General features: G+C 70.0%; 52 protein-coding genes and 1 pseudogene (2 of these 53 running past the window's edge). 22 read left to right on the top strand and 31 right to left on the bottom strand.

Annotated features, from left to right (window positions below; genetic code table 11):
- Positions 1-167, top strand: partial view of a GntR family transcriptional regulator gene (locus LWF15_RS10615; RefSeq protein ID WP_232810271.1) — the end only. The gene continues 484 nt to the left of window position 1, outside the view; 167 of the gene's 651 nt are visible here — the last part of the coding sequence; the start codon falls outside the window, past its left edge; the stop codon is at positions 165-167.
- 3 nt (positions 168-170) lie between these two features.
- On the opposite strand, the gene LWF15_RS10610 is transcribed toward LWF15_RS10615, so the two are convergent.
- The 3 genes from LWF15_RS10610 to LWF15_RS10600 form a co-directional block, all read right to left on the bottom strand.
- A complete protein-coding gene (locus LWF15_RS10610) occupies positions 171-707 on the bottom strand; it encodes an ATP-binding protein (RefSeq protein WP_232810270.1) in 537 nt (178 codons plus the stop codon).
- 12 nt (positions 708-719) lie between these two features.
- On the bottom strand, positions 720-1,595 hold the full coding sequence (locus tag LWF15_RS10605) for an AlbA family DNA-binding domain-containing protein (protein ID WP_232810269.1): 876 nt from the start codon (positions 1,593-1,595) through the stop codon (positions 720-722).
- 157 nt (positions 1,596-1,752) lie between these two features.
- Positions 1,753-2,619 carry a helix-turn-helix transcriptional regulator gene (locus LWF15_RS10600; protein ID WP_232810268.1) on the bottom strand — a complete coding sequence of 289 codons (867 nt, stop codon included), beginning with the start codon at positions 2,617-2,619 and terminating at the stop codon, positions 1,753-1,755.
- 64 nt (positions 2,620-2,683) lie between these two features.
- Between LWF15_RS10600 and LWF15_RS10595 the strand changes: the two genes are divergently transcribed.
- On the top strand, positions 2,684-3,130 hold the full coding sequence (locus LWF15_RS10595) for a DUF2000 domain-containing protein (RefSeq protein ID WP_269809980.1): 447 nt from the start codon (positions 2,684-2,686) through the stop codon (positions 3,128-3,130).
- Between the two features lie 4 nt (positions 3,131-3,134).
- Here LWF15_RS10595 and LWF15_RS10590 read toward each other — a convergent pair whose 3' ends face one another.
- The 5 genes from LWF15_RS10590 to betA all read right to left on the bottom strand — a co-directional run bounded on the left by LWF15_RS10590 (position 3,135) and on the right by betA (position 11,875).
- Complete coding sequence (locus LWF15_RS10590) at positions 3,135-5,585, bottom strand: GcvT family protein (protein WP_232810266.1); 2,451 nt, start codon at positions 5,583-5,585, stop codon at positions 3,135-3,137.
- Between the two features lie 217 nt (positions 5,586-5,802).
- Positions 5,803-6,774: an ABC transporter substrate-binding protein gene (locus LWF15_RS10585; protein WP_232810265.1), complete on the bottom strand. Its 972-nt coding sequence runs from the start codon at positions 6,772-6,774 to the stop codon at positions 5,803-5,805.
- Positions 6,775-6,807: 33 nt separating this feature from the next.
- Complete coding sequence (locus LWF15_RS10580) at positions 6,808-8,760, bottom strand: ABC transporter permease subunit (protein WP_232810264.1); 1,953 nt, start codon at positions 8,758-8,760, stop codon at positions 6,808-6,810.
- Positions 8,757-9,833, bottom strand: coding sequence for a quaternary amine ABC transporter ATP-binding protein (locus LWF15_RS10575; RefSeq protein WP_232810263.1), 1,077 nt, complete (start codon positions 9,831-9,833; stop codon positions 8,757-8,759). The genes LWF15_RS10580 and LWF15_RS10575 overlap by 4 nt, the downstream gene beginning before the upstream one ends.
- A 332-nt stretch (positions 9,834-10,165) precedes the next feature.
- Complete coding sequence (gene betA, locus LWF15_RS10570) at positions 10,166-11,875, bottom strand: choline dehydrogenase (protein WP_232810262.1); 1,710 nt, start codon at positions 11,873-11,875, stop codon at positions 10,166-10,168.
- Positions 11,876-11,984: 109 nt separating this feature from the next.
- On the opposite strand from betA, the gene LWF15_RS10565 reads away from it, so the two are divergent.
- Positions 11,985-13,508, top strand: coding sequence for an aldehyde dehydrogenase family protein (locus LWF15_RS10565; protein ID WP_232810261.1), 1,524 nt, complete (start codon positions 11,985-11,987; stop codon positions 13,506-13,508).
- Positions 13,509-13,611: 103 nt separating this feature from the next.
- Positions 13,612-13,962 (top strand): annotated as a pseudogene (locus tag LWF15_RS38115) (DUF805 domain-containing protein); the annotation flags it as partial.
- 651 nt (positions 13,963-14,613) lie between these two features.
- Here the strand turns inward: LWF15_RS38115 and LWF15_RS10555 are convergent.
- Entirely contained in the window at positions 14,614-15,399 is a 786-nt protein-coding gene (locus LWF15_RS10555) for an IclR family transcriptional regulator (RefSeq protein WP_232810259.1), read from the bottom strand.
- Positions 15,400-15,553: 154 nt separating this feature from the next.
- Between LWF15_RS10555 and LWF15_RS10550 the strand changes: the two genes are divergently transcribed.
- From LWF15_RS10550 to LWF15_RS36215, 4 genes are all read left to right on the top strand, one after another.
- The gene (locus LWF15_RS10550; RefSeq protein WP_232810258.1) at positions 15,554-15,883 is read left to right on the top strand and encodes a bifunctional 3-phenylpropionate/cinnamic acid dioxygenase ferredoxin subunit; all 330 of its coding nucleotides are present in this window, start codon (positions 15,554-15,556) and stop codon (positions 15,881-15,883) included.
- A gap of 34 nt (positions 15,884-15,917) precedes the next feature.
- Entirely contained in the window at positions 15,918-17,162 is a 1,245-nt protein-coding gene (locus LWF15_RS10545) for an NAD(P)/FAD-dependent oxidoreductase (RefSeq protein WP_232810257.1), read from the top strand.
- Positions 17,163-17,286: 124 nt separating this feature from the next.
- Positions 17,287-18,408 (top strand): aromatic ring-hydroxylating oxygenase subunit alpha, encoded by a 1,122-nt coding sequence (locus tag LWF15_RS10540; protein ID WP_232810256.1) that lies wholly within the window; start codon positions 17,287-17,289, stop codon positions 18,406-18,408.
- A gap of 103 nt (positions 18,409-18,511) precedes the next feature.
- Positions 18,512-18,640 (top strand): hypothetical protein, encoded by a 129-nt coding sequence (locus LWF15_RS36215; protein WP_269809944.1) that lies wholly within the window; start codon positions 18,512-18,514, stop codon positions 18,638-18,640.
- A gap of 243 nt (positions 18,641-18,883) precedes the next feature.
- Here the strand turns inward: LWF15_RS36215 and LWF15_RS36210 are convergent, their stop codons facing one another.
- Positions 18,884-21,043, bottom strand: a complete 2,160-nt coding sequence (locus LWF15_RS36210; protein ID WP_269809943.1) for an ABC transporter ATP-binding protein — start codon at positions 21,041-21,043, stop codon at positions 18,884-18,886.
- Between the two features lie 188 nt (positions 21,044-21,231).
- Between LWF15_RS36210 and LWF15_RS10525 the strand changes: the two genes are divergently transcribed.
- Positions 21,232-22,275, top strand: coding sequence for a Gfo/Idh/MocA family protein (locus tag LWF15_RS10525; protein WP_232810255.1), 1,044 nt, complete (start codon positions 21,232-21,234; stop codon positions 22,273-22,275).
- Between the two features lie 27 nt (positions 22,276-22,302).
- Positions 22,303-22,857, top strand: coding sequence for a GNAT family N-acetyltransferase (locus tag LWF15_RS10520; protein WP_232810254.1), 555 nt, complete (start codon positions 22,303-22,305; stop codon positions 22,855-22,857).
- On the opposite strand, the gene hutI is transcribed toward LWF15_RS10520, so the two are convergent.
- From hutI to hutU, 4 genes are read right to left on the bottom strand one after another with little or no spacing between them, the layout of a single operon-like run.
- Positions 22,854-24,065: an imidazolonepropionase gene (gene hutI / locus LWF15_RS10515; RefSeq protein ID WP_232810253.1), complete on the bottom strand. Its 1,212-nt coding sequence runs from the start codon at positions 24,063-24,065 to the stop codon at positions 22,854-22,856. The two genes, LWF15_RS10520 and hutI, sit on opposite strands and share 4 nt — an antisense overlap.
- 12 nt (positions 24,066-24,077) lie before the next feature.
- A complete protein-coding gene (locus tag LWF15_RS10510; RefSeq protein WP_232810252.1) occupies positions 24,078-25,409 on the bottom strand; it encodes a formimidoylglutamate deiminase in 1,332 nt (443 codons plus the stop codon).
- Positions 25,406-26,593 carry an allantoate amidohydrolase gene (locus LWF15_RS10505; protein ID WP_232810251.1) on the bottom strand — a complete coding sequence of 396 codons (1,188 nt, stop codon included), beginning with the start codon at positions 26,591-26,593 and terminating at the stop codon, positions 25,406-25,408. The genes LWF15_RS10510 and LWF15_RS10505 overlap by 4 nt, the downstream gene beginning before the upstream one ends.
- Positions 26,590-28,254 carry a urocanate hydratase gene (gene hutU, locus LWF15_RS10500; RefSeq protein ID WP_408623043.1) on the bottom strand — a complete coding sequence of 555 codons (1,665 nt, stop codon included), beginning with the start codon at positions 28,252-28,254 and terminating at the stop codon, positions 26,590-26,592. Before hutU ends, LWF15_RS10505 begins: the two co-directional genes overlap by 4 nt.
- A gap of 202 nt (positions 28,255-28,456) precedes the next feature.
- Here hutU and LWF15_RS10495 point away from each other — a divergent pair, with 202 nt between their 5' ends.
- The 3 genes from LWF15_RS10495 to LWF15_RS10485 all read left to right on the top strand — a co-directional run bounded on the left by LWF15_RS10495 (position 28,457) and on the right by LWF15_RS10485 (position 30,317).
- Entirely contained in the window at positions 28,457-29,254 is a 798-nt protein-coding gene (locus LWF15_RS10495; RefSeq protein WP_232810249.1) for an IclR family transcriptional regulator, read from the top strand.
- Between the two features lie 85 nt (positions 29,255-29,339).
- A complete protein-coding gene (locus tag LWF15_RS10490; protein ID WP_232810248.1) occupies positions 29,340-29,516 on the top strand; it encodes a hypothetical protein in 177 nt (58 codons plus the stop codon).
- A gap of 141 nt (positions 29,517-29,657) precedes the next feature.
- A complete protein-coding gene (locus LWF15_RS10485) occupies positions 29,658-30,317 on the top strand; it encodes a hypothetical protein (RefSeq protein WP_232810247.1) in 660 nt (219 codons plus the stop codon).
- Positions 30,318-30,403: 86 nt separating this feature from the next.
- Here LWF15_RS10485 and LWF15_RS10480 read toward each other — a convergent pair whose 3' ends face one another.
- The 5 genes from LWF15_RS10480 to LWF15_RS10460 all read right to left on the bottom strand — a co-directional run bounded on the left by LWF15_RS10480 (position 30,404) and on the right by LWF15_RS10460 (position 34,841).
- Positions 30,404-31,324 carry an ABC transporter substrate-binding protein gene (locus LWF15_RS10480; RefSeq protein WP_232810246.1) on the bottom strand — a complete coding sequence of 307 codons (921 nt, stop codon included), beginning with the start codon at positions 31,322-31,324 and terminating at the stop codon, positions 30,404-30,406.
- 142 nt (positions 31,325-31,466) lie between these two features.
- A complete protein-coding gene (locus LWF15_RS10475) occupies positions 31,467-32,204 on the bottom strand; it encodes an ABC transporter permease (RefSeq protein WP_232810245.1) in 738 nt (245 codons plus the stop codon).
- Positions 32,201-32,848, bottom strand: coding sequence for an ABC transporter permease (locus LWF15_RS10470; protein ID WP_232810244.1), 648 nt, complete (start codon positions 32,846-32,848; stop codon positions 32,201-32,203). Before LWF15_RS10470 ends, LWF15_RS10475 begins: the two co-directional genes overlap by 4 nt.
- A complete protein-coding gene (locus LWF15_RS10465) occupies positions 32,845-33,978 on the bottom strand; it encodes an ABC transporter ATP-binding protein (protein ID WP_232810243.1) in 1,134 nt (377 codons plus the stop codon). Before LWF15_RS10465 ends, LWF15_RS10470 begins: the two co-directional genes overlap by 4 nt.
- A 53-nt stretch (positions 33,979-34,031) precedes the next feature.
- Positions 34,032-34,841: an IclR family transcriptional regulator gene (locus LWF15_RS10460; RefSeq protein WP_232810242.1), complete on the bottom strand. Its 810-nt coding sequence runs from the start codon at positions 34,839-34,841 to the stop codon at positions 34,032-34,034.
- A gap of 206 nt (positions 34,842-35,047) precedes the next feature.
- Between LWF15_RS10460 and LWF15_RS10455 the strand changes: the two genes are divergently transcribed.
- Complete coding sequence (locus LWF15_RS10455) at positions 35,048-36,622, top strand: aromatic amino acid ammonia-lyase (protein ID WP_232810439.1); 1,575 nt, start codon at positions 35,048-35,050, stop codon at positions 36,620-36,622.
- 96 nt (positions 36,623-36,718) lie between these two features.
- Here the strand turns inward: LWF15_RS10455 and LWF15_RS10450 are convergent, their stop codons facing one another.
- Entirely contained in the window at positions 36,719-37,312 is a 594-nt protein-coding gene (locus tag LWF15_RS10450) for a cysteine dioxygenase (RefSeq protein WP_232810241.1), read from the bottom strand.
- A complete protein-coding gene (locus tag LWF15_RS10445; protein ID WP_232810240.1) occupies positions 37,309-38,211 on the bottom strand; it encodes an amidohydrolase family protein in 903 nt (300 codons plus the stop codon). Before LWF15_RS10445 ends, LWF15_RS10450 begins: the two co-directional genes overlap by 4 nt.
- Before the next feature lie 271 nt (positions 38,212-38,482).
- Between LWF15_RS10445 and LWF15_RS10440 the strand changes: the two genes are divergently transcribed.
- Positions 38,483-39,496 (top strand): LacI family DNA-binding transcriptional regulator, encoded by a 1,014-nt coding sequence (locus tag LWF15_RS10440; protein WP_232810239.1) that lies wholly within the window; start codon positions 38,483-38,485, stop codon positions 39,494-39,496.
- A 47-nt stretch (positions 39,497-39,543) separates the two neighbouring features.
- On the opposite strand, the gene LWF15_RS10435 is transcribed toward LWF15_RS10440, so the two are convergent.
- Complete coding sequence (locus LWF15_RS10435; protein WP_232810238.1) at positions 39,544-40,338, bottom strand: hypothetical protein; 795 nt, start codon at positions 40,336-40,338, stop codon at positions 39,544-39,546.
- Between the two features lie 247 nt (positions 40,339-40,585).
- Positions 40,586-41,164: a TetR/AcrR family transcriptional regulator gene (locus tag LWF15_RS10430; RefSeq protein ID WP_232810237.1), complete on the bottom strand. Its 579-nt coding sequence runs from the start codon at positions 41,162-41,164 to the stop codon at positions 40,586-40,588.
- Between the two features lie 58 nt (positions 41,165-41,222).
- On the opposite strand from LWF15_RS10430, the gene LWF15_RS10425 reads away from it, so the two are divergent.
- Complete coding sequence (locus LWF15_RS10425; RefSeq protein WP_232810236.1) at positions 41,223-42,647, top strand: ABC1 kinase family protein; 1,425 nt, start codon at positions 41,223-41,225, stop codon at positions 42,645-42,647.
- Positions 42,644-43,744, top strand: a complete 1,101-nt coding sequence (locus tag LWF15_RS10420; RefSeq protein ID WP_232810235.1) for a cytochrome P450 — start codon at positions 42,644-42,646, stop codon at positions 43,742-43,744. Before LWF15_RS10425 ends, LWF15_RS10420 begins: the two co-directional genes overlap by 4 nt.
- Before the next feature lie 24 nt (positions 43,745-43,768).
- Here LWF15_RS10420 and LWF15_RS10415 read toward each other — a convergent pair whose 3' ends face one another.
- The 4 genes from LWF15_RS10415 to LWF15_RS10400 form a co-directional block, all read right to left on the bottom strand.
- Positions 43,769-46,273, bottom strand: coding sequence for an ABC transporter permease (locus LWF15_RS10415; RefSeq protein ID WP_232810234.1), 2,505 nt, complete (start codon positions 46,271-46,273; stop codon positions 43,769-43,771).
- A gap of 1 nt (position 46,274) precedes the next feature.
- Entirely contained in the window at positions 46,275-47,042 is a 768-nt protein-coding gene (locus LWF15_RS10410) for an ABC transporter ATP-binding protein (RefSeq protein WP_232810233.1), read from the bottom strand.
- Entirely contained in the window at positions 47,039-47,230 is a 192-nt protein-coding gene (locus LWF15_RS10405) for a hypothetical protein (protein WP_232810232.1), read from the bottom strand. The genes LWF15_RS10410 and LWF15_RS10405 overlap by 4 nt, the downstream gene beginning before the upstream one ends.
- A 137-nt stretch (positions 47,231-47,367) precedes the next feature.
- On the bottom strand, positions 47,368-47,571 hold the full coding sequence (locus tag LWF15_RS10400; protein WP_232810231.1) for a hypothetical protein: 204 nt from the start codon (positions 47,569-47,571) through the stop codon (positions 47,368-47,370).
- Between the two features lie 18 nt (positions 47,572-47,589).
- Here LWF15_RS10400 and LWF15_RS10395 point away from each other — a divergent pair, with 18 nt between their 5' ends.
- From LWF15_RS10395 to LWF15_RS10385, 3 genes are all read left to right on the top strand, one after another.
- Entirely contained in the window at positions 47,590-48,261 is a 672-nt protein-coding gene (locus LWF15_RS10395; protein WP_232810230.1) for a C40 family peptidase, read from the top strand.
- A 231-nt stretch (positions 48,262-48,492) separates the two neighbouring features.
- Positions 48,493-49,428, top strand: a complete 936-nt coding sequence (locus tag LWF15_RS10390; RefSeq protein WP_232810229.1) for a hypothetical protein — start codon at positions 48,493-48,495, stop codon at positions 49,426-49,428.
- Positions 49,429-49,537: 109 nt separating this feature from the next.
- Positions 49,538-49,798 (top strand): PspC domain-containing protein, encoded by a 261-nt coding sequence (locus LWF15_RS10385; protein WP_232810228.1) that lies wholly within the window; start codon positions 49,538-49,540, stop codon positions 49,796-49,798.
- Between the two features lie 20 nt (positions 49,799-49,818).
- Here LWF15_RS10385 and LWF15_RS10380 read toward each other — a convergent pair whose 3' ends face one another.
- The 3 genes from LWF15_RS10380 to LWF15_RS10370 all read right to left on the bottom strand — a co-directional run bounded on the left by LWF15_RS10380 (position 49,819) and on the right by LWF15_RS10370 (position 52,612).
- Positions 49,819-50,277, bottom strand: coding sequence for a DUF3037 domain-containing protein (locus LWF15_RS10380; RefSeq protein WP_232810227.1), 459 nt, complete (start codon positions 50,275-50,277; stop codon positions 49,819-49,821).
- Positions 50,274-51,068 (bottom strand): HipA family kinase, encoded by a 795-nt coding sequence (locus LWF15_RS10375; RefSeq protein ID WP_232810226.1) that lies wholly within the window; start codon positions 51,066-51,068, stop codon positions 50,274-50,276. Before LWF15_RS10375 ends, LWF15_RS10380 begins: the two co-directional genes overlap by 4 nt.
- Before the next feature lie 98 nt (positions 51,069-51,166).
- Positions 51,167-52,612 (bottom strand): NAD(P)/FAD-dependent oxidoreductase, encoded by a 1,446-nt coding sequence (locus LWF15_RS10370; protein WP_232810225.1) that lies wholly within the window; start codon positions 52,610-52,612, stop codon positions 51,167-51,169.
- 587 nt (positions 52,613-53,199) lie between these two features.
- On the opposite strand from LWF15_RS10370, the gene LWF15_RS10365 reads away from it, so the two are divergent.
- Positions 53,200-54,045, top strand: a complete 846-nt coding sequence (locus tag LWF15_RS10365; protein ID WP_232810224.1) for a helix-turn-helix domain-containing protein — start codon at positions 53,200-53,202, stop codon at positions 54,043-54,045.
- 16 nt (positions 54,046-54,061) lie between these two features.
- Positions 54,062-54,271 carry a DUF397 domain-containing protein gene (locus LWF15_RS10360; RefSeq protein WP_232810223.1) on the top strand — a complete coding sequence of 70 codons (210 nt, stop codon included), beginning with the start codon at positions 54,062-54,064 and terminating at the stop codon, positions 54,269-54,271.
- Positions 54,272-54,330: 59 nt separating this feature from the next.
- On the opposite strand, the gene LWF15_RS10355 is transcribed toward LWF15_RS10360, so the two are convergent.
- A protein-coding gene (locus LWF15_RS10355) for a GMC oxidoreductase (RefSeq protein WP_232810222.1) crosses the window boundary here: on the bottom strand, positions 54,331-55,695 show its 3' portion. The gene runs 300 nt beyond the window's last position; the window shows 1,365 of its 1,665 coding nt (coding positions 301-1,665); the start codon falls outside the window, past its right edge; its stop codon occupies positions 54,331-54,333.

Here is a 55,695-nt window from a genome sequence, read left to right as displayed (position 1 = left end):
CCCTGCGGATCTGGTACCTCTTCCTCGACCGGCTGCCCGAGGTCGACCACACCGCCGAGCACCTGCCGGTGCTGCAGGCGATCCTGGACGGCGACGGCGAGGCCGCCGCCACCCACGCCGCCCAGCACGTCACCCACTTCGAGGAGTCGGTCAACGCCGCGCTGTGAGCGTCACTCCAGAATGACCCAGACAGCCCGGGGATCGCGAAGCGATTTCCCGACCCACTGAATCAGGCGTTCACCCTGTAGAGCTCGCAAGCGGATGGTGGTTGCGGGTCTACTGAGTCCGAGCGCATCGGCAATGTCGCCAGTGCTCAATGGGCGCGCCGATCTGCGGAGAAGATCGAGGACGTCCTGGCTCTTGCTGGGCAGACGTGCGGCGAGCCGAGGATCCAGGCGAGGGATGTTGATCAGAGAGAGGCGAACGCTGCCGCTGCTCTGCTTGTACACCGGATCTGTCAGGCCGACGCGACGCATCTCGTCGAATATGCGCTTGATACCCTCACCCATCTCCTGCCCGATCCTGAGATCGGCGCAGACCCGTGCTACTCGCGGATTTCTCGCGAAACGACTGATCTCCAGGGGCCGGGAAGGGTTGGCCAGGCCCGGAAATCGTCCAGGTGACTCGATCTCAATTCTGTCCGGATATATTTCGACCCGGACGTGATCCCCTCCCAAGCTGTACGAGCGATGGATGACGGCGTTCACCAGTCCTTCCAGTTATGCGTCCCGAGGCACGATCGGGCGTGCCTCGAAGAGTCCGTTCTCCCCCAGGGCGCGGCGAACCGGGATCCTTGCCTCGATTTCCTTGGTGGCCTGCTGTACGGCCCAGGGAATGGCTCCCTCGATGCGGACGTCGTTCCCTTCCTCCACGCCGAGTCGCGCGCCGGTTCCGCGTTCTGGTGTGAGGAACCGGAGGATCCGGATGTAGGCAGACGGAAAGAGAGTCTGTGGATGCTCGCCGAACAGGAGATAGCCGGCCACGGTCAGATCACCTGCCGGAGTGAGCAGGCTGCGAGCGGCGAGCATCTTCCGGTCCGAGGTGGTGAAGCCACCCCTCGCCCGGTAGTTCTGGAGGAGGGACTTGTCCAGATCGGTCAGGGAGGCCGATACCGGACTTCCGTCGAACTGGCTCTGTCCCTTGTCGTAGACGAGTTCTTGCCGCTGTCCGAAATTCAGGCGACGGGACTCGTCTCCGATGCGGAGATAGCAGTCGCCGTTCTGTGTCTCGTGAACGCTCTCGCTGGGGTCGATCCGCAGAACGAGCAGATAATCACGTTCATCTTCCGCATTGATGCAGGCGACTCTGCTGAACTCAACGCGTACCGGAGGGGACGTGTAGTCAATGGGGGTCTGGCGAAGGTCGTTCTCGCGATCGGCAAACCGACGCATACCCTCAACCATGCCGTTGTGCAGGCCGATGACAATTGTCCCGCCCTCGGCATTGGCAAAGGCTACAAGGGCCGGGGACAGTTCTTTGGGTGAAGTCTTGCGGCTCTTGCGATCGAACCACTGATCTTCCCTGACGGAAAGAAGAAGATCCCCGACATCTGTAGTGCGGGCGCTGAGGGCGGAGTCAACTTCGTTGGCCGTCACGGAATCCACTTTAGACCGTCATGTTCCGGACCTCGCCTGTTCCGGCTACTCGAAAGACTACTCGAAAGTGCCGACGGGATGATGATGTTGCCTCTGACCTGCTCGTATGCAACAAAGGGCCGGGGTTGACGATGGGCTACTCGAATCCAGAGAAGGTCTATTCCTGCGTTTTTCGGGTCAGAAGTCCGTGCTCATTATTAACGCTGACCTCTGGTGGAACGGCTGTTGCTCCGTTCCGGCGGTCAGCAAAGCGCCCCGGCGTGGTGCCCAGCAACTTACGGAAGTGGCGGGCCAGGTGGGACTGGTCGTAGAAGCCGGCCAGGACGGCGGCGCGGGCGGGGGGTTCGCCGGCGAGCAGGAGGTGGCGGGCCTTCTCGACCCGTAGGCCGGTCAGGTACTGGTGCGGGGGCATGCCGAATTCGCGGGTGAAGGCCCGGACCAGGTGGGTGGGGTGGCTGTGCAGGGTCTGCGCGGCGGCTTCCAGCGTGACGCCCTCGACCACCGCCGCATCGAGCAGGTCACGCAGGTCGTGGGCCAGGCCGGCGCGGTGCTCGGTGGGCGGGGCCTCGCCGCTCAGGGCTTTCTCCAGGCGCTCGCGGATCAGGGCGAGGCGGCTGGCGGCCTCCAGGTCTTCGGTGCGTCGGCCCAGGGCGACGTTCAGCTGGTGCACCCGGCGGTGCAGCAGAGGGTCGTCGAGGGAGGGGGTGCGCAGGGCGGCGTCGACCAGGCCGGGGCTGAACTGGGTCTCGTCCAGGTAGATCACGCGCTTGCGGAAGCCGCCCGGACCGGCGGCGCGGCCGTCGTGCGGCACGCTGGGGGGCAGCAGGGTGACCATCGAGGTGAGCACGCCGTGTTCGTGCCGGCCCAGGTGGTAGCGCACGATGCCGGCGTCGAGCAGCATCAGGGTCCAGGACTCGTGGGCGTGCATGGGGTAGGCGTGCTGCGGGAAGTGCGCGTGCAGGACCTCGAGGACGCCTTGGACGCCCGGTTGCCACGCCTTCAGCTTCGGCGCCTGGTCGGCCATGTCAAGAACGTACAAGAGCGGCGGACGGGTGGGGGCCGACGATCGGGGTGTGGGTACTGAACTGATGACGTCCGACGCGCCGGAGATTTCCGGCGAACCGATCCGTTTCGACACGAAGATCGCAGTGCTGCTGCGCGACGACCTGGCCTCCTGGCAGCGCCTGAACGTGTGCGCCTTCCTGGTCAGCGGGATCACCGCAGGCCATCCGGAGCTGGTCGGCGACCCCTATGCGGATGCCGACGGCACCGGCTACCTGGCCATGCTGCGCCAGCCGGTGCTGGTGTTCCAGGGCAGCGCCGCGGTGCTCACCTCTGCGCACGGCAAGGCCCTGGGCCGCGACCTGCCGATGTCGATCTTCACCAGCGAACTCTTCACCAGCGGGAACGACCGCGACAACCGGGCGGCGGTCGCGGCCGTGCGCACCGGTGAGCTCGACCTGGTGGGGCTGGCCGTGCACGGGCCCAAGAACGCGGTGGACAAGGTGCTCAAGGGCGCCGTCATGCACCCCTGAGCCGCTAACCGCGCAGGCGCTTCATCTCCGGGTCGAAGAGCGGCTCGGCGGCGACGGTGGCGGGCAGACGTCGGTCGAAGTAGCCGATCTCCACCCGCTGCCCCGGCGCCGAGAGCTCGGCCGGCAGCCAAGCGTAGGCGATGGGGGCGTTCACCGTGTAGCCGTAGGCCGCGCTGGTGACGTAGCCGACGCAGGCATTGCCGTCGAAAACCGGCTCCTTACCAAGGGGCTGGTCGTACGTTCCGGACTCGGGGACGTCCAGAAGCAGGCAACTCAACCGCCGCGTGACCTGCTCCCGCCGCGCAACCACGGCCGAGCGTCCCAAGAAGGAATCCTTCTGCAGCCGGACGGCGAAGTCGACCCCGGTCTCCCAGGGGTCGTGCTCGAAGGTCATGTCGGTGCCGAACGACCGGTAGCCCTTCTCCAGCCGCAGGCTGTTGAAAGCGCCTCGCCCGGCCGCGATCAGGCCATGTTCGCGGCCCGCCGCCCAGAGCGTGTCCCAGAGTTTCTGCCCCTGGTCGGAGGTGGTGTAGAGCTCCCAGCCGAGTTCGCCCACGTAGGACAGCCGCAACGCGGTGACCGGTACGTGGCCGACCTGGATCTGCTTGGCGCGGAAGTACTTCAGGCCCTCGTTGGAGATGTCGTCCCCGGTGAGCGGGGCCAGCACGTCACGGGCGCGGGGCCCCCACAGGCCGATGCAGCAGGTGCCGGCCGTGATGTCGCGGACCTGGGTGAGGCCGTCGCCGGGGAGGTGCCGGTTCAGCCAGGCCTCGTCCAGGGCGCCGTTGGCCCCGACCTGGTAGCGGTCGCGCCCCAGCCGGGCGATCGTGACGTCGCTGCGGATGCCTCCGTCCTCGTCGAGCAGCAGCCCGTAGGTGACCGAGCCGATCGACTTGTCCACGTTGCCGGTGAACACGTGCTGCAGGAAGGCGGTGGCGCCGCGACCGGTGACCTCCAGCCGCTTCAGCGCGGTCATGTCGAACATCGACACGTGCTCGCGGGTGTGCTGGGCCTCGGCGGCCACCACCGGCGACCAGTAGCGGCTCGCCCACTCGTCCGGAACGGGGGCCGGATACTGCTGCACGAGAGGGGCGTTCGAGCGGTACCACTGAGGGCGTTCCCAGCCCGAGGCCTCGAGGAACATCGCACCGAGCTCCTGCTGCCGGTGGTAGAACGGCGTGATCCGCAGCGGCCGGGGATCTTCCATCGGCTGCAGCGGGTGCTTGATGTCGTAGACCTCGACGAAGTTCTGGCAGTCGCGCTTCAGCACGTAGTCGGGCGTGAGCTGGTGCTTCTCGAACCGGTTCACGTCGCACTCGTGCAGGTCGAAGGTGGAGCAGTGGCCCTCGACCAGCCACTCGGCCATCGCCGCGCCGACCCCGGCCGAGTGCGTCACCCAGACCGCCTCGGCCACCCAGAACCCCTCCACCTCGGCCGAGGGCCCCAGCAGCGGGTAGTCGTCGGTGGTGAACGAGAAGATTCCGTTGATGCCCTCGCCTACCTCGGCGGAACCCAGATCCGGCAGCAGGCGCTGACTCTCGGCCCAGGCCGGGGCGAAGTCTTCGGGAGTGAAGCGCAGCACCGAGGGCATGTCCTCGGCCTCGCCGACCGGGACGATCTGTTCCGGGGCCACGGGCATGGGACGGTGGCCGTAGTAGCCGATGCCCAGGCCCTCGAAGTTCTCCCGGTAGTAGAGGTCGGCATCCTGGTGGCGCAGGATCGGCCGGGAGGCCTCTGCGGTGGAACCGGCCAACGAGGGGACGGCGGTGGTCCAGGCCAGTTGGTGGCCCAGGGGAGTCAGGGGGAGAGTCATCCCGACCATGGCGGCGATCTTCGGGCCCCAGAACCCGGCGCAGCAGACCACGATGTCGGCCTCGATGTCACCCTGGTCGGTGTGTACGCCGGTGACCCGGCCGTCGGCGGTGAGTACGTCGAGCACCTCGTGCCGGTCCAGCACGGTGACACCCCGGGAACGGGCCCGGCGCAGTTGAGCCTCCACCGCCCGCACTGCCTTGGCCAGGCCGTCGGTGGGTACGTAGAGCCCGCCCAGCACGCTCGGCTCGTCGAGCATCGGCCAGAGAGAGGAACATTCGGCGGCCGAGACCACCTCGGCCTCGATGCCCCAGGCGGTGGCCCAGCCGGCCCGGCGGTGCAACTCGGTCAGCCGCTCGGGGGTGGTGGCCACCTCCAGACCGCCGACCTGCAGGAAGCAGGGCTCGCCGTCCAGATCCAGCGAAACCAGCTTCTCCACCGTGTACTTCGCCAGCTGGGCCATGGTCTTCGACGGGTTGGTCTGGAACACCAGCCCCGGAGCGTGCGAGCTGGAGCCGCCCGGGCGCGGCAGTTCGCCCTGGTCGACCACCGTGACCTGGTTCCAGCCGCGGCCGGAGAGTTCGTCGGCGAGCGCGGCTCCCACCACGCCGGCTCCGATGATGACGACCCGCGGTCCGGTCATGGACGGCCTCCTGTGGGATGCGTATTACGCAACTGGGATCACCACGCGCAACTCGACTGTCCATCCTGGGGCGCGAGCCGTCAAGAGCCAAGCGCGACGAAAGTGCCACCTCTGCGCATCGAGGCCCACACACGTCCAAAATTGTTGTGCCGTAACCCGACCGGAAACAAAGAAGGGCAGCGACCGAAACGGTCGCCGCCCTTCTTGGTCAATCGGGCTACTTGAGCCAGGCGTCGACCTTGTCCTGGTTCTCGTCGACCCACTTCTTCGCGGCGTCCTCGTACTCCATCTTGTCCTCGGAGATGTACTTGGCCACGAGGTTCTGGTCGTCGTTGGTCCAGCTGAAGTTCTGCACCAGCTTGGCGGCCGGGCTGCCCGAGTCCATGAACTCGGTGCGGGCGAACTTGGTCAGCGGCGTCTCCGGGTAGTCGCAGGCCACCTTCTCCGGGTCGGCGTCGCAGCCCTCCTCGTAGGCCGGCAGGTCGACCTTGACCAGCGGCACCTCGGCGAGGAACCACTGCGGCGAGTAGAAGTAGCCCAGCAGCGGCTCCTGCTTCTGCTCGGCCTGGCGGAACGCGGTGATCAGCGCCGCCTCACTGCCCGAGTAGACCACCTTGTAGTTCAGGTCGAGGTTCTTGACCAGGGCCTCGTCGTTGGTGACGAACGACGGGTCGCCGTCGAGCACCTGGCCCTTGCCGCCGGACTCGGAGGTCTTGAACAGATCGGCGTACTTGTTCAGGTTCTTCCAGTCGGTGATGTCCGGGTACTTCTCGGCCATCCACGGCGGCACGAACCAGCCGATCTGACCGACGTTGCCGGTCTCGCCGACCTTCACTGCGACCTTCTGGTCGTCGACGTACTGCTTCTCGAGCTCGGGGTGACCCCAGTCCTCCAGGATCACGTCGATCTCCCCGGAGGCGAACCCTTGCCAGGAGACCTCCTCGGTCAGGTCTTTCGTGGCCACCGTGCAGCCGAGTTCCTCCTCGGCCACGTACTTGACCACGGCGACGTTGGCCTCGAAGCCGACCCAGGGGTTGACCGCCAGGTTCACCGTGCCGCACTCACCGGCCGAGTCCTCGTCCGAGCCGGTGCTGCTGGACTCGATGGTCTCGCCGCCACAGCCGGCCAGGAACAGGGCGAGCACTGCTGCACCGGTCGCGACCCTCCTGGCCTTCACGTTGCTTCGCACGTTCTTTCATCCTCCTGATGAAGTCAGCTGAAGTCAGCTGCCGGGGCGGCGTTCCGCGGCCGCCTGGGTGATCCGGTTGAGCATGATGCCCAGGATGACGATGGCCAGACCCGCGGTGAGGCCCTTGCCGAACAGCTCACCCTGCGAGAAGCCCGCCACCACGTCGTAGCCGAGCGCGCCGGCGCCGACCAGGCCACCGACCACGATCATCGCCAGCACGTAGCAGATGCCCTGGTTGGTGGCCAGCACCAGCGACTGACGGGCCATCGGCAGCTGCACCTTCCAGATCGTCTGCCAGGTGCTGGAACCCGAGGCGGTGGCCGCCTCGACGGTGGTGGCCGAGACCGCCGCGATGCCGTCGGCGACGATCTTGGTGACCACCGGAACCGCGTAGAGCACGGCGGCCAGGATCGCGGTGAACCGGCTGGCCGCGAACAGGGCCAGGAACGGCACCAGGTAGACGAACGGCGGCATCACCTGCAGCGCGTCCAGCACCGGGCGGATCACCAGGTCGGCCCGGGCGCTGCGGGCCATCCAGACGCCGACCACCACACCCAGGAGCATGGTGGCGGCGGTGGCCAGCAGGGTGGCGGCCAGCGTGGTCATGCTGTCCTGCCAGAGGCCGCTGAGCACCAGGCCGGCCACGCAGAACGCGGTGACCACGGTGACCCGCAGGTTGCCGAGCAGGAAGGCCAACGCCAGCAGGAGCGCGGCGACCAGCCACCAGGGCGACTCGACCAGCAGGGTCTGCAGCGGGTCGAGCAGCAGGGTGGTGGCGGTGTCCTTCAGCCAGCCCGTGAAGTCGGAGAAGGTGCTGGTGACCCATTCGGCGAAGTCGCCGCTGAGCCGGGCGATGTCGTCGCCGATGTTGATCTCGGAGGGGAACTCGGCGGCCCACAGGTAGGTGCGGGAGAGGTACACGCAGAACAGCGTGGCCACGGCGGTGACCGCCAGCAGCGGCCGCCGCCAGCGGGGGACCTGCTGCACCTGCGTGCGGCGGCTGGCCGCGGTGGTCAGCCGGTCGAGCACGATGGCCATCACCACGATGGCCAGGCCGGCGTTGAACGAGGTGCCCACGTCGAGGGTCTGCAGCGCCTTGAGGATGGTCTTGCCCAGGCCGGGGGCGTCGATCAGGGCGGCGACGGTGGCCATCGAGAGGGCGGCCATGATGGTCTGGTTGAGCCCGAGCACGATGGTGCGGGCCGACATCGGCAGCAGCACCCCGACCAGCCGCTGGAACTGGCTGGCGCCCAGCGACTCCGAGGCCTCCACGCTGGCCCGCGGCACCGAGCGGATGCCGTGCGCGGTGTAGCGCACCGCCGGGGGCAGGGCGTAGACCAGGGTGACCAGGGTGGCCGAGGCCGGGCCGATCAGGAAGAGCAGGGTGAACGGGGCCAGGTAGACGAAGGTGGGCATGGTCTGGAGGAAGTCCAGCACCGGGGTGGCCACCGCGTTGGCCCGGTCGGACAGGCCGGCCCAGATGCCCAGCGGGATCCCGATCAGCAGGGCCAGGAGCACGGCCGAGAGGGTGAGGGCGAGCGTGTCCATGCTCTCTTCCCACAGCCCCTGCAGCCCGATGAAGGTGAAACCGGCCACCACCAGCAGAGCGATGCGCAGGTTGGCGAACGCCACGGCCAGCAGGGTGAGCACGGCGACCACGCCGAGCCAGCCGATCACCGGTACCGGGCGCCCGAAGCTGGGCTGGGAGAGCAGGTCCTGGAGGAGGGTGGTGAGACCGTCGACGAAGGCCCGGATCTCGTTGAAGAAGTAGAGAAAGAGCGGACTGTCGTTGCGGTTCGTGGAGACCCACCGGTTCACGTCGTTGAACCAGCGGTGCAGGGCGGTGGTGTCAGAGGGCACCAGCGAAAGCGTGTGAGTGCCACGCAGGATCGCGGCCAGCACCACGAACACCACCAGTACGGCAGCGATCAGCCGGCCCCGGCCCGGGCTGGTCACAGCCGCCCGGGAGGCGGTGAGAACGCTCACCGGGCGCCCGCCACGATGGTGAGAATCTCTTCCTGACCGACGATTCCGAGCACCTGTCCGGCCTCCACCACGCGCACCGGGCGGTGACTCTCCAGCACCACCCGGGTGGCGTCGCGCACCACCACGTCGGGCCCCAGTTCCGGACCGTCGCTCGGGTCGGCGTCGGTGACCGGGCGCATGATCCAGCGCAGCGTGAGCACGTCGCCCTTGGGTACGTCGGAGACGAAGTCGCGCACGTAGTCGTCGGCCGGGGCGCCGACCAGCTCGTCGCCGCGGCCGATCTGGACCGGCCGGCCGTCGCGCATGATCAGGATCCGGTCGCCCAGCTTCAGCGCCTCGGACAGGTCGTGGGTGATGAACACCATGGTCTTGCCCAGCTCACGGTGCAGCCGGATGACCTCGTTCTGCATGTCCCGGCGGATCAGCGGGTCGAGCGCGGAGAACGGCTCGTCGAACAGCATCAGGTCCGGCTCCACGGCCAGCGCCCGGGCCAGGCCGACGCGCTGCTGCATACCGCCGGAGAGCTGGTCGGGGTAGGAGTTCTCGTAGCCGCCGAGGCCGACCAGGTCGATCACCTCACCGGCCCGGCGGCGGCGCTCGGCCTTGCTCGCGCCGCGCACCTCCAGGCCGTAGGCCACGTTGTCGACCACACGCCGGTGCGGGAGCAGCCCGAAGTTCTGGAACACCATCGAGAACTTGTGACGTCTGAGGTCCCGCAGGCGTTTCGGGTCCGCCTCGAGGAGGTTCTCACCTTCGAAGACGACCGACCCGGCGGTCGGTTCGATCAGCCGGGTGAGACACCGCACCAGCGTGGACTTCCCGGAACCGGACAGGCCCATCACGACGAACACCTCGCCGGGGGCCACGTCGAAGGAGACGTCCCGCACGGCGATCGTGTTGCCCGTGCGCTCCATCAGCTCACGCCGGGGCAGCGCGCACAGCTCCTGGTTCTTCGGCACGGCAGCGGCTTTCGGGCCGAACACCATCCAGAGGTCGCGCACCGAGATCAACGGCTGCGCGGCGGAGTCCGGCGCCGGGGCCAGATCCTGACTGTCCTCGGTGACGGTGGCCATTGCCCCACCTCTCCTGTTCGAAACGGGGGCCGATGGCCCTACGACGGGCTCACACTGCTTCAAAGGGTGCGTATGACGCACAATGCTTCTTGCCGAGGGACACACTGTGCCCGGGTGACGGTCATGGTCAAGGTAGGACGTCGTTTCGGTGTGGTTAATCTAGCCAAAGCCGAATGTACCGCCTGATCCCCGTCACTCAATCGTGACGTGACCCATTGCTGATGAATTATTCACGCTGCGTGGTTACGTACCGGTCAGGATCATCATCCGCCGCCTGCCCGGGGACGGCGCCGAACCGGACCCGGGCGGACGGTGAACGGGTGTTCCGAGCGTCAGGCGGAGCGTTCCTCGTGCTGCGCGGCGTTCATCACGTGGCGGTAGTAGGGAACCGGCCGGGCCGGCAGGGGCGAGTTGCCGCGGATCAGGTCCGCCGCCTTCTCGGCCAGCATGATGACCGGGGCGTAGATGTTTCCGTTGGTCACGTAGGGCATGACCGAGGCGTCGGCGACCCGCAGGCCGGCCACACCGTGCACACCCATCGTGAGCGGGTCGACCACGGCCAGCGGGTCGGTGCCGAGCTTGGCCGTGCAGGAGGGGTGGTAGGCGGTCTCGGCATCGCGGGCCACCCAGTCGAGGATCTCCGCGTCGGTGCTCACCTGCGGGCCGGGGGAGAGTTCGCCGGCGTTGTAGGCGTCGAAGGCGGGCTGGGCCAGGATGTCCCGGGCCACGTGGATCGCCTCCACCCACTCCCGGCGGTCCTGCTCGGTGGACAGGTAGTTGAAGGTCATCGCCGGGGCCCGGCGCGGATCGGCGCTGGTGATCTTCACCGTGCCCCGGGCGTCGGAGTACATCGGGCCGATGTGCACCTGGTACCCATGGGTCGCGGACGGCGAGCTCCCGTCGTAGCGCACCGCCACCGGCAGGAAGTGGAACATCAGGTTGGGATAGGCAACGTCGTCATTGCTGCGCACGAAGCCACCCCCCTCGAAATGGTTGGTCGAGGCCGGGCCGCTGCGGCGCAGCAGCCACTCCAGACCGATCGCCGGCCGGCGGTACAGCTTGAGCGAGGGGTTCAACGACACCGGCTGATGACAGGCGTGCTGCACGTAGACCTCGAGGTGGTCCTGCAGGTTCTCGCCCACGCCGGGCAGGTCGGCCACCACGTCGATGCCGAGCGCGCCCAGTTCGGCCGCGTTGCCGATGCCGGACAGCTGCAGCAACTGCGGGGTGTTGATCGCTCCTCCGGCCAGGATCACCTCGCCCGCCTCCACCCGGCGGGGACCGCTGCCGACCCGGCCCAGAGGACCGGCGAACGGAAGTGAGCGGGTGTACTCGACCCCCGTCGCCCGTCCGTTGGTGAACAGGACCCGGTGAACCAGTGAAAGCGTCCTCACTTCGAGGTTTTTCCGCTGCTTCAGCACCGGGTGGACGTAGGCGCCTGCGGCCGACAACCGCTTGCCGTTGCGGATGGTGCGGTCGAACCGGTTGAAACCTTCCTGCTGGTAACCGTTCACGTCGCTGGTGAGCGGGTGGCCGGCCTGCTGGACGGCCTCGAAGAAGGCGCTGAACAGTGGGTTGGTGGCCGGGCCGCGCTCCAGTTCCAGCGGGCCGTCGCCACCGCGCCACTCGTCCGCCCCGGCCAGGCAGTTCTCCATCTTGCGGAAGTAGGGCAGGCAGTGCGCGAAGTCCCAGGTCTCCATGCCCGGGTCGGCCCCCCAGCGCTCGAAGTCCATCGGGTTGCCGCGCTGGAAGATCATGCCGTTGATGCTCGAGGAACCACCCAGCACCTTGCCCCGGCCGTGGGCGATCCGCCGCCCGTGCATGTACGGCTCCGGCTCGCTGCGGTAGCGCCAGTCGTACAGCGGATTCCCGATCACCATGGTCAGGGCCGCGGGCATGTGAATCAGCAGGTCCCAGGCGAAGTCCCGGCGGCCCGCCTCGAGGACCAGGACGCTGGTGCCGGGATCCTCGCTCAGCCGGTTCGCGAGCACGCAGCCGGCGGAGCCCCCGCCGACGATGACGTAGTCGTACCGCTCAACCATGTGCTCCTCCAGATGCCGGCGTGACCGCCTACCATCGTTGCGTCCAGCGCACCGAGTTCCACACAAAGCAACAGCGACAGTGAATCATCACGAATGGTGAGGGGTCCAGATGTCACCCGCGGATCTTCAGCTCGCAGTCGGTACCGACGGTGTCCCTACGGTGGCCGGAACGCTCTACATCGACGGCTCGTGGCGCCGCGGCTCCTCGTCCCGGCCGGTGCTGAATCCCGCTGACGCAACCGAGATCTCCCAGGTGGACGAGGCTTCCGCGGAAGAGGCGGGGCTGGCGGTGGCGGCGGCGCGGGCCGCGTTCGACGACGGCCGCTGGAGTTCGGTACCGGCCGCCGAGCGCAGTGCAGTGCTCGGCCGGGTCGCCGACCTGCTCCAGGCCAACCGCTCGCGGATCGCCCGGATCGAGACCCTGGACACCGGAAAGACGTTGCGTGAGAGCGAGATCGATGTCGACGACGTGACGGCCGTGTTTCGTTACTACGCGGCCCTGGCGCTGGGCGAGCCCGGAAGGCTGGTCGATGCGGGAAATCCGGCGGTGGTGAGCCGAGTGGTCCACGAGCCCGTCGGGGTCTGTGCGCTGATCGGGCCGTGGAACTATCCGCTGCTGCAGATGTCCTGGAAGATCGCCCCGGCCCTGGCCGCGGGCTGCACCGCGGTGCTCAAGCCGAGCGAGGTCACGCCGCTCACCACCGTGGTGCTGGTCGGGTTGCTTGAGGACGCGGGGGTGCCGGCTGGGGTGGTCAACCTGGTTCTCGGGGCGGGGGCCGGGGTAGGGGCCGCGCTGGTCGAGAGTGAGCAGGTCGACCTGGTGTCGTTCACCGGCGGGTTGTCCACCGGGCGCACGATCATGCGCTCGGCCGCGGACACGGTGAAGAAGGTGGCCCTGGAGCTGGGCGGCAAGAACCCCAACATCGTGTTCGCCGACGCCGTTCTGGACGCTGCGGTGGACACGGCGCTGACGGCGGTGTTTCTGCACGCCGGACAGGTCTGCTCGGCGGGCACGCGGCTGCTGCTGGAAGAACCGATCGCCGATGAGTTCGTGGCCGAGCTGGTGCGGCGGGCGGAACTGATCCGGATCGGCCCCGGCCTCGAACCGGAGTCGGAGATGCCGCCGCTGGTCTCGGCCGAGCACCTGGCCAAGGTCGAGGAGTACGTCCGGGTGGGGCTGGCGGAGGGGGCGCGGCTGCTCACCGGGGGCTCACGGCTCAGCGACGATCAGAAGGGCTACTTCTATCGCCCAACGGTCTTCACCGACTGCCGCCGGGACATGCGGATCGTTCAGGAGGAGACGTTCGGGCCGATCGTCACGGTGGAGCGGTTCAGCACCGAGGACGAGGCGGTGATGCTGGGCAACGACACCCGGTACGGCCTGGCCGGGGGAGTGTGGACGGCCGACCGGGGCCGGGCCCAGCGGGTGGCCTCGCGCCTGCGGCACGGCACGGTGTGGATCAACGACTTCGGGCCGTACCTGCCGCAGGCCGAATGGGGTGGGTTCAAGCTGTCCGGCACCGGGCGGGAGCTGGGGCCCTCGGGGCTGGCCGAATATCAGGAAGCCAAGCACATGTACGAGAACACGGAGCCTGCCGCACAACACTGGTTCAGTGGTGGGCAGCCCGGTTAACTGCCGACAAAAAGGTGTTGGTGCTGGTCAGGTGGGTGCTAGGTTCGCGCGTCCCTGACCTTTGTTGATTATCCGGTCCACCCTCACGCATGGAGAAGCAGTCGTGTCGTTCCAAGACGCCGTGAAAACGGTGCTCACCAAGAAGTACGTGGACTTCGGCGGCCGCGCCCGGCGGTCGGAGTTCTGGTTCTTCGTCCTGTTCTACATCGCAGTGATCTTCGTGGCCTCGGTCGTGGACGGGATCCTCGGATTCTCGCTGTTCTACTACCTGGTGGTCCTGGCGCTGTTCCTGCCCAACCTGGCCGTGACGATCCGGCGCCTGCACGACACCGACCGCAGCGGCTTCTGGATCTTCATCGGTCTGATCCCGCTCGTCGGCACGGTCGTGCTGATCGTGTTCCTGGCCTCGGACAGCAAGCCCGGCAGCAACCGCTTCGGGCCGAACCCCAAGGAAGGCTGGGGCGGGCAGCCTGGTTTCGGTCAGCAGCCGCCTTACGGCCAGGAGCAGGGATATGGCCAGGCTGGATATGGCCAGCAGGCCGGTTACGGTCAGCAGCCTGAGTACGGCCAGCAGGCCGGCTATGGCCAGCAGCCGTCGTACGGCCAGGAGCAGGGTTACGGTCAGCAGGGGCACGGTCAGCCGAGCTACGGCGGGCAGCCTGCCTACGGCCAGCCCGAGCCGCAGCAGGGTGGCTACGGTCAGTCCGGTCAGCAGGGCGGCGGTTACGGGCAGCCTGGTCAGCAGGGCGGCTACGGGCAGCCGGGTGGGTACGGCCAGCAGAACGGTCAGCAGAACGGGTACGGCCAGCAGTACGGCCAGCCGGGGGCGGACCAGGGCCAGCAGTACGGGCAGCAGTCCGGTGGCTACGGTCAGCCGGGCCAGTACGGCCAGCCTGGTCAGAACGGCCAGTACGGTCAGCCGGGCCAGAACGGCCAGCCTGGTCAGTACGGTCAGCCGGGCCAGTACGGGCAGAGCCCCGACCAGCAGGGCAACGGCGACTGGCGCTGATCCCGCCGAAGTCGATTCGATGCGCCGCTCCCTTCCGGGGGCGGCGCATCGTGCTTTGGTGCGCAGCGCCTCGAACCGCTGACGTCGGCGAAATCCTCAGTCGCCGTAGTAACCAAGGCGACTACTGATTTCCGCAGCTCCCCCGAGAAGGTGCTCAGCGACGTCTTCAAACGAGTCGGGGGTAAGACGGAACGAGGGCCCGGAGGCGCTGACGGCGGCCGTGACCCGACCGCCACCGTCACGGATCGGGGCGGCCACGGCTGTGAGCCCGATCTCCAGCTCCTCGCTGGTGCTGGCCCACCCCCGCCGGACCACCTCGGCCAGTTCGTGGGTCAGCGCGTCCGGGTCGACGATCGTGTGCTCGGTCAGCGGTTCCGGGGCGGACTCCAGGACCAGCTTGCGCGTGGTCTCGTCGGCGAACGCCAGCAGCACCTTCCCGCTGGAGGTGGCGTACAGCGGGGTACGCCGGCCGATCCAGTTGCGCGTCATCACCGAGGCGTTGCCGTACTCCTGCAGCACGTTGACCGCGGCGTCGTCCTCCAGGATCGCGATGTTGACCGTCTCACCCAGCTCCCGGGCCAGCCGTTCGCACACCTCCTGGCCTGCACGGCTCACCTCGAGCCGGCCGGTGGTGGCCGCCGCCAGCCGGAGAATGCCCAGGCCCAGGCGATACTTGCCGCGCTCCTCGATCTGCTGCACCAGGTCCCGCCGCTCCAGCGCGGTGACCAGGCGGAAGGCGGTGGACTTGTGCACGTCCAGCTCGGCGGCCAGTTCGGTCACCCCGAGCTCGCCGTGCCGGGCCAGCAGGTCGAGCACGGACAGCGCCCGGTCGACGGACTGCACCTGCGAGGCCTCGCCTCCGGAACGGTTCGTCTCCCCCATGTCCGAAACCTTAGCTGCCCGTCAGTAACCCCACTTATGTCTTGACGCATGCCCCGCCCCGGCCGCACGCTGTTGCTCATCGCACTTCGCGTTGTGCAAGGCGCAACAAGTCAGCGAGTTCCTCTCCAGTCCTTCGTGTGAGAAGAGGCCTGCCGTGATCCGGGTCTGTGCGGTCGGGGAGATTCCCGAGGGTGAAGCGGTCCGGGTCGAACACGGGCCGGACGGTGTGCCGGTGGCGGTGTTCCACGTCGAGGGCGAGTACTACGCGATCGACGATACGTGCACCCACCAGGATGCGTCGCTGGCCGACGGCTACGTGGAGGACTGCGCGGTCGAGTGCCCTCTGCACGCGTCGTGCTTCGACCTGCGCACCGGGCAGCCGAGCGGGCCCCCGGCAAGGGTGCCGGTGCGGACACATGCCGTGGTAATTGAGAACGGACATGTGTACGTGCAGCTGCGGTCGGCCCACCTGCCGGTCGCCTGAGGCACGTCTGGCACGCAGACGCAGGAGCTGATCCATGACCGAGCAGGCTGAACGCCCCTCCCCGCCGATGTCCGTGGTAGCTGTGGTCGGGACGGGGCTGGCCGGGCTGTCGTCGGCGCGGGCCCTTCGGGAACTGGGCTTCACCGGCCGCGTCGTCCTGGTCGGGGACGAGAAGCACGACCCGTACGACCGGCCGCCGCTGTCCAAGTCCTTCCTGGCCGGTGAGTGGGATCCGGCGAAGATCGCGCTGGGGCTGCCCACCGACGCCGAGCTGGACCTGGACTGGCGGCTGGGGCAGCGGGCGGTGTCGCTCAGGCCGGCCGAGGATCAGGGCTGGGTCATCGGTCTGCAGGACAGCGAAGAGCTCAAGGCCGACGGGGTGGTGATCGCCACCGGAGCCCGGGCGCGCAAGCTGCCCGCGCCCGAGCCGCTCTCCGGGGTGCACACCCTGCGCACGCTCGATGATGCGATCGCGCTCAAGGCGGAGCTGGTGCCCGGAGCCCGGCTGGTGGTCGTCGGGGGCGGGTTCATCGGTGCTGAGATTGCTTCTACTGCAGTCGGTCTCGAGGTCGAAGTGACCGTGGTCGAGATGGCCCCGGCGCTTCTGGCCGGTCCGCTCGGGGTCGAGGTCGGAGCGGCGATGGCTGCGCTGCACGAGGCCAACGGCGTCAGAATTCTGACCGGGGTGGGTGTCTCGGCGCTCACGCCGGACCCGCACGAGCCCGGCTGGGTGGGCGGGGTGGTTCTGGCCGACGGGCGTGAGCTGCCGGCCGATGTGGTGGTGGTGGGCATCGGGTCCGAGCCGAACACCGAATGGCTGCAGGAAACCGGACTGGTCGGTCACGGCCCAGAAGGAAGTCTGGCGGGCGGCGTGCTCACCGACGAAGACGGTCGCACAGCGCTTCCCGGTGTGGTCGCAACCGGCGACTGCACCGCCGTCCATCATCCGTTCGCCGGTCGGGTCATGCGGCAGGAGCACTGGACTCATGCTGCCCAGCACCCCACGCGAGCCGTAGCTGCGCTGCTCGGCGTACCGGCGCCGCCGCTCGCCCCTGCGATGAAGGTGCCCTACGTCTGGTCGGAGCAGTACGGCAAGAACTTCCAGTTCGCCGGTCATCACGAACCCGGCGACGAGACCGAGCTGGTAGAAGGCGATCTGACCGGACCGGCCTTCACAGTGATCTACCGGCGGGGCGGCGAGCCGGTGGGAGTCTTCGGAGTGGGCCAGCCGAAGGTGTTCGGGCGCTGGCGGCGTGAGCTCGCCCAGCGTCTTCCGTAACAAATTGTGGGACGGCCGGTCTCGAGTTCCCGGGACCGGCCGCACCGATGCGGTGGTGGTGACGGGCGGGAAACAATTCCCGGTCATCATGGGTGCGCTCGGAACCTCTCGATTGGAGCTCGACATGACCAGTGTCAGTCTGCCGCCGAGCCTCGTGGCCACGCTGCCCGGCAACATCTACGCCGATCCGGCGGTGTTCGCCCGCGAGCAGGAGCTGATCTTCGAGCGCATGTGGTTCGCCGCGGCCCGCTCCTCCGAGCTCGACAAGCCCGGAGCCTTCGTGACCAAGCAGGTCGGCCGGGAGAACGTGATCATCCTGCGCGGCCGGGACCAGCAGGTGCGGGCCTTCCTCAACGTCTGCCGGCACCGCGGGGCCCGGCTCTGCAACGCGGAGGAGGGGCAGCTGCGCCGCAACATCCAATGCATGTACCACGCCTGGACTTACGGTTTGGACGGCAAGCTCGTGGCCGCGCCCAACCTGACCAAGATGCAGGACATCGACCGCACCGAGTACGGCCTGATCAACGTGCATCTGCGCGAGTGGCTGGGCTACGTCTGGGTGTGCCTGGCCGATGAGCCGCCCCCCTTCGAGACCGACGTCATCGCCTCGGCCGACGAGCGACTGGGCGGTGAGGGCGTGATCGGCGGCTGGCAGGTCGACGACCTGGCTGTCGGCCGGCGCATCACCTACGACGTCAAGGCCAACTGGAAGCTCATCATCGAGAACTTCATGGAGTGCTATCACTGCGCCACGATCCACCCCGAGCTCACCGAGATGCTGCCGGAGTTCGCCGGGGGTTACGCGGCCCAGGCCTTCGTCGGTCACGGCGCCGAGTTCCGCGATGATGCGCAGGCTTTCACCATCGACGGCACCGGCGGTCACGAGCGCATCCCGGGCGTCGACGAGGATCACGACCGCCGCTACTACGCCATCACCGTGCGCCCCCAGGTCTTCATCAACCTGGTGCCGGACCACGTCATCTTCCACCGGATGTACCCGATGGCGGTCGACCGCACCGTGGTCGAGTGCGACTGGCTCTACCTGCCGGGGGTGGTCGAGTCCGGCGCCGACCTGAGTCGCTCGGTGGAGCTGTTCGACCGGGTGAACCGCCAGGACTTCGAGGCCTGCGAGGTAACCCAGCCCGGCATGTCGTCCCGCGCCTACCGGGCCGGCGGTGTGCTGGTCCCGAGCGAACACCACATCGCCGAGTTCCACGAGTGGGTCCAGGCCCGGCTGGCCGAGTAGGTCGCCTGCGGCTGCTGCGCCGGTCAGGTTGGCTGGCGGGGGTGGGTGGCCCGCGGGGCAGGTAGGTGTGCGAGGGAGTGGGCTACGCGGGGCAGATGGCTGCGTGGGAGAGGTGGGCGCCCTCGGCCTGGCCGTCGGCCTGGTCTGCCTGCTGCTGGGCATCTCCAAGGGCGCTGACTGGCTGCGCGGGACAGGTGGCTGCGCGGGAGAGGTGGCTGCGCGGGACAGATAGCTGCGAGAGGTGGCTGCGCGGGGCAGATGGCCGCGCGAGAGAGGTGGCTACGCAGGGCAGATGGCTGCGCGGGACAGGTGGCTGCGTGGAACGGGATGGCTGGGCTCGGCGGGTGACCGGGTGGGGCAGATGGCTGCATAAGGGAGCGGCTGCGCGGAGAAGGGTGGCTGCGCGGGAGAGGTCGGCTGCGCGGGCGGATTGCCACTTGCCCTTGCGATGGGTGGATGGTCCGCAGCCTTCCTCCTAGCTTTCGGCCCGGCCCCGACTGCTCCCCGTCTCCAGCACCCGCCCGTCGCTCAGCTGGAAGCCGTCGGCGGTGCGGGCCTCGACCAGGCCGCCGCCGAACTGCTGCTCGTAGAGCCGGGCGTAGGCGCCGTCGAGGGCCAGCAGGCTCTCGTGGGTGCCCTGCTCGATCACCTGGCCGGCGTCGATCACGAAGATGACGTCGGCCGAGCGGATGGTGGAGAGGCGGTGGGCGATGGCGATGGTGGTGCGACCGGCCATCAGGGGTTCCAGGGCGGCCTGGACGCGGCGCTCGCTGACCGTGTCGAGGGCGCTGGTGGCCTCGTCGAGCACCAGGACGCGGGGGTTCTTGAGCAGCACGCGGGCGATGGCGAGGCGTTGTTTCTCGCCGCCGGAGAGCCGGTAACCGCGTTCGCCGACGATCGTGTCGTAGCCGTTCTCCAGCTCGAGGATGCGCTCGTGGATGAAGGCGGCGCGGGCCGCGGCGACCACCTCTTCGTCGGTGGCCTCGGGCCGGGCGTAGGCGAGGTTGTCCCGAACGGTGGCGTGGAAGAGGTAGGTCTCCTGCGTGACCATGCCGATCGTGTCGGCCAGGGTGTCGAGCGAGAGGTCGCGCACGTCGTGGCCGTCGAGGCGGACCGCGCCGGAGACCACGTCGTAGAGGCGGGGGACCAGGTAGCTGAGGGTGGTCTTGCCGGCGCCGCTGGCCCCCACCACGGCCGCCAGTTGGCCCGGGTGCACCGTGAGGTCGAGGCCGCGCAGGGCCCAGCGGCGGGTGCTGGAGGTGTCGGCGGGTGAATCGGGCGGGGTGCTGCCGGCTATGGGGAACAGCGGGTCAGCGGCTCGTGGGAAACCGCCGTCATCAGCAGCGCTGCGTTCGGGGCCGCTGCGCTCGGCCAGGGTGGAAGGACCGCGCCCGCCCAGGTCGGAGCCGTCACCCTCGCCGGCTTCGGTCGGTTCGGCCGGGACATAACTGAACCAGACGTCTTCCAGCCGCACCTCGCCCCGGATCTCTTCGGGGGCGAGCCTGCGGGCGTTCGGCGGCTCGACGATCTCGGCCCGCAGATCCAGGTAGCCGAACACCCGGGAGAACAGGGCCAGGCTGCTGGAGACCTCGGTGGAGGTCTGCAGCACCTGACCGATCGGCATGAACAGCCGGGACTGCAGCGTGGTGAAGGCGATGATCGTGCCCGCGCTGGGGCCGCTGCCGTTGGACAGCTGGAACCCGGCCACCAGGTAGACCAGCACCGGGGTGATCGAGAAGAAGGTGGAGACCACGGCGAAGAAGGCCCGGCCGACGATCTGCTGGCGCACCTGCAGGTCGGCCAGCTTCTCGTTCTGCCGGTGGTAGCGATCGGCGTCGCGGTCCTGCCGGCCGAAGACCTTGGCCAGCAGCACCCCCGAGACCGACAGCGACTCCTGCGTGATCGCGCTCATCTCGGCCAGAGCGGCCTGGGTGCGGCCGGTGATGCTGCGCCGGATCCGCCCGACCCGGCCGGTGAGCCAGACGAACAGCGGCAGCATCACCAGGGAGAGCAGGGTGAGCTGCCAGGACAGCACGAACATGGCGATCAGCGTGGAGATCAGGATGACGCTGTTGCTGAGCAGGGTGCTGGCCGTGTCGGTGATGACGTTCTGCAGGCCGCCCACGTCGTTCTGCAGGCGGCTCTGGATCTCGCCGGTGCGGGTGCCGGTGAAGAACCGCAGCGACAGGCTCTGCAGGTGGCTGAACAGCCGGCCGCGCAGGTCCCGCATGATCTGCTGGCCCACGTAGTTGGTCTGGTAGGCCTGCCACACCCCGAGGGCGCTGGAGACGGCCGGGATGGCGATCATGATCGCCGACAGGGTGACCAGGAGCGGGATGTCCGGCCCGCCCGGCACGAACAGGGCCTTGTCGAAGATCTCGCGGATCAGCAGCGGGTTGGCCACCCCGAGCCCGGCGGTGACCAGGATGAGCGCGCCGACCAGCAGCACCCGGCGGCGGTAGGGGCGGAACAGCGCGACCACCCGGCGCAGCAGAGCCCGGTCGGCCGCGGCCTCGCGCAGCCCGGCGGCGGCCTCGGCCACGGTGGCACCGGGATGGCGGCCGGCATGACCGTGCCCCCGCACACCCCCACCACCAGGGGCGGCCGGACCAGCAGGCCGTTCACTGACACTCATTACCGCCCCCCTCTCGGACCCGGACCGTCGCAGCCGACCGTACCTGGCACCACCGACAATTCGCGCGTCGTGATTCCCGCCCGGCTCAGCCCCACAACCGGATGAACCCGGCCGCACCGGGCCCGCTTCCGGTGTTCTCCGAGAGCCGAACCGACGCCCGGCAGGGGGGTGTGCATACGATCAGCCCCGTGACGGATGACGTGAAGATCGGTCTGGTCGGGTTCGGTTTCGGCGGGAAGTACTTCCACGCCCCACTGCTGGCGGCCGCCCCCGGCGTGCAGTTCGCCGGGGTGGTCACCACCTCGGCGCAGCGGCAGGCCGAGGTGGCCGAGCTCTACCCCGGCGTGCCCACCTTCGCCTCGCTGGGCGAGCTGAAGGCCTCTGGTGCCCAGGCGGTGGCCATCTCCACCCCGGCCCCCACCCACGTGCCGCTGATGCTCGAGGCGATCGAGCTGGGCCTGGCCGTGGCCTGCGACAAGCCCTTCGCCCTGGACGCGGCCGACGCCCGGGCCGTGGTGGAGGCCGCCGAGAAGGCCGGCGTGAAGCTCTCGCCGTACCAGAACCGCCGCTGGGACGCCGACCTGCTCACCGTGAAGAAGCTGGTCGAGACCGGTGAGCTCGGCGAGGTGTTCCGCTTCGAGTCCCGCTTCGAGCGCTTCGACCCGCAGGGCACCCCGCCCGCGGCCGGTGGCGGGATCCTGCGCGACTTCGGCAGCCACCTCGTCGACCAGGCCCTGTACCTGTTCGGCCCGGCCGCCTCGGTGTACGCCGAACTGGACACCACCGAGGAGGGCCGGCTCGACTCCCGCTTCTTCGTGGCCGTCCAGCACACCGGCGGCGTCCGGAGCCACCTGATCGGCAACTGGGTCGAGGGCGCGCCGGGTCCCCGCTACCGGGTCAGCGGCAGCCGCGGCTCGTTCGTGCTGACCGAGCCCATGGAGGGGCAGGAGGCCCTGCTGATCGAAGGGCTCAACCCGGCCACCGCCGCCGACCGGTGGGGTGTGGAGCCGGAGGAGAACTACGGGCGCCTGTACCGCGGTGACGCGGGCACCCCGGTCCCCACCGAGCGGGGGAGCTGGGACACGTACTACCCGGCGTTCGCCGCCGCGGTGCGGGGCGAGGGCGAGGTGCCGGTCGACCCGCGCGACGCGATCGCCTCGATGGAGGTGCTGGACGCGGCCCGGCGCAGCGCCCGCACCGGCCAGGTCGTGAACCTGGGTCCGGCAGACTGACCCAGGGCGCGGATCTACGCTGAGCCCGTGAGCTCTTCTCGGGACACCGGCGTGGTCATCCGCATCCTGCGCGAGGAGGACGCCGAGCCGCTCGCCCGGGTCCTGCAGGCCAACCGGCAGTGGCTGAGCCAGTGGGAACCGATCCGCGACGAGGAGTACTTCACCGTCGAAGGGCAGCGCCGGATCATCGACGACGCCCTTCTCCTGTACTCGGGCGGGGTGCACCTGCCGTGCGCGATCCTGCGCCACGGAGAACTGGTGGGCCGGATCAACGTCAACAACATCGTCCGTGGATCCCTGCAGTCGGGGGACGTCGGTTACTGGGTCGCGGAGTCGGCCGGCGGCAAGGGGGTCGCCACCATCGCCGTGGAGGCGGTGGTGACGATCTCCTTCCGCACCCTGAACCTGCACCGGGTCGGGGCGAACACGCTGGTGCACAACGTGCGCTCGCAGCGGGTCCTGGAGAAGAACGGCTTCGAGCGGATCGGCCGGGCGCCGAAGTTCCTGCGGATCGACGGCGAGTGGCAGGACCACATCATGTTCCAGCGCCTCAACCCCGACTGGTTCGCCGGCCGTTCCTAGGCCCTGTCCTGGCCCGCGAGTTCCAGGGTCCGGGCCAGCGGCACCCCCGGCCGGTAGGCCAGGTGCAGGTACGAGGGGGCCTCGAGCACGGTCAGGTCGGCCCGGGATCCCACCCGGATCCGGCCGATGTCGTTGCGCCGCAGGGCGATTGCACCGCCGAGCGTGGCCGACCAGAGAGCCTCGGCCGGGGTCATGTTCATCTCCCGCACCGCCAGGGCGATCACCAGCGGCATCGACGAGGTGAAGCACGAGCCCGGGTTGCAGTCGCTGGCCAGGCCGATCACCGCGCCCGCGGCGATCAGGCGCCGGGCGTCCGGGTAGGGCGAGCGGGTGGAGAACTCGACCCCCGGAAGCAGGGTGGCAACGGTTCCGGTCGAGGGGTTCTCAGGATCGATGAGGTGGCCGGCGGCCCCGAGCGCGGCCACGTCGTCTTCGGTCAGATGGGTGCAGTGGTCGACACTGGCCGCGTCGAGCTCGGTGGCGATCTGCACACCGGGGCCCGCGGAGAGCTGGTTGCCGTGCACCCGAAGTTCCAGACCGGCTGCCGCACAGGCCTTCAGAACGGTGCGGGTCTCGTCGCCGTCGAAGGCGTAGGCGCTGGCCGGTTCGCAGAACACGTCGGCCCAGCGCGCATAGGGGGCGCAGGCCTGCAGCATCGGCCCGCTCACCATCTCCACGTAGTCCTGTCGCCGGTCCCGCATCGAGGGTGGAACCACGTGCGCGCCCAGGAAAGTCACCTCGGAAGTGACCTGCGCCGCGATCCGCAGCGCGCGGGCCTCCTCGGCCACGTCGAGCCCGTAGCCGCTCTTGATCTCGACCGTGGTGGTGCCCTGCGCGCGCATCTCGGCCACCAGTTCGCGGACGTGGGTGACCAGTTCCTCGTCGCTGGCCGCCCGGGTCGCGGCCATCGTGGTGGCGATTCCGCCGCCGGTGTAGGGCTCGCCGGTCATCCGGGCGCTGAACTCGGCGGCCCGGTCACCGGCGAACACCAGATGCGAGTGCGAGTCGACGAAACCCGGGACGACCGCCCGCCCCTGGAGATCGGTGACGGAGTCGGTCGCGGGCGCCTGGGCGGCACTGCCGACCCAGGCGATGCGGTCGCCCTCGACCACTACGGCGGCGTTCTCGACCAGGCCGAGCGCCGAGCCGTCGCCGATCGCCGGATCGTTGGTGACGAGCGAAGCGATCCCGGTGACCAGGTGACTCACAGGTGGATCCTCTCAGGCGTGGAGTGTTTCGAGGGCGTCGGTGAGCAGCGCGCCCACGTCGCCGAGCCGGTGTCGGCCCTGGCTGACCACGACCTCCCCGCCGACCAGCACGGTGTCGACGTCGGGGGCGGTGGCGCTCAGGGTGATCTGCTCGGGGGCGCTGCCGGCGGTGCGCACCGAGTCCAGGCGTACGGCGACCAGGTCGGCCGGGGCACCCACCCGGATCTGGCCCAGTTCCGGCCAACCCAGGCTGCGCTGGCCGCTCTCGGTCAGGGCGGTGAGCAGTTGGTCGGGGGAGAAGCGGCCGCGCTGGAGGGTGCTGAGCCGTTCATGCATCTCCAGGGCGCGGGCCTCTTCGAAGAGGTCGATCACGGCGTGCTGGTCGCTGCCCAGGGTGAGCGTTGCCCCGGCCTCGGCCAGGGCCCGCGCCGGTCCGATCCCGTCGGCCAGGTCCCGCTCGGTGGTCGGGCAGAAACAGGCGAAAGTGCCACTCAGGTCTTTGATGTCAGTGTCGGTCAGGTGGGTGGCATGAACAAGGGACGTCTGTGGTCCCAGAACGCCGGCATCCTTCAGTAGCCCGGTGGGCGTGAGCCCGTACCGGTCCAGGCAGGCCTGGTTCTCAGCCGGTTGCTCGGAAAGGTGCACATGCAGCGGGGCGTCGCGCCCCTCGTCCATACGTGTGAAAGCCGCCACGGCACCCAGCTGATCACGCGGCACCGCCCGGACCGAATGAATTGCCGCGCCGACCCGCATCCCGGCCGAAGGCCGGAGCGAGGAGACCCGTTCGGCCCAGGCTTCGGCATCTCCGTCACCGAAACGCTGCTGTACGTCGTTGAGTTCGGTGTAGCCATCGGCTGTCAGACCGCCGGCCAGGTAGCAGGTGTCGAGCAGAGTGATCCGGATACCCGCATCGGCCGCGGCCTGACGCAGCGCCTCGCCCATCGCGTTCGGGTCGGCATAGCGCCGGCCGTTGCGGTCGTGGTGCAAGTAGTGGAACTCGCCCACGGTGGTGATGCCGGCCAGGGCCATCTCGGCGTAGACGGCCCGGGCCAGAGCCAGGTACGAGTCCGGATCGAGCTTCTGGGCCACGTCGTACATGACCGTGCGCCAGGTCCAGAACGATCCGCCGTCGGCGTGCGTACGGCCCCGCAGAGCCCGGTGGAAGGCGTGCGAATGGGCATTCGCCAGTCCGGGCAGCACCACGCCCGGCAGGCGCTCGTCGCCGGCGTCGGCCGCGACCCCGCTCTCGAGCGCTGCGATCGTTCCGCCCGGTTCGACCGAGATCCTCACCGAGGCGGCCATCCCGCTCGGGAGCCAGGCGTGCGGTGCCCAATAGCGTTTCATGCCGCCAGTTCCCGCAGGACCGTGGTGAGGGCATCGACCCCGGCCAGACAGTCCGACTCTTCGGCGAACTCGGACGGAGTGTGCGACATGCCGGTGGGGTTGCGCACGAACAACATCGCCGTGCTCACGCCGGCCGTGGCCAGGATCCCCGCGTCGTGCCCGGCCCCCGTGCCCAGCAGAGGCGCTCCGCCCAGGGTCTTGCTCAGACGCAGCGCCAGTTCGGGATCGAACAGCGTGTTCCCCGTCCAGGACTCCTCGCTGACCGTGGCGCCCAGCGCCTCGGCCTCGGCGCTCAACTCCCGCAGCAACGCCTGCACGTCGGTCTCCGACGGGGCACGGGCGTCCAGCCAGGCCCGCACGAGCGAGGGGATGGCGTTCACTCCGTTCGGCTCGACCGTGAGCTTGCCGAAGGTGGCCACCGCCTGGTTCCGCTCCGCGGCCTGCCGGGCGGCCAGCACCGTCGAGGCGTAGGCCAGCATCGGGTCTTTACGGTCGACGAGCCGGGTGGTTCCGGCGTGGTTGGCCTCGCCCGGGAAGTCGAAGCGCCAGCGCCCGTGCGGCCAGATCGCCGTGCCCACCCCGATCGCGGCGTCGAACTCGTCGGTGGCCAGGGCCTTGCCCTGCTCCACGTGCAGCTCGACGAAGACCCCGATCCGACGCAGAGTCTCCTCGTCCCGGCCCAGGTGCTCGGGCCGAAGTCCGGCCCGCTGCATGGCCTCACCCAGCGAGACCCCCTCGCCGTCGCGCAGACCGGAGGCTCGCTCGGCCGTCATCGCTCCGGTGATCACCCGGGAACCCGCACAGGCGACGCCGAACCGGGCCCCCTCCTCGTCCACGAAGTTGACCACACCGATCGGGCGCGCCGGTTGGAAACCTTCCGAACGCAGGGTTTCCACCGCCGCCAGCGCGCTCACCACGCCGAGAGGGCCGTCGAAGGCGCCGCCGTCCGGCACCGAGTCCAGGTGGCTCCCGGTCACGACGCCGGGCGCCGAGTCCGGATCTCCCCACCAGGCCCACTGATTGCCGGCCCGGTCGACGGTGAGGTCCAGGCCGAGCGCCTGCACCTCACCCGCGAACCACTCACGTAATGAGGCGTCTTCGGGAGTCCACGCGAACCTGCGGTACCCGCCGGACGAGGCCCGCCCGATCGGCTCCAGTTCCGCCCAGCGCCGGGTGAAGCTCACGCCTGGTCGCCCTCGCGCATCGGCACCCGCACGCCGCGCTCGGCCGCCACCCGCTCCGCGATGTCGTAACCGGCGTCCACATGCCGGATCACGCCCATCCCCGGATCGTTCGTGAGCACCCGCTCGAGCTTCTGGGCGGCCAACGGAGTGCCGTCGGCCACCGTGACCTGACCGGCGTGCAGCGACCGGCCGATGCCGACCCCGCCGCCGTGGTGCAGCGACACCCAGGTGGCTCCGGAGGCGGTGTTGATCATCGCGTTCAGCAGCGGCCAGTCGGCGATCGCGTCGGAACCGTCGAGCATCGCCTCGGTCTCCCGGTAGGGCGAGGCCACACTGCCGGAGTCCAGGTGGTCGCGGCCGATCACCAGCGGGGCGCTGATCTCGCCGGAGGCCACCAGCTCGTTGAATCGAAGCCCGGCCTTGTCCCGCTCGCCGTAGCCGAGCCAGCAGATCCGCGCGGGCAGCCCCTGGAAGGCCACCTTCTCGCCGGCTGCCTTAATCCAACGGTGCAGGTGGTCGTTGTCCGGGAACAGGTCCAGCACGGCCTTATCGGTCACCGCGATGTCGCGCGGGTCGCCGGACAGCGCGGCCCAGCGGAACGGCCCCTTGCCCTCGCTGAACAGCGGCCGGATGTAGGCGGGCACGAAGCCGGGGAAGGCGAACGCCCGGTCGTAGCCACCGAGGCGGGCCTCGTCGCGGATCGAGTTGCCGTAGTCGAACACCTCGGCACCTGCGTCCATGAACCCGACCATGGCCTCGACGTGCTTGGCCATCGAGACCCGGGCCCGGTCGGTGAACTCCTCCGGCTTGGCCTGCGCGTAGTCGTGCCAGTCGCCCAGTTCGACGCCCTCGGGCAGGTACGACAGCGGGTCGTGGGCGGAGGTCTGGTCGGTGACGATGTCGATCTCGACGCCCCGGCGCAGCAGCTCAGGGAAGACGGTGGCGCAGTTGCCGACCAGTCCGACGCTCAGCGGGCGCCGGGCCGCCTTGGCCGCCAGCACCCGGGCGATTGCGTCGTCCATGTCGTTGGCGATCTCGTCCAGGTAGCGGGTCTCGACGCGGCGCTTCAGACGCGAGGCGTCCACGTCCACGATCAGGCAGACCCCGTCGTTGAGCGTGACCGACAGCGGCTGCGCCCCGCCCATGCCGCCGGCGCCGCCGGTCAGGGTGAGGGTGCCGGCCAGGGTGCCGTTGAAGCGCTTGGCCGCGACCGCCGCGAACGTCTCGTAGGTGCCCTGCAGGATGCCCTGGGTGCCGATGTAGATCCAGGAACCGGCCGTCATCTGGCCGTACATGGTCAGGCCGAGCTTCTCCAGCCGCCGGAACTCCGGCCAGGTGGCCCAGTCGCCGACCAGGTTGGAGTTGGCGATCAGCACGCGCGGCGCCCACTCGTGGGTGCGCATCACGCCCACCGGCCGACCGGACTGCACGAGCATCGTCTCGTCGTCCTTGAGCGTGGTCAGGGTGCGGATCATCGCGTCGTAGCTGGCCCAGTCCCGGGCCGCGCGGCCGGTGCCGCCGTAGACGACCAGGTCGTCGGGGCGCTCGGCGACGTCCGGGTCGAGGTTGTTCTGGAGCATCCGCAGCGGCGCCTCGGTCTGCCAGCTGCCGGCGGTCAGGGTGCTGCCGTGCGGCGCCTTCACGGGCCGGGGGCCGGAAATCGAGGAGGTCATGTCTCCATTGGACCGTCGCCCGGAGCTCGGTGACAGGACCGCCACGGTCTTCCTGTCTCGGATCCGAGACACTGAGCGGGTGTCGAAACAAGAGGACGCCGGTGGCCGCCGATCAGGGCGGGCTCGGGCAGGTGCGGGGTCGGCAACCGGGCCGGCCACGCGCCCGGCGGCCGGGCCGGACAGTTCGGGCGTGGGCCAGGTGCCCGCCGCGACCAGGGCCCTGGCCATCCTGCGAGCGCTCGCCAAGGCCCCCGGCCCCCTGCCCGCCGGTGCCCTGGCCCGTGAGCTCGGGCTGCCCCGGAGCACGGTGTACCACCTGCTCACGGCCATGATCGAACAAGGCTTCGTCACCCACCTGCCCGAGGAACGGCGCTACGGCCTCGGGGTCGCCGCGTTCGAGATCGGCTCGGCCTACTCCCGCCAGGAGCCCTTGCAGCGTCTCTCCCGACTCGTGCTCTCCCGACTGGTCGACGCGGTCGGGCACACGGCGCATCTGGGCGTGCTGCACGGCCGGGAAGTGCTGTATCTCATCGAGGAACGGGCCCCCGGACGTCCCCCATTGGTCACCGACGTGGGCGTGCGCCTGCCCAGCGAACTCACCGCCAGCGGCCGCGCAATGCTCGCCGCCCTCCCCGAGGCCCAGGTCCGGGCCCTCTTCCCAGGCCGCGAAGCCTTCGCCGGCCAGGCCCTCACCCCCGCTCAGCCCGAGCCCGCCACCCCACCCGCGAGCCTGTCCGAACTGAGGCGCCTGCTGGCCGCCGTACGCCGGGCCGGCTACGCCGTCGAGACCGACGAAGTCACCCCCGGCTTCTCGTCGGTGGCAGTCGCCGTGCTCGACCACAACGGACACCCGGCGGCAGCCGTCGCCGTGACCTACCCCGGGGGCACGGTGGCGGACCGCGAAAAGCTGGTGAGCTCGGTGCAGGCCGCCGCCGGTGCCCTCGAACGCCGACTGCACGGAGGCGGCCGACCCCCGGGAAGGGCGTGACGGTGCCCACATCCCAGGCTCACTGACCGGCCTGCACAGACCACCTGTCTTGGCAGTTAGGCGAGGCTCACCTAAGGTCTCAAGAATGGGCGTGAAGAAGGCGAAGAAGAAGTGCTGCAAGGACAAACCGCGGTGCAAGACCTGCCCCGTGGTGCTGAAGCGGCTCTCCGACGCCGGTTTCGCCACCCGCATCGACCTGACCACCTACGAGTTCAGCGCCAAGCCGCCCAAGAAGGCCGTCTCCGAGGCCCGCTCCCGCTGAACCGGGATGGCGTCGGGGAATGAGTACAAAAGTGCACGCTTGTTGAATTTCGTTGACCGTAGATCAACACCCCTCGCAGGATGAACGCCGCCGCTCTCCGGGAAGTCCGGTGTGCAGCGGCGATCCGGAGGGGATGAAGACATGAAGATCCGACGTGCGGCTGGACTCGTACTTGCCACATCGCTGCTCATGGGTGGTTGGGTGGCGGCGCCAGCGAGTGCGGCCACGAGCGGGACGGCCTCGGCGACGGCCTCTGCCGCCGGCCCGGAGGCGGCGGTCGTGAACTGCACGCTCGGTAAGAAGCGCGTGCTGTGGAAGAAGTCGAAGAAGGCCTGGGCGCTGGTTGGTACCAAGACCGTCAGCCTGCCTGCTCATGTGGCCTTCAGCCAGAGCAAGACCTTGCACCGGGAGTCCACCTTCTCCACCACCGTCACGGCGAACACCTCGGTCAGCGGCTCGGTCAAGGCGGGCATCCTGGGCAGCCTGGAGACGGAACTGAACGTCGGGCTGGAGGCTCTGCGCAGTTCCACGAAGAGTCTCTCCATGACCGAGACCTTCTCGGTCCCGGGTGCGAAGAAGGCGCGGGACTTCGCGTTCTTTAAGGGCGTTCGCCGCGGCACCGGCAGCTACGTGTACCAGGTGTGCACACAGATCAACCAGGCCGAGGACAGCCGTACCTGGTCCACCCGGGCCAAGGGCAAGGCCAGCGGCTGGAGCGGCGAGTGGTACGGCGCCATCGACTGCAGCAAGAAGCAGAAATCAGGATCGATCAAGGCGCTGGTGCGGGCCCAGGCCTGCTGATCCCGGCTTTTCTCGGCTGGTCTCGGCGCCGAAAGCACGAGTGCCCGCCTGCGCAGCAGCGCAGGCGGGCACTCGTCACTTCCGGGTCAGCTCAGGCCGTTGCTGGAGAGGAACTCCTCGGCAACGTCGGCCGGCTCCTTCTGCTCCTGGTTGATCTCACCCATCATGCTGGTGAGGTTCTCGGTGGTCAGCTTGGCCGAGACGGCGTTCAGGGCGTCGGTGACGGTGCCGCTGGCCTTGGCCTTGTTGATCACCGGCACCACGTTCTGCGCGGCGAACTGGTTCTCCGGGTCCTCCAGGGTGACCCAGCCGTTGGTGCTGATCGTCGGGTCGGTGCTGAACATGTCGGCCACGTCGACCGTGCCGTTCTTCAGCGCGGCGACGGTGAGCGGGCCGCCCGGGTCGAGCGCCTTGAACTCCTTGAACTCGACGCCGTAGTTCTTCTTGAAGCCGGGGACGCCGGTCGGCCGGGTCTTCCACTCCGGCGGGCCACCCAGGATCAGGTTCTTGCCCTTGAGGTCGCCGATCGACTTCAGGCTGTACTTGTCCGCGGTCTCCTTGGTGACCGTGACCACGTCCTTGTCCTCGGCCGCGGACTGCTCGAGCACCGACAGGCCCTCGGGCAGGGCCTCCGGCAGGGCGGCGTAGACCTCTTCGGAGCTGACCGCCGTGGCCGTGTCGTCGAGGTACGAGAGCAGGTTGCCCGAGTACTCCGGCAGCAGGTCGATCGAGCCGTCCTCGAGGCCCGGGATGTAGGCCTCGCGGGAGCCGATGTTGAGCTTCTTCGACACCGAGACCCCCTTGGCCTCGAGGGCGCCGGCGTAGATCTCGGCGAGCAGTTCGTTCTCGGGGAAGTTCGCCGAGCCGACGATGATCGACTCGGAGGAGGAGCCGCCCTCACCGCCGCTGGAGGTGTCGAGAGGGTCGCTGTCGCCGCCGCACGCGGACAGCGCCAGGGCGGCAGTGGAGGCCAGGGCCGTGGCGAAGGCCATCCTGCGTCGATTCATCAGTGATCTCCTGTGGGTTATGGGTCCCGTAGCTGACAGCTTGTCGTCTGCTCCGGGGAACTGTGGGTACGGCCGGGAGTCGTGCGGATCTCAACTCGGCAACGTCTTCGGTGTCGAATCGGCACAGAATGCGATCAACGGTTCAAACCGCGACCTTGGACTCGGCCGCCGTCACGTCGGCGCTGGCCGCCGGAGTGGCATAGCGGCCGGTGATCCCGCGGGAGACGACGTAGCGCTGCACCACCGCGAACACCAGGTCGAGGGCGACCGCGAGCAGGGCCACCAGCAGGGCGCCGCCCGCCATCTGCGCGTAGTCCTGCTGGGAAAGGCCGTCGATGATGTAGCGGCCGAGGCCGCCCAGGGTCACGTAGGCCGCAACGGTGGCGGTGGCGATGATCTGCAGCATCGAACTACGCACGCCGGAAAGGATCAGCGGCAGTGCATTGGGGACCTCGACCCGCCAGAGCACCTGCCAGCCGGTCATGCCCATTCCCTTGGCCGCGTCCCGGGCCGCCGCGTCGACGTTCTGGACACCAGCGTAGGTGTTCGACAGCACCGCCGGCACTCCCAGAACCACGAGCACGAGCAGGGCGGGTCCCCGGTAGGCCCAGTCGGCCGGCAGGCTGCCGGAGAACTGGATGACCACGTACACCAGCAGACCGAAGGTGGGCAGGGCCCGCAGTGCGTTCGCCGTGCCCGCCACGGCCACCGCGCCCCGGCCGGTGTGCCCGATGAAGAGCCCCAGCGGGATGCCGATCAACAGGACGAAGAGCAGGGCCTCGAAGGAGTACTGCAGGTGCTCGGCGAGCCGGGCGGGGATCCCGTCCGGGCCGGACCAGTTCTGGCTGTCGCTCAGCCATTCCACGATGCCGTTGATCATCGCTTCGCCACCGCCCGCTGCCAGGGGGTCAGCAGCCGGCTGCCCAGGATGATCAGCCCGTCCAGCACCAGCGCCAGGACCAGGCACAGAAGGATGCCCAGCAGCACGATGCCGGGGATGTAGCGGCCGAAGCCGGTGGTGAACAGCGAGCCCAGCTGCGGCACCCCGATCAGCGCGCCGATCGAGACCAGGCTGACGTTGGCCACGGTGGCCACCCGCAGGCCGGCGGTGATCACCGGGACCGCGATCGGCAGGTCGACCCGCAGGAAGCGGCCCAGCCCGGTGAAGCCCATCGCGGTGGCGGCCGCCCGCACGTCCGGGGCCACCGAGTTCAGCCCGTCGGCGACCACCCGCACCAGCAGCGCCACGCTGTACACGGTCAGCGCCACCACCATGTTGATCGGCGACAGGATCTTCGTGCCCAGGATCGAGGGCATGATGATGAACAGCGCCAGCGACGGGATCGTGTAGAGCAGCCCGGCCAGGTTGGTGATCGGCGGGTACGTCCACCGGTAGCGGCTGGCCACCCAGCCGATCGGCAGCGCGATCAGCAGGCCGAGCGCCACCGGCAGCACCGAGAGCCACAGGTGGGCGAAGAACCACTGGGTGATGTTGTCCGGGTTGTTCTTCAGATAGTTGATCATCCGCCGGTCACCGCACCCTCGTCGTGCTGGTCGCGCCGCGCGTGCAGGTGCGACTCGATCCGCGCGACCACCTCGGCGGCGGTGACCGTGCCCACCAGCGCGCCGTTCTCGTCCACCAGCACTCCGCGGCCGGAGGGCGAGGAGAGTGCCGCGTCCAGGGCGGCCCGCAGTGAACCCGACACCGGGGCCAGAGTTCCGCCGCGGTGCAACAGTTCTGGTGCGACCAGCTTGCTGCTGGGGATGGCGGCGGCCCGCACCCAGCCCAGCGGGCGCCGGGCGTCGTCGAGCGCCAGCGCCCAGCCGTCGCGGGCGGTCCGCTGCACGGCGGCCGCGTCGTCGCCCAGCTTGACCGTCTGCTCGGTCTGCGGGTCGAGGGTGCCGGACTCGAAACCCAGTGCACGGTAACCACGGTCGCGCCCGACGAACCCGGCCACGAAGTCGTCCACCGGATCGGTCAGCAGTTCGGCGGGGGAGGCCAGCTGGGCCAGCGTGCCGCCGACCTTGAGCACGGCCACCTGGTCGCCGAGCTTCACCGCCTCGTCGATGTCGTGGGTGACGAAGATGATCGTCTTGCCCAGTTCCGACTGCAGGCGCAGGAACTCGTCCTGAAGCTCACCCCGCACCACCGGGTCGACCGCGCTGAACGGCTCGTCCATCAGCATCACCGGCGGGTCGGCGGCGAGCGCCCGGGCCACCCCGACCCGCTGCTGCTGACCGCCGGAGAGCTGGGCGGGGTAACGCTTGGCGAAGTTCGTGTCCAGCCCGACCCGTTCCATCAGTTCCAGCGAGCGGGCCCGGGCCTTCTTCTTGTCCCAGCCCAGCAGCAGCGGCACGGTGGCGATGTTGTCCACGATGGTGCGGTGCGGGAACAGCCCGGCGTGCTGGATCACGTAGCCGATGCCGCGCCGGAGCGTGCTCGCGTCCACCTTGCCGGTGTCCTGGTCGTCCAGCCAGATGGTGCCCGAGGTGGGCTCGATCATCCGGTTGATCATGCGCAGCGAGGTGGTCTTGCCGCATCCGGAGGGCCCGACGAAAACGGTGATCTTGCCGGACGGGGCGACCAGGTCAAGGCCGTTCACCGCCACGGTGCCGTCCGGGTACCTCTTGACCACGGATTCAAACTTGATCATGCGCTCATCTCTGCTCTCGGTGCATCAGTGGCTCGGCGGTGGTTCTCAACTGCTTAAGGACGCTCGTGCTGGGGCATTTCGCTCACCGGACGTTCGTGGGTGGTCACGTTCGGGAACGGGTGTTTCGGGTCGGTCGGTTTGCCCGGACTCGTGCCACCGGGACCGGCTTCAGCCGGAAGGGAGGTTTGCGCCGGACCACCGATGTGCTCGCTCAGACCGTGGGCCAGCCGGGTGAGCAAGGGGCCGAAGGTGCCTACGGCGTCCTGATCCAACCGGTAGGTGGGGCCGACGATGCTGAGCGCCGCCACCACCCCGCCTGGCCCGCTGATCGGCGCGGCCACGGCCGTGACGTCCGGCTCGATGCCCGAGGCGATGCTGGTCCAGCCCTGCTCGGGGGTTTGTCCGAGCAGCACGGTGCCTGCTGCGCTGCCGTCGAGCGGGAATGACCGCCCGACCCAGCCGGCGTGCCGCACTGAGTGGGTTCCCTGGGCCATAGCCAGATACAACGCGCTCTGCCCCGGTCCAGGCACGCTCAGGTAGGCCGACTCGCCGGTGGCGGCCACCAGTTCGTCGAGCGCCGGGCGGCTCAGCGGTACCAGGTGCTCGTGCGAGAGGGCGCGGGCGCCCAGCTGCATCATCCGCGGACCCGGCCGGTAGCCCCCGCTGTCGGCGCGGGCGACGAACTGGTCCTGTTCCAGCGTGCGCAGCAGCCTGAGCGTGGTGCTCACCGGCAGGTCGACCAGGCGAGCCAGCTCGACCAGGGTGTCGCAGCCCTCGTTGCCGCCGGTGCAGACGGCGGCCAGCAGGGCCAGCGCACGTTCGACGGACCTGGTGGAAGAGCTGGCAGGGGGCTTGCCGGGCATCTTCGGCGCCCCTCTCGATCGGTGGAGCACCTTTTCTACCAAGGATGAAGAGTGCCGTCTCGGCCGGAGCTATATTTTCATCCATCGGAAACACATTGCCGGTCAGTGAAAACTAGGCTCAGTCCGGTGAGAAAAGCGTGACGACGTCCAGATCCCTTCCGGGACGGCCGTTGTCTGTTGAGGTGAATCGGGAGCGAAGCGTGGCCATGGAGCAGACTCCGGCCGACCGGGCCGCGGCGGCCGCTGCCGCCGATGCGGCCCCACCGGCCCGCACCCGCCGCTCGGGGGTTCCGGCGATGACGATCGACGGCCGCACCCTGACCACCCGCAAGCTCGTGGCCCGGGTCGACGCGCCGCTGAAGGTGCGGATCACGCCCACTGCGCGCCGCCGGGCCGCAGCCTCCCACCAGGCCGCGAACGCGGCCGTGGGGCTGCGCCCGGTCTACGGCCGCACCACCGGAGTGGGGGCCAACCGCGAGGTGGCGCTGCCCGCCACCGAGGCCGCCCGGTACACCCTCGGCCTGCTGCGCAGCCACGCCACCAGTGCCGGGCAGATCCGCAACGACATCCGGATCCGGGCCACCCTGGTGGTGCGGCTGAACCAGCTCGCGGCCGGCGGCAGCGGGATCTCGATGGCCGCGATCGACGGCCTGGTCGCGATGATCAACGCCGACGCCCTGCCCCCGATCCGCGAGCACGCAGGCATCGGCACCGGCGACCTCACCGCGATGGCGACCACCGCGCTGGGCATCCTGGGCGAGGCGCCGCTGACCAACCCGCTGCGCCCCACCGTGCTCGGCATCCACGACGCGCTGCCGTTCCTCAGCTCCAACGCCGCCACCCTGGCCGACGCCGCCCTGGCCACCGCCCGCCTGCAGACCCTGGCCCGGGCCGCGCTCGCGGTGGCCACGCTGACCGGGGTGGCGGTGCGGGCGAACTGGGAGGCCTTCGGCCCGGCGGTGGCCCGGGTGACGCCCGGGATCGGGGTGCGCCGGGTCTGCCGGGTGGTCACCGGGCTGGTCACCGAGGCCGGCCAGGACGGTCCGGACGGCGAACCGGCCCGGATCCAGGACCCTTTCGGCATGCGGTGCCTGCCCCAGGTGAACGGGCTGCTGCTGGAGACGCTGCAGCAGCTCGACCGGGTGGTGGGGGCGCACCTGAACGCGGCCGCCGAGAACCCGGTGATCCTGGCCGGTCCGGCGGTGCTCGGGCCGGATCCGGAGCCGGTCGTGGCGCACCACGGCGGATTTCACATCCCGGCGGTGGCGCTGGGCTGCGACAGTGCGGCGATCGCGACGGCCCAGTCGGCCTCACTGTTGCAGGGCCGGCTGGCCATGCTGGTCGATCCGGCGGCCACCGGCCTGCCGCCCTTCCTGGGCGACGGAACGCCCGGGGCCTCGGGCGTGATGATGCTGGAGTACCTGGCCGCATCGGCCCTGGCCGAACTGCGGTCGGCCGCCACCCCGGCCTCGCTCGGCTCGGTGAGCCTCTCCCGCGGCACCGAGGAGCACGCCAGCTTCGCCTCCCGCTCGGCCGTGCAACTGCTGACCGCGGGTGACGCCTACGCCACGGCGCTGTCGTGCGAACTCGTCGCTGCCGTGAGGGCGCTGCGGATGCAGGGTACGAAGACCGAGAGTGCGCCCTGGGGAAAGCTTCTCGAAGCTTGTAAGCCGCTGGGGGACAACCCGGCCGACCGCGACCTCACCGGCGACCTGACCCTGGCGCAGGATCTGCTGCCGGTGCTGGCCGACCTGGTCGAGGAGTACGAGCCCGCCCGCTGAGTACAGCGCGCGGCCGGCAGTCCCGCCCACTCAGGGGGAAGGGCTGCCGGCCGCCAAAGGTTGAGCAGTGCGAGCGAATCCGCGATACAGCTGAGGTCAGGAGCTGAGCGCCGCGTCCCGCAGGCGCTCCTGGTCCTGGGGGAAGGGCTCGTCGATCGGCCGCAGCTCGTCCGCGTAGGAGACCGACGTGCGGCGCAGCACCCCGGTGGTGCTGATCGCGTACTGGCCCATCCGCCACAGCGGCGGCGAGTAGGCGTGGATCGAGACGCTCCCCTCGGCCACCCCGGTCATCCGGTGGATGTGGTCCGGGCCGAAGCTGAACGAGTGGCCGGCCGGCACCCGGACCTCCAGGGCTGCGCTGCCGATCACCAGGTTGTGCTCGGTCACCTCGCCGTGCGCCACCGCCACGGCGCCGGAGGAGACGTCGTGGTCGTGCCAGCCGGTGTCGTTGCTCGGGGTCCAGCACAGCACCCAGACGTCCACGTTCGCGTCGCGGTGCAGGCAGACGTAGTGCCGGTGCTCGTCGTCGTAGGCCACGTGCGGCTGCCAGGCCGCCGGGTCGTCGGCGATGGCGGTGACCAGGTCGCGCAGTTCCTGCCGGGTCAGGACCCGGGTGGGCAGGTCCTCCAGGGCGGCCACGGCGGTCGTGCCGGTCGCGCCGGGAGTCTGCGAGGTGATGGTCTCGGTCATGGCGTACCTCCGGTCAGGAAGCGCTGCGGGTTGCTCACATCGATGGCGTGGTCGGCTGCGTTCCCGAAGCCGAGTGGAGCGGGTTCTGCGTAGGGGCGGTCGCTGCCGCGGATCACCGCGTCGATCCCGAGGGCCCGGATCAGCGCGTCCACGGCCTGCGGGCCGTAGCTGGAGGTCTCGACGAAGACGTTCCGGTCGGTCCGGCCGAGCCGCCCGCCCCGGGCGGTCAGCCGTTCGTGCTGCAGCGGGGCCAGGCCGGCGCCCGCCACGAACCCGATCCGCAGCTCCGGCAGCAGCGCGCGGCCGGTGTGGTGCCAGGACCACCAGGCCGCGGACAGCTGGGCGGTGTAGTCCACGACGGCCGGCCACCAGCCGGGCAGTTCCTCGTCGGTCGGCGCGGCCGGGCCGGGATGGACCAGCACGGGCCTACCGGCCGATTCACACACCTGGAGTACCGGGGCGAGGGCCTCGAGGGCCCGCGGGGTGGCCATCCAGGTGGCCGGCACCTGCAGACCCACGAAGGATCCGCGCAGCAGCTCGGCCAGCCCGGTCAGGTCCGGCTCGATCCGGCCGACCGCGGCCCAGGCGCCGAAGCCCGACGGGAACTCCTGGGCCCCGGTGTGCCAGGCGTCCAGGAGCGGGCGGGCCTCAGCCTGCGGCAGGTCTTCCAGCCCCAGGGGGCTGGACAGCGAGACCAGGGCCCGGACACCGGCCTGGAGTTCCAGCCGGGCGGCGACATCGTGGTCGGCCGGGTTCACCTGGTAGGCCGGTTCGCCCTTCAGGTGCAGGGTGTATCCGCGGAGAAAGGGTGGTTCCCGGCGGGCCCGGAGTGCCTCGACGAGGGCCGGTGGCCAGAGGTGCTGGTGGACATCGCACGGCTCGGCCGGACGCGACGACACACTGACCACCTTTCCGCATTCCGGACCTCCCCTAGGCCTGACCTGCATTTCCGACTAACTCTATAGACTTATTCAACCGGCTCGTGCGATCCCGTGCAAGCTTCCTGGTGGGCGCGTCGCCGCGATGAACATCGGCTGACGCCCGCAATTCGCCGGACTGATCGGTAATCGGTCCTGAACTGCAGTGAAGCGCTTCACCGGATTCCATTGAAGCGCTTCACCATGATCATCACAAGGGGGGACTGTCGGTGATCCCGGTTACCGTGACGGCATGAATCAGGGGCGTCACCGTCCGACGCTGCGCGACATCGCCGAGGAAACCGGCCTGTCCCCGGCGGCAGTCAGCTACGCCCTGCGCGGGCTGCAGGTCACCGAGGAGACGCAGGCGCGGGTGCGGGAGGCCGCCAAGCGGCTGGGCTACGAGGCCGACCCGATCGCCCGGGCGCTGGCCTCCGGGCGCACCGAGACCATCGGGGTGCTCTGCGGGTCGCTGGCCGACGGCTGGCAGCAGCAGGTGGCCGCCGCGTTGGGCCGGGGGCTGCTGGGGGCCGGGCGTAACCCGGTCACGCTCGACGCGGGCAACGATCCCGAGCGCGAGACCACGCTGGCCAAGCGCATGGTCGACCAGCGGGCCGATGCCCTGGTCGTCCTCCCGGTCGATCCGAACGCCCCGCACTGGGCCGAGATCGCCGAGCGCACGGCCCTGGTCGCGGTGGGCGACGGCCTGCCCGGCGCGCCCGCGGCCGCCGAGGTGGTGTTCGACAACGTCACCGGGGTCAGCCACGGCCTGCGCATGCTGTCGGCCGCCGGGCACACCCGGGTCACCGTGCTCACCCCCACCGACCGGGCCACCCCGGACCGCCCGGCCGAGCAGATCGTCCAGCAGGTGGCACCCGAACTCGGGCTCTCTGCGGTGGTGCGCACCTGCCCGCACGACCTGGACGGCGCGGCCGCGGTGGTGCGTCAGCTGCTGGCCGAGCCCGCCCCGCCCACGGCCTTCTTCTGTCTGGCCGACTCGATCGCCTTCGGCGTGTACCTGGCCGCCCGTGAGCTGGGAAGGTCGGTGCCGGAAGACATCTCGGTGGTGGGTTACGACGACCTGCCGGCCGGCCGTCTGCTCACCCCGCCGCTGTCCAGCTACCAGTGGCCGATCGACGACCTGGTGGCGGCGGTGGTGAGTCACGCCGTGAACGCGATCGACAAGAAGGCCAGCGGCAAGCAGCGCACGGTTCTGGTGCCCGAGCCCCGTCCCCGAGGCAGCGTGGCCGCCCCCAGGCCGGCCTGAGACAGGCCTGAGGCGGGCCGGGCATCGGCCCGGCCCGCCCGCGCGGCTCAGTTCACCGTGACGTGCACGACCTTGCTGACCGACGAGCCGCTCCAGTCGTCCCCGGCGTAGTGCATCCGGTAGTCGCCCGAGACGGTGGCCTGGTGGGTCGTGACATCGGTGCCCAGAGACGTCCACCGGTTCGAGCCCTCCGGCCGGAACTGCAGGCTGTCACCGTGGCTGTCGAACGTGCGCCACTTGTGCGTCTCCCAGTTGGCGCGCTGGGTGTTGCCGCTGAAAGTGATGTACTCGCCGCTGTTCACGGTGCTCTTGTCGGCCGTGAAGCCGGTGATCCGGGTGGCCCGCAGCAGCGTCAGGTTGCTGCTGAAGCCCTCCAGGTACTCCTCGTCCTGGTGGTCGGGCGCGCCGGTGTCGACGAAGGCCGTCACCCCGCCCTCGATCGGCACGCCCGCCAGTTCGTTGCCGGCCAGACCCGAGCTCAGGGTGAACACCCCTTCGCGCTGCACCTGGAAGTGGCTGGCCGTGCTGACCTCGTAGTTGGCGAACATGTAGAGCGGGAAGGTGGAGCTGTGCGGCACGTTCGGCGGGTACTGGGCGATGTAGTACCAGGCGATCTTCGAGCCGGCCGGGCAGTTCGAGTCCATCCGGAACGTGACCTCCTTGCCGTTCGGGCCCACAGCGATCTTGCCGCTCGGGTACATGCCCGTGATCTGGCATTCGGCAGCGGTTTTCGCGCTGGCCGGGCCGGCGGCCAGCGCCAGGGCCGAGACGGTGGCGCCCAGGGTGGCCAGAACGGCCAGGCCGGCGCGGGCGGTGCGGGTGAACATGGGTGAGACCTCCATACGCAGGAGAATCAGCGAATAAGAAAGCTTTTGGACGCGGTGGATCGCCACCGGAGCCCGGTGTGACGATCGATGCAGGCCCCCCGGCCCGCTCTGGATGCGTTGTGCGGATCAGTGGAAAACCGGTCCGAAACCGCTCACATACACATGAGAACCCACTGGCCGCCGTCCTGCTGGGAGTTTGGCAAACCCGCGCCGGCCGGATTCCGCCGGTGGCCGCTGACCTGCGGTGAAGGAAACTGTGAATTCAGGAGGGCTGGGTCAGGGCGCGGCCGAAGGTGCCCACCCAGGCGGCCACGAACTCGTCCGTGCCCAGCAGCGAGGGGCAGACCAGGCGGTGCGAAAAGAGTGACGGCAGAGCGATGGCCGCGATCGGGCGGGCCTGTTCCTCCGGTACACCCCAGTCCTGCACCAGCCAGGCGGTGAACTCCTCCACCGAGCTGCCGACCAGCCGCTGCACGGTCTGCCCGACCAGGTCGGGACGGGCGCGGCCCTCGATCGTGAGCACCTGCACCAGCTCGCTCTCGGCCTCCAGCTCGGCCAGCACGTACCGGGCGATCAGGGTCAGCTCGACCTCGAGGTCCTGTACCCCGGCGAAGAGCCTGCGGATGTCGCGCAGGGCGCCGAGCCGGCCCAGGTGGCGCTCCAGGGCCTCGCTGAGCACCGCCTCCTTGGTGCGGAAGTGGTGGTAGAGCCCGCCCGCACCCGGAGTGAGCCCGGCCGCCCGCTCGATCGCGGCGACGCTGGTGCCGCGGAAGCCGTGCTCGCTGAACAGCTGCATGGCCGCATCGAGGATCCGGTCGCGGGTTGCGGTTGACGAGCTCACGGCCCAAGTAAACACTGAGGACGACTCAGTGACCACTGAGTCGGTGACGGGAGGGCTCATGCCAGAAGCCGATCAGCCCGCTGGGCAGCGCACCCCGGTGCGGGCCGGGAGCGGCGGGCCGGGACGCATCCGTACCGGCCGGGTGGCCCGGGCGGCGCCGCTGGTGGCCCTGACCGGAAGGACGGCGGGCGAGGCGGTGATCTCCGCGCTGCGCCGCAAGGACCGCGCCGGCGTGCACCAGCGGGGCGCCGAGAGGTACGCGGAGTCGCTCGGCCGGTCCCGGGGCGTCCTGATGAAGGCCGGCCAGATCCTTTCCTTCGTGTCGCTGGGCTCCCTGGTCGAGGGCAGCAGCCAGTCGGTCTACCAGGCCGCCCTGGCCCGTCTGCAGGACGACGCGCCGCCGATGGAGCCGGAGCTGGCCGCCGGGGTGGTCACGGCCGAGCTGGGCGCGCCCCCGCAGGAGGTCTTCGCCGAGTTCGAGCCCGACCCGCTGGCCGCCGCCTCGATCGGCCAGGTGCACGCCGCCACCACGCACGACGGCCGCCGCGTGGTGGTCAAGATCCAGTACCCCGGAGTGGACGAGGCGATCCGCGCCGACCTGGCCAACGCCGAGCTCCTGGCCACGTTCTTCCAGCTGATCCGCGGGGTGCTGCCCGACCTCGGGCACACCGATGCGCGGGCGCTGGCGGCCGAGGTCACCGAGCGGATCGGTGAGGAGATCGACTACCGGGTCGAGGCGGTGAACCAGCAGGCCTTCGCCGACGCCTACCGGGGGCACCCGTTCGCCCGGGTGCCCGAGGTGCTGCCGGAGTACAGCACCGCCCGGGTGCTCACCATGGAGCGCAGCGACGGCATGCGCTGGGCCCAGGCCCGGCAGGCCGACCAGGAGCTGAAGAACCAGTGGGGCGAGGCGGTCTACCGCTTCACCCTGGGCAGCCTGCGCCGGCTCGGGCGGTTCAACGCCGACCCGCACCCGGGCAACTATCTGTTCCACCCCGACGGCACGGTCACCTTCCTCGACTTCGGCTGCGTCAAGACCTGGGACACCGCCCAGGTCGGCTGGATGGTCCGGGCGGTGCAGGCGGCCATCGACGGTGACCCCGACGAGCTGCTGAAGCAGTACACCGCCCAGGGTTTCGTGCCCGGCGAGCCGCCCGAGCCGAAGGCCCTGCTGGCCTGGGCCCGGGAGTCGCTGGCCCCGGTCCTGGCCGAGCAGCCCTTCACCTACACGCCCGAGTTCGCCGCCCGCATCGTCGACCTGGAGTTCTCCCCGCGCGGCCCGCACTCCGCCGTGGTGCAGCGGCTCGCGCTGCCGGGGGAGTACCTGGCCCTCAGCCGGATCGATCTCGGCCTCACCTCGGTGCTGGCCGGGCTGCACGCGGCCAGCGACTGGCGCAGCATCCGCGAGGAGATGGACCTCGGGGCAGCCCCGGCCACCCGGCTCGGCGAGCTCGAGGCCGCCTATCGGGAGGCCCGCTCATGAGCACGCCGGTGCAGTGGGACGAGCAGCTGGGCGCCTTCCGGGTGCGCGGTTTCGAAGAGGCTTCGGCCGTGCTTCGGGGTCAGGGCTGGAGCAGCGACCCGGCCCGCAGCCCGCTGGTGCCGCCGGAGATGACCCGGATGCCGACGTCCATGATGATCTTCACCGACCCGCCCGACCACACCCGCCTGCGCCGGCTGGTGGCCCCGGCCTTCAGTGCCCGGGCGGTGGAGGCCTTCCGGGGGCGGGTCGCCGCGGTCGTGGAGTCGTGTCTGGACCAGATCGAGGACGATTTCCAGCCCGACGAGCCGGACGGTGCCGTCGATCTGCTGGCCGACTTCGGTTACCTGGTACCCCTCGCGGTGATCGCCGAACTGCTCGACGTCGGGGTCGAGGGGGCCCAGGTCTTCCTCGAGCAGACCCCCGACCTGGTCAGGCTTCTCGAGGTCGACGCCGGGCCGGAGGACGTGGAGCTCGCGGTGACGGCCGGCCTCGAGGTCACCCTGTTCCTCACCCCGGTGCTCGCCGCCCGCAAGAGCGGCGAGGGCGAGGACTTCGTCAGTCAGCTGCTGCGCACCGAGCTCACGGTCGACGAGGTGATGGCGACCTGCATGCTGCTGCTCGCGGCCGGGCACGAGACCACCGCCAACCTGATCGCCACCGGCAGCCTGGCCCTGATGCGGCACCGCGACCAGCTCCCGGCGCTGCACCGGAATCCCTCCCGGGCGATCGAGGAACTGGTGCGGCTGGAGGGGCCGGTGCGGGTGATCGGCCGAACCGCCACGACCGACCACGAACTCGGCGGGGTGCGGGTCGGGGCGGGCCAGGCCGTGCTGGTCGAGCTCGACCGGGCGGCCCGCGACGAACGCCGCTGGCCCGACCCGGACCGGCTGGACCTCTCCCGCGAGGGGCCGGGCCACCTGGGCTTCGGCACCGGCATCCACTTCTGCCTGGGTGCCGCCCTGGCCCGGCTGGAGGCCGAAGAGGCCCTGACCCGCCTCTTCGACCGCCATCCGAACGTCCGCCCGGTCCAGGACGTACCCCGGTGGCGGACCTCCTCCACCTTCCACGCCCTGGCCGAACTGCCGGTGCGCCTTTAGGTCCTGTCCTGCGGCTCTCAGGACCTATTCGCGCTGGGCCAGGGCCTCGGCCGGGGGCAGGCGAAGGGCCTGCCGGGTGGCCAGTTCGATGCTGGCGAAGCCGATCGCCACCACCACGGCGACGGTCAGCGGCACCAGCCAGAGCGGCCCGGCCGGGTAGGGCCGGCCCAGCAACCCCAGGCCGAGCAGCAGCATCGGGATCGCCGCCAGCAGCAGCCCGGTCACCGCCGCGGTGGCCGTGATCAGCCCGGCCTCGCGCCTGGCCATCGACCTGATCTGGGCCACCGTGCTGCCGTTCAGCCGCAGGGTGGCGAACTCGGCCCGGCGGGCGGTGGTCGCCGCCACCAGCTTGTTGGCGATCCCGAGCAGCAGGTAGCCGAGCAGCACACCGATCGCGGCCAGGTTGATCCAGACGTCGGCCGGGATCCCGCTCGGGCCGCTGGGGGCCGGGTCGGCCGGGCCCAGCACGAGACCGGGCTCAGTGCTGATCTTCTCGGTGAGCGCGGCCCCGGCCCCGGCCGAGCCGTCGGTACGGACCAGCACCGACGCAGGCAGGGCGGAGACGTGCCCGGCCACCAGTTCGGGAGCGGCCACCAGCGTGCCGAAGCCGAGGTCCCGGTCGTAGACCGCCACGACCTGGGCGGTGGTGGGAGTGCCGTCACCGAGGTAGAGCCGGGTCTGGTCGCCCACCTCCAGACCGGTGGCCGAGCCGGCGGCCACGCTCTGGCCCCGCAGTGCCTCCAGCGAGCCCGCCGTGACGTCGAGATCCACCACCGAGGCCAGCTCCGGCCCTGCGACCAGCGCCGACGTGGACTCCACCTCGGGCTCGCCGAGCAGGTCGTACTCCCGCACCAGCGTTGTGTTGCGCACCTCGGCCACCGCTTCTACGCCCTGGGTGTTGTTCAGCCGCTGCGCCGTGCCCCGCGGGACGCCGCCGAGCGCTCCGGCCGAGACGCTGTACTGGGCAAGGCTTCCCGATTCGGTGTCAACGGCCTGGGCCCGCATCAGCGAGGTCTGGGTGAAGGTGTAGGTGATCACGAAGACCACGGCGATCGCCAGCGTGGTGACGGCTCCGGCGAAGCGCCGCGCGTAACCGTGCACGTTCGACACGGCCAGCCAGGCCGGCGGGGAGATCCGGCCGGGCAGATGCCGGATGAGCAGGCCGCTCAGGACCTGGAACTGGGTGGGACCGGCCAGCGCCAGGCCGACCGCCGCGATGATGCCGGCCAGCGCCGAGCTGGAGACGGCGATCACCGAGCGGGACACCAGCGGGATCACCGAGAGCAGGAGCCCGGCGACGATGAGCAGCAGGCCCGCGCCGTTGCGCAGGCGAGCGGCCCGACCGTGGGTGGGGGCCTCGGTGCGGGACTCGGCCACGGCCTCGGTGGCCGGGCGCCGGGAGACCCGCCAGGCCGCACTCCGGGCCGCGATCTGCACGGTGAGCAGCAGGAGAACGGCCGTTGCGAGGGCCGGGACCGGGCTGAGGCTCAGCGGCAGGCCTTCGGGCAGCATCTCCAGGTGCACCAGGAATCGCCGGGCCTGCTCGGCCAGCAGGTGGCCCAGGGCGATGCCGGGCACCAGGGCGACGGCCGCGGCCACGGTGGCCTGACCGGCGGCCAGCCGCCGGATCTGCAATGGGGTGGCGCCGACCGCGCGGAGCAGGGCGAGCTCGCGGCGCTGGCCGTCGATCGACACACCGAGCGCCCCGGTCACGATGAAACCGACCAGCAACAGGGTGATTCCGGCCATCGAACCGGCCAGGGCCAGAAGCAGGGCCCGGGCCCCGCCGATCTGCGGGTCGAGCACGTCGCCCCGGCCGCGGTCCGCCTCCACCGTCAGCTCGGGCCAGCGGGCCTCGATCGCCGAGACCACCGATTCCCGCTGTCCGGGAGCGACAGTGAGACCGATCAGGTCGACCTGGTTCGTGTCTCCCGCGAACTCGGCGGCAGCTGGTTCGCTGAAGTAGATGCCGGTGTCACCGGATCCGACGAGGGCCGAAACCGTTCCCGAGAAAGAGTTCCCGGCGACCACCAGTTCGGCCTTGTCGCCCACGGTCAGCCCGGCCGCGCGGGCCAGTGACTCACCCAGTGCGACGTCGGAAGCCTGCCGAGGCTGCTCGCCGGTGACCGGGCCGGCCAACGAGGCAGACGCCCAGCCGTGCCCGGCAGTGGCCGGGTCCGGCCCGGCGGCCACCGGCTGCCCGTCGGAACCGAGCAGTGCGGCGGGGAAACTGACGTCGCCCACCGCCGCGCTCACTCCCGGCAGCGCGGCCAGATCGCCCACCAGGCGGTCGGGCAGCCCGGCCCGCTCGGGCAGGGCGAGGGCCTCGATCCCGCTGCCGAAGGTCTGGTCGGCCCCGATCAGGAGATCGGCCCCGGCCAGCCGGGTGACCGGTGGGTGCGAGCGCAGGCCGGACTCGCCCAGCACACCGGTGGTGGTGATCAGCGCCGCCCCACCCAGCACCGCGCTGACCACGGCGATCAGGGCGGCAATCCGCCGCCTGGCCATTCTTCTTGCCACGTAGAACATCTCAGACTCCCGGGGCCGCAGCGACGGCTTCCTGCGTGGCCATCAGGCCGGCGGCGAGCTCGGCCGCGGTGGGGGAGTGCAGCTGCTGCACTATCCGCCCGTCGGCCATCACCAGCGCCCGGTCGGCGTGCGCGGCGGCAGCCGGGTCGTGGCTGACCATCACCACGGTCTGGTTCAGCTCGTCGACCATCCGGCGCAGCAGGGCCAGCACCTCGCGGGCCGCCCGCAGGTCGAGCGCCCCGGTCGGCTCGTCGGCGAAGACCACGGCCGGCCGGGCGACCAGGGCCCGGGCGATGGCCGCCCGCTGCTGCTGACCGCCGGACAGTTCGGCCGGGCGGTGGTGCAGCCGCTCGGTCAGGCCCACCCGCTCGACGAGCTCGGCAACCCAGGCCGGGTCGGCGCTGCGCCGGGCCATCCGCAGCGGCAGGGTGATGTTGTCGGCGATGGTCAGCGACGAGACCAGGTTGTACGACTGGAACACGAAACCGATGCGCTCGCGCCGCAGTTCGGTACGCCGGGTCTCGTTCAGACCGCCGATGGCGACCCCGTCGACCTCGACCTCGCCGCTGCTGGGCGTGTCCAGCCCGGCCGCGCAGTGCATCAGGGTGCTCTTGCCGGAACCGGAAGGGCCCATCACGGCGACGAACTCGCCGCGCCCGACCTCGACCGAGACCCGGTGCAGGGCGGTGACCTCGGCCGCGCCGGAGCGGTAGACCTTGGCCACGTCGGTCAGCCGGATCGCCGGCGGGCCGGTGAGTGTCGCGCTCATCGCCGACGCAGCCAGTTCGTCACCAGGGTGATGATGCCGATCGCGGTGAGGGCGCTGAGACCGAGCTGGATCGACTCGGCGTGGGGTGAGAACGAGGCCACGGCGTTGCCGACGACCCCGATCACCACGGCCAGCCAGGCCAGGCTGACGAGGACGGAACCGGTCTGCGGGGTGGTGTTCTCCGCCATGGTACTTCTCCTTGTCCGGCAGGGTTTTTCGTGCGTCTTGCGTTGGGGTCAACGCTACGGACGAAGCCCTGCCGGGCCGATACCGGCAGCTGCCGGAAACGGGGTACAGCCTGCTGTACCCCGCGGCGGAGAAGTGACTACGGGCGGTCGGGCGTCTCTTCGGGGTCGTCCGGCCCGGCGGTGGCCTGGCTCATCCGCTCCTGCAACCGGGACCGCACCTCGTCCGGGGTGTAGGACTTGCGCTGCCGCTCGTTGCGGGCCACCAGCGCACCACCCGCGGCCACCCCGGCCACGCCGGCCATTCCCAGAAGCTTCCACCATGCGATGCGTCGCTGCGCCATCGGCCTAGGGTATGTGCTGTGCCCGCCCAGCAGCCGCTCCAGCCGCTTTCCCTGTCTCAGGCCGCCGCCGCGACCCGCACCGGAGATCTCTGGCTCTTCCGTGGCCGCAGCAGTGCCGACCGGGCGATCCAGGCGTTCACCAACGCCCCGGTCAACCACGTCGGCATGGCAGTGGTACTGGACGATCTGCCACCGCTGATGTGGCATGCCGAGCTCGGCCGGTCCCTGCCCGACGTCTGGGTCGGCGAGCACCATCGCGGTGCCCAGCTGCACGACCTGTCGGCCGCGGTGACCACCTGGGTGACGAAGTACGGCCAGCGGGCCTGGTTCCGCCAGCTCGACCCGGAGGTGGACCGGGACGCGGAGGACGCCGTGCTGCGTACGGTCGCGCGGATGGCGGGCACGCCCTTCCCGAGCACGGTCGGCCTGATGACCCGGTGGATCGGCAGCAAGAAGGTGGTGCGGGCGCTGCGCCGGTCCGGGCGCACCGACGAGGCGGTGGCCCTGGAGACGGCGTACTGCGCCGAGGTGGTGGCCGCCACCTACCAGGCGATGGGCCTGCTGCCGGACGACCGCCCACCGGGCTGGTACGACCCGGGCCGGTTCTGGAGCGGTGACAGCCTCTCCCTGCTGAACGACCACCGGCTCGGCAACGAGATCCACGTCACACTCGATTCCGAGGCTCCCTGACGCGGCGTCAGGTTCTACCCCTACCCGGCCGGGCCGGCTCAGGCGTGATCCGGCCCGGAACCCCCGCCCGCCATCCCTCACGTGGCGGGCGGGTGCCCGGCGGGAACCCGGAAAACCGAATGTTCTCCTAATATTTCCCTCATTCTCCCCGGCTATTGTCGGCCAGTCCGTGGTGGATTGGCCTGTTCGTCGTGCCTCGTCCACCTGGCGTTCACCGGGTGGGGAGGCTTCATGGTTCAGACGTGGTCGGGTGCGACCGAACGGGCCGGAGCCGTCCCCGGCCGAGACCGGCGCGCCGGGCTCCGGGAACAGCTGGAGCACGACGCGGCCACCGACGGGTTCGGCCGGCGCCTCACCTGGAACCTGTTCTGGCTGCCCCTGACCAGCCTGGCCGTGCTGCTCGCGAGCGCCGTGGTCTTCCGTCCCGAGTACGACAAGATGCTCCACGAGGACTGGCCGGTCGAGTGGGCCCAGTTCGCCGGCTGCCTCTTCATCTGCGTGGTCGCCCTGATGTCGGTCCGCCCGGCCCTGCGCGGGGGCCGTCCCCTGCTCGCCGGTCTGCTCCTGCTCAGCGGCCTGGCCTGGTTCTTCCTGGCCGGGGAGGAGATCTCGTGGGCCCAGCGGGTGTTCGGGTTCGCCACCCCGGGCGGGTTCGAGGGCAACCGGCAGGCCGAGGCCAACCTGCACAACTTCGACTCCGGCTTCGACCCTGAGGCCGTCTTCCGGGGTCTTCAGGTGGTGATCGGCCTGGGGATGAGCGCCCTCGCCCTGTACGCCCGGCTGGGGCGGGTCCGTCCGGACTCCTCCTGGCGCATCGCCGCCCCGCCGCTGTGCACCGTGCCGCTCTTCCTCACCATCGTCGGCTACCGGTTCCTCGGCCTGTTCGTGCCCGAGGGGTTCGGCTTCTACGGCCGGCTGCAGGAGTGGGCCGAGTTCTGCCAGTACGCCGGGCTCACCGCGGCCCTGGTCTGCGTGTACTGGGCCGTCCAGCCGCAGACCGAGCCGGTCGGTGGCCGGGCCCGGCACGCTCTGCGCCCGCGGGCCCGGCGCGACTGGCGCCGGCTCCTGCCGGCCGCGGTCGTCGTGCTGGTGATCACCCTGGTCTTCGCCCTGCTCACCCCGTTCAGCGGACTGATCCCCGGCAATGCGCCCGGTCAGGGCAACTGACGGGCGGGTCAGGGTGCCCCGGGGGTAAATCCCGATGTGCTCAGTGGTCACAGGTGAAGGAGGGTGGACGAGTCAGCCCATCTTGACTCAGCGAGGACGTGACCACGCCATGAACAGTGTTCATCGCAACATGTACGCCCAGGGCCTCTACCGTCCGCGGCACGGCGGGATGCTGGCCGGGGTCTGCGCCGGCCTGGCCCGCCGGTTCGGGATCGGCGCCACCATGATGCGCCTGATCTTCGTGATCAGCCTGATCGTGATCCCCGGCAGCCAGATCCTGATCTACCCGGTGCTGTGGCTGCTGCTGCCGAAGGAGCCCGTGGGCAGCGCGTACGGCACTTACCAGAGCCCGACCAACACCATGCGCTGACCGTGACCTGAACCGCTGAATCAGGCCAGGAGCACGAGACGCCGGTGCAGTCCGGTCAGCACGGCCTTCGGGTCGGCGGCCAGACCGGAGTGCACCGGCCCGGTCTGGACCACGCTGCTGCGGGGGGCGGTGAGCCAGCCGAACCGGGCCCGCAGCGGCTGCTCGCGGATCAGCCCGGCGGCGGGCGCCCCCTCGCAGACCGAGCAGAAGCCCTGCAGCACGGCCTTTAGCAGATCGAGGTCGATCCCCGGGTCCAGGCTCCGCAGCCGCTCGGGCCTGATCTCACGGGTGCAGGCCAGGAAGTCGTGGTGCTGCGAGTAGAGCACCACGCCCACGTTCACGAACTCCCCGCGCTCCACCCGGGGCACGGCCCGCACCAGCGCGTAGGAGAAGGGCTTGGGCCCGGCCTGGCCGTCGTCCACGTTGGCCACCGCCGGTTCGCTGTTCAGCCCGCTGCTCAGCCCGCCCCGGGCGCTCATCGGGTCACCTCGGCCAGCTCGGGCCGCCAGCTGGTGCGCTCGCGCAGCCGGGCCAGCAGGTACTCCTGGTACCGGGCGCGCCAGGCGTCGGCGTCACGATCGTCGCCGATCGCCGCGTTCATCGACAGCAGCCAGTCGCCCGGCACCAGCGCCAGCACCTCCCCGAGGGCCTCCGGGGTCACCCGGGCGGCCAGGTCGGCGTCGAGGGCGTCCAGGGCGTCACGGGACAGGGTGTCGGCCACCGGGGCCAGGATGTGCTCGCTCAGGTCGTAGCGCCGGGTGGCCCAGCGCTCCACCGGCGGCCAGGCGTGCTGGAACACCAGCGAGGCGCCGTGGTCGATGGCCCACAGGTCGCGGTGCCAGATCAGCAGGTTCGGATTGCGCCAGGTGCGGTCGATGTTCGCGCTGAACGCGTCGATCCAGCGGATCCGGGCGGCGTCCTCGGCCGGTGGCTGCCAGTGCATGCCGTCGTAGCCGAACGAGCCGGGCAGGTAGTCCATGCCCAGGTTCTCGCCCGCGCTGTTCGACAGCAGCTCCTGGACCTCCTCGTCCGGCTCCAGCCGGGCCGTGCGGGCGTCGATCGTGATCCGGACCAGTTCCGGCACCCGCACGCCGAGCCGGCGGGCCAGTTCGCCCACCACCACCTCGGCGACCAGCGACGCGGTGCCCTGACCGGCGCCGCGGAACTTGACCACGTACATCCCGTCGTCGTCCGCCTCGACCAGCCCGGGTAAGGACCCACCCTCCCGGAACGGGGTCAGATAGGCGGTGGCGGCGACGGTTCGGAGCACGCGGGTCAGGTTAGCCCTCCCGCCCAGGTCTCAAACAACGGACGCCGGTGGGCACCTACGTAGGTGCCCACCGGCGTCCGTAATCAGGAGCCTTGTGGTCAGGCCGCGCCGTGCTTGGCGGTCTCGGCCTTCTGAACCGGTTCGGCCGGTTCGGCCTTGGCGGCCTCCTCGGCCCGTTCGGCCTCGATCGCCAGTTTCTCCCGGTGCAGCGCCATCCGGGCGAAGACCTGCTGGTCGGTGGCGGCGCGCTCGGAACGGCCGCGGCCGATGAAGGTGACCGCCCAGTGCATCAGCGTGGTGACCCGGTTCTTGAACCCGATCAGGTAGACGATGTGCACGCCCAGCCAGGCCAGCCAGGCGAAGAAGCCGGACAGCTGGATCGAGTCGTTGATCTTCGCCACCGCGTGGAAGCGCGAGACGGTGGCCATGCTGCCCTTGTCGAAGTACTCGAACTCCGGCAGCGGCTCGGCGCCCGGGTGCTTGATCCGGTGCTGGATCGTCTTGGCCGCGTACTTGCCCTGCTGCATCGCGACCTGGGCGACACCCGGGTAGCGCTTCAGCGACATCATGTCGCCGATCACGAAGATCTCGGGGTGACCGGGCAGCGTGCAGTCCGGCTCGACCAGGACGCGACCGGCCCGGTCGGTCTCGGCGCCGGTCTGCTCCGACAGCTGCTGGCCCAGCGGCGAGGCCTGCACACCGGCAGCCCAGACCTTGGTGCGGGCCTCGATCCGGCGCGGGCTGCCGTCGGGGTCGATCACGTCGACGCCCTCGTTGTCCACGTTCACGACCTTGACGTCGAGCTGGACCTCGACGCCCATCCGCTCCAGCTGGCCCTGGGCCTTCTTGCCGAGCTTGTCACCGAACGGCGGCAGCACGGCCGGGGCGGCGTCGAGCAGCAGCACGCGGGCCTTGGTCGGGTCGATCCGGCGGAAGTCGCGCTTGAGGGTGCTGTGCGCCAGCTCGGCGATCTGGCCGGCCATCTCCACACCGGTGGGGCCGGCGCCGACGACCACGAAGGTCAGCCACTGCTGGATCTCCTCCGGGTCCTCGAGCACCTCGGCCATCTCGAAGGCGCCGAAGATCCGGCCGCGCAGCTCGAGGGCGTCGTCGATGCTCTTCATGCCCGGGGCGAACTCGGAGAAGTGGTCGTTGCCGAAGTACGACTGACCCGCACCGGCCGCCACGATCAGGGTGTCGTAGGCGGTGACCGCCTCGCCGACCGGCGTCTCGGAGGTCACGGTCTTCGCCGCGACGTCGATCCGGGTCACCTCACCGAGCAGCACCTTGGCGTTCTTCTGCCGCCGGAGGATCTCACGGGTGGCCGGGGCGATCTCGCCCTGCGACAGCACACCCGTGGCCACCTGGTACAGCAGCGGCTGGAAGAGGTGGTGCGAGGTCTTGGCGATGATGGTGACGTCGACATCCGCTCGGGCCAGCTTGCGGGCCGCGAACAGGCCACCGAAACCGGACCCGATGATGACAACCCGCTCGCGGGCCGGCTTGGCGGCCGCGTCGCGGGTCTGTGCAGGCTGGTTCGACATCGTGTCTTTTTCCACTCCCGAAGGTCTTGCCACGTGCGCTCAGTCTTGCAGTCGCTTCTTTTGGAACAGACGGCGGCAAGGGTTTGTGCCCTGGTGTCCGGTTCGCCCGGCAGATGTGCGTGGAGTCACGTTCTACCTGCTCAGGCGGGTTTGGCGGCATCATCGGCGCCGGGCCGACAACTGGCGTCGGCTGTTGGGTCGGCCGGTCCGGGTGCCGGGTTGAGCCGTCCCGGCCCCGCACTGTCTCCGAAGCCACGGCCGGGTGGTCCACGACGTGACGCGGTCGGTCGGCATCGGCCATCGCGTCCAGATCTGAAGCGTAGCCAAGGGGGTCGCAGTCGCACGTCAGGGGGGTGGAGTGCACCGCCGCTGCACTGCGGCCGCGAATCCCTGCGAAAGGGGGACGAAGGTGCTGGGGGGTTCCCGGTGTGGTCACGGGGGAAGTTGGTGGGCGCGGGGTGAACGGGAGGGACTCGTTCATCCCCGCGCCATGGCGTAAACAATACGAGTGACCAACCAGTAAATGCAAGGATTGCAAACTCATTTTGTGCTTGTCCGGCGCAACATCTGACCGAAAGGATGAGGCCATGGCCTCGCGCACGCCCCCGACCGTACGCATGCGCAGACTCGCGAGCGAGCTGCGCCGACTGCGTGGTGCCGCCGGGATGAGCCGCGAGGACGTCGCGGAACGGACCGACATCAACGTCGCCACCCTGTACCGGCTGGAGACCGCCAAGGGCCGCCCGCAGCGGCGCACCCTGACCAGCCTGCTGGAGCTCTACCAGGTCGCCCCCGAGGAGCGGGACGTGCTCTTCGCGCTGCTGAAGGCGGCCGGCGAGAAGGGCTGGGTGCAGCCCTTCGCCGGGGCGATCCCGGAGGAGTACAGCATGTACATCCAGCTGGAGTCCGAGGCCGCGTCGGTGCGCAACTTCGAGTCGCTGCTGATCCCCGGCCTGCTGCAGACCGAGGGCTACATCCGTTCCAGTTCCACCGGTCAGAGCCCGCTGATGCCGGGCGACCAGATCGACCTGCAGGCCAAGATCCGGGTCGGGCGTCAGGATTTGTTAACCCGGAGTAATCCCCTTGCATTGTGGGCCATTGTCGACGAGGCAGTGCTCTGGCGTGAGGTGGGAGGGCCTGAGGTGATGCGTGAGCAATTCGAGCACCTGCTGTCGATGATGGAATTGCCGAACGTCACTTTCCAGATCGTTCCTTTCACTGCCGGCTCCCACGTGGGGATGCGCGGATCCTTCTCGCTGCTGGAGTTCCCCGACCCCGACCCGACCGTCGCGTGCGTCGAAACCATGGCCGGGAACCTGTTTCAGGAGACGGAGGAAGAGGTCCGTGCCTGTACTGTTGCCTTCGACCATTTGCGGGCCACGGCCGCATCGCCTGCCGAATCGGCACGCATGGTGATGGGCCGCTTGCGATGAAGGACGGAACAGGGCAATGCGAACTGATGAGCTGGCCAATGTCGCCTGGATCAAGTCCAGCCGCTCCGGAGTGAATGGGAATTGCGTAGAGGTCGCATTCCTGGGTGAGGGGCGTGTAGCTCTGCGTGACAGCAAGGACCCGCAGGGCCCGGTGCTCCGCTTCACCCGGGGGGAGTGGACAGCGTTCGTGGACGGCGTCGTGGACGGCGAACTGCGCCACGCGTAGACGCTCGGCGAACCAGAACGCCGGTGGTGCCCTGAACAGGGCCCACCGGCGTTCCGGGGCTACGGCAGCTTCTTGGCCAGGTGGGCGGCCAGGCGCAGGGCGAGCGCCACGATCGTCAGCGTCGGGTTGACCGAGCCGCCGGTGGGGAACACCGAGCTGCCCGCCACGTACAGGTTCTCCAGGTCGTGCACGCGGGCGTCGGCGTCGACCACCCCGGTACCCGGATCGGCCGACATCCGCACCCCGCCCAGGTGGTGGTGGTTGCCGCCGATCATCCGCGGCTGCCCGTGGTCCCAGTCGGTCTGCACGAAGTCGCCCAGCCCGGCCTCGGCGAAGGCCTGGGCGTAGAGGTCGCGCGAGCGGGTGATGCGCTCCCGGTCCTCGGCCGTCCAACGCCAGTGCAACACCGGGAACGGCCGCCCGTAGCGGTCGGTCCGCTCGCGATCGAGCGTGATCCGGTTCTCCGGGTCGGGCGACTGCTCGGTCTGGTGCACCACCTCGAACACCCGGTAGCGGTTCAGGTCGTCCTCGGCCGCCCAGCCGGACAGGTCCAGACCGGGCTGCTCGGCGATGGCCTTACGGGCGCTCAGGAGGCTGCCGGCGCCTAGAGCGATCCGGGCGCCGAGGGCCGCCTTGTGGCCGAGGCCCGAGGAGCGTCCGGAAGGGCTACGAATCTCGGTGTAGGCCTGCACCGCGCTGCCGGCGATCACTTCCTGCCGGGGTAGCAGCAGGCAACTGGTGGAGAGCAGACCTTCCTGCCGCACGCGTTCCTGGGCGATGGACAGCTTGGCCATCACCTTCGTGCCGTTCTGCCAGTGCGCGTCGTACAGCCGCAGACGCTCGGCCAGCTTCACCTCCGGGCGCGCCACCAGCATCCCGCCGCGCACCAGCGGGTGCTCCATCCAGTAGCGGCCCACCTGGTCCTTGCGGTTTCCCAGACCGCCCGGCACCCGGTCGTCCGACATCAGTAGCAGACGGGCGGTCTCGATGCCCCCGGCGGCCAGCACGACGGCCCGGGCCTGGACCTGCCCGTGGGAACCGTCGGGCCGGGCGAAGTCGACGCCGCTGACCTTGGTGCCCTCGGGGTCCACCTCCAGCCGGGTCACGTTCGCGTCGGTGAGGATCAGGACACCGGTCCGGCCGCGCAGTTCGCCGGCCACCCGGTCGATCCAGGCCGAGGCCGGGGCGAACTGGAACATCTGGGTCTCGACCAGGGCCGGGTCCAGCTCCAGCGGCTGGGCCCGGGGGGTGCTCCAGGAGTTCGGGTGGTAGGTGAACTCGCCCAGGCCGGCGATCTTCTGCGCCTTGGCGTACCAGGGGTCGAGGTCGGAGCGGGTCAGCGGCCAGCCGGAGTGGGCCAGCGCGTCCCGCTGCTCGAAGTCGACCGGATCGAGCGGGGCGTAGCGGCAGCCGCGCTCACCGGC

It is taken from the genome of Kineosporia rhizophila, from assembly GCF_021277265.1.
GTDB classification, from domain to species: domain Bacteria; phylum Actinomycetota; class Actinomycetes; order Actinomycetales; family Kineosporiaceae; genus Kineosporia; species Kineosporia rhizophila.
The sequence above is the reverse complement of the archived record's forward strand: the minus strand, read 5'-3'. Positions and strand labels throughout refer to the sequence as shown.

What these genes read in the sequence shown, in the direction of transcription:
- LWF15_RS10460 (WP_232810242.1), bottom strand. Translation starts at nt 34,841, where the DNA reads ATGCCCGGCAAGCCCCCTGCCAGCTCTTCCACCAGGTCCGTCGAACGT.
- LWF15_RS10405 (WP_232810232.1), bottom strand. Translation starts at nt 47,230, where the DNA reads ATGGCGGAGAACACCACCCCGCAGACCGGTTCCGTCCTCGTCAGCCTG.
- LWF15_RS10365 (WP_232810224.1), top strand. Translation starts at nt 53,200, where the DNA reads ATGGCCTCGCGCACGCCCCCGACCGTACGCATGCGCAGACTCGCGAGC.
- LWF15_RS10490 (WP_232810248.1), top strand. Translation starts at nt 29,340, where the DNA reads ATGGGCGTGAAGAAGGCGAAGAAGAAGTGCTGCAAGGACAAACCGCGG.
- LWF15_RS10380 (WP_232810227.1), bottom strand. Translation starts at nt 50,277, where the DNA reads ATGAGCGCCCGGGGCGGGCTGAGCAGCGGGCTGAACAGCGAACCGGCG.
- betA (WP_232810262.1), bottom strand. Translation starts at nt 11,875, where the DNA reads ATGGTTGAGCGGTACGACTACGTCATCGTCGGCGGGGGCTCCGCCGGC.
- LWF15_RS10480 (WP_232810246.1), bottom strand. Translation starts at nt 31,324, where the DNA reads ATGAATCGACGCAGGATGGCCTTCGCCACGGCCCTGGCCTCCACTGCC.
- LWF15_RS10595 (WP_269809980.1), top strand. Translation starts at nt 2,684, where the DNA reads ATGACGTCCGACGCGCCGGAGATTTCCGGCGAACCGATCCGTTTCGAC.
- LWF15_RS10575 (WP_232810263.1), bottom strand. Translation starts at nt 9,833, where the DNA reads ATGGCCACCGTCACCGAGGACAGTCAGGATCTGGCCCCGGCGCCGGAC.
- LWF15_RS10440 (WP_232810239.1), top strand. Translation starts at nt 38,483, where the DNA reads ATGAATCAGGGGCGTCACCGTCCGACGCTGCGCGACATCGCCGAGGAA.
- LWF15_RS10475 (WP_232810245.1), bottom strand. Translation starts at nt 32,204, where the DNA reads ATGATCAACGGCATCGTGGAATGGCTGAGCGACAGCCAGAACTGGTCC.
- LWF15_RS10435 (WP_232810238.1), bottom strand. Translation starts at nt 40,338, where the DNA reads ATGGAGGTCTCACCCATGTTCACCCGCACCGCCCGCGCCGGCCTGGCC.
- LWF15_RS10410 (WP_232810233.1), bottom strand. Translation starts at nt 47,042, where the DNA reads ATGAGCGCGACACTCACCGGCCCGCCGGCGATCCGGCTGACCGACGTG.
- LWF15_RS10400 (WP_232810231.1), bottom strand. Translation starts at nt 47,571, where the DNA reads ATGGCGCAGCGACGCATCGCATGGTGGAAGCTTCTGGGAATGGCCGGC.
- LWF15_RS10470 (WP_232810244.1), bottom strand. Translation starts at nt 32,848, where the DNA reads ATGATCAACTATCTGAAGAACAACCCGGACAACATCACCCAGTGGTTC.
- LWF15_RS10420 (WP_232810235.1), top strand. Translation starts at nt 42,644, where the DNA reads ATGAGCACGCCGGTGCAGTGGGACGAGCAGCTGGGCGCCTTCCGGGTG.
- LWF15_RS10510 (WP_232810252.1), bottom strand. Translation starts at nt 25,409, where the DNA reads ATGAAACGCTATTGGGCACCGCACGCCTGGCTCCCGAGCGGGATGGCC.
- LWF15_RS10385 (WP_232810228.1), top strand. Translation starts at nt 49,538, where the DNA reads ATGAACAGTGTTCATCGCAACATGTACGCCCAGGGCCTCTACCGTCCG.
- LWF15_RS10390 (WP_232810229.1), top strand. Translation starts at nt 48,493, where the DNA reads ATGGTTCAGACGTGGTCGGGTGCGACCGAACGGGCCGGAGCCGTCCCC.
- LWF15_RS10555 (WP_232810259.1), bottom strand. Translation starts at nt 15,399, where the DNA reads ATGGGGGAGACGAACCGTTCCGGAGGCGAGGCCTCGCAGGTGCAGTCC.
- LWF15_RS10455 (WP_232810439.1), top strand. Translation starts at nt 35,048, where the DNA reads ATGGAGCAGACTCCGGCCGACCGGGCCGCGGCGGCCGCTGCCGCCGAT.
- LWF15_RS10425 (WP_232810236.1), top strand. Translation starts at nt 41,223, where the DNA reads ATGCCAGAAGCCGATCAGCCCGCTGGGCAGCGCACCCCGGTGCGGGCC.
- LWF15_RS10485 (WP_232810247.1), top strand. Translation starts at nt 29,658, where the DNA reads ATGAAGATCCGACGTGCGGCTGGACTCGTACTTGCCACATCGCTGCTC.
- LWF15_RS10415 (WP_232810234.1), bottom strand. Translation starts at nt 46,273, where the DNA reads ATGTTCTACGTGGCAAGAAGAATGGCCAGGCGGCGGATTGCCGCCCTG.
- LWF15_RS10565 (WP_232810261.1), top strand. Translation starts at nt 11,985, where the DNA reads ATGTCACCCGCGGATCTTCAGCTCGCAGTCGGTACCGACGGTGTCCCT.
- LWF15_RS10465 (WP_232810243.1), bottom strand. Translation starts at nt 33,978, where the DNA reads ATGATCAAGTTTGAATCCGTGGTCAAGAGGTACCCGGACGGCACCGTG.
- LWF15_RS10370 (WP_232810225.1), bottom strand. Translation starts at nt 52,612, where the DNA reads ATGTCGAACCAGCCTGCACAGACCCGCGACGCGGCCGCCAAGCCGGCC.
- LWF15_RS10450 (WP_232810241.1), bottom strand. Translation starts at nt 37,312, where the DNA reads ATGACCGAGACCATCACCTCGCAGACTCCCGGCGCGACCGGCACGACC.
- LWF15_RS10360 (WP_232810223.1), top strand. Translation starts at nt 54,062, where the DNA reads ATGCGAACTGATGAGCTGGCCAATGTCGCCTGGATCAAGTCCAGCCGC.
- LWF15_RS36210 (WP_269809943.1), bottom strand. Translation starts at nt 21,043, where the DNA reads ATGAGTGTCAGTGAACGGCCTGCTGGTCCGGCCGCCCCTGGTGGTGGG.
- LWF15_RS10600 (WP_232810268.1), bottom strand. Translation starts at nt 2,619, where the DNA reads ATGGCCGACCAGGCGCCGAAGCTGAAGGCGTGGCAACCGGGCGTCCAA.
- LWF15_RS10590 (WP_232810266.1), bottom strand. Translation starts at nt 5,585, where the DNA reads ATGACCGGACCGCGGGTCGTCATCATCGGAGCCGGCGTGGTGGGAGCC.
- LWF15_RS10545 (WP_232810257.1), top strand. Translation starts at nt 15,918, where the DNA reads ATGACCGAGCAGGCTGAACGCCCCTCCCCGCCGATGTCCGTGGTAGCT.
- LWF15_RS10540 (WP_232810256.1), top strand. Translation starts at nt 17,287, where the DNA reads ATGACCAGTGTCAGTCTGCCGCCGAGCCTCGTGGCCACGCTGCCCGGC.